Raw genomic sequence first — 57,671 nt, forward strand, 5'->3', positions numbered from 1 at the left:
CTTTAATTTCAAGTGCTTGGCCTTCAAATTGAGCTAGAATTAATGTAATGTTGTCTTCTCCACCACGCTCTTTAGCTAAATTAATTAGACGATGTGCTGCTATATCCAAAGAAGCAGATTCATAAATAGTTGACTGTATTTCTTGGTTATCAACTTTGCCATACAATCCATCAGAACAAAGCAAAAATATATCTTGGTTTTGTAGCTTCATTGAACTACAAGCTACTTGTAAATGTTCTTGTTGTCCAATTGCTTGTAATAAAACATTTTTATAAGAACTTTTTTCTGCTGTTTCTTGGCTAATAGCTCCACTATCTAGTAGAAATTGCAAAATAGTTTGATCATTAGTCAGTTGTCTTATTGAACCATCACGAATAATATAGGCTCGACTATCACCTACTTCAGAAATATATACCCAATCACGCTCAATAAAAATTGATGTAACAGTTGCTCCCATTCCTTTTAGCGAAAGATCTAATTGTTGTTTTTGCCAAACAGCAAAATTAGCTGCTTCAATAGCTGCTTCTAATCTACTATGTGGAGAAAGTATTTTAGGAAGCCTAGGAATTTCTGACATTAATGTTTTAACTGTCATTGAACTAGCTACTTCACCTGCTCTTGCTCCCCCCATACCATCAGAAACAACTAAGAGTAAACTATTAGTATCTATAGGTAAAGTCACCCTACAGCGATCAGCCAAACGCTGACCTGTTTTAGGATAAGCAATAACAAAAGCATCTTCATTATTTTCCCTTACTAATCCTATATCTGTAAGACCTACTATTGTAGAAGTAACAAAACCCATAAAATCTACCACTTTCAACTTTTAATGTGAGGAATAAATTTACTAACCTAATTATTTGATAAGCTATATTAATATAGTTCTTTTCTTTCAACACGCTAAATAACTCTAACTTGAAATGAATTGTTTTTCTTGATTTTCTTTAAGAATATATTTTTCTCTTTGCTTTTATACAAGAAAAAATATTCCCTTTTATCAAAATTTTATTAGAAATCGTGTAACTTTCTTGCTTTATTGCTGGTTATTAGACTATTCTTTCCTAATAAAATTAATTTATATAAGAAATTTGCTTAGTATATACCAGCATTTTATCTTGTAATTTATTTAAATCAATATTTTATAATTTATTAGGATGTTTTGAGGTAATTAATTAAATGGTTGAGTCTTATAATGAGCAATGCTCAAATCTACGTTGTAGTCAACCATTAGGTGGCCCTTCAGGTCGTTGCTTAACTTGTAACTCATTGTTAATGGGTATCTTAGTTCGTAACCGTTGCTTGGTAAAACAATTAGTTAGCCGAGGTGGGTTTGGTACTACTTATTTAGTAGAAGACCAGGATTGTTTTGATGAACCTAGAATCTTAAAAGAACTTCGTCCTGCACATTTAGAAAATAACGATTCAGAAAGTGATACACAAAACCGTAAAGCTACTGCCGAGAGGTTATTTAAGCGTGAAGCTCAAACCTTACTTAACCTTAATCATAGAGGTATACCTAGGTTATATGCTTACTTTTTAGAAAATAATTATTCTTATTTGCTACAAGAATATATACCGGGAGTTAATCTAGCTGAAGCGGCACTGGAAAAAGGCGAAACCTATGATGAAAGAGAAGCTAGAGCTTTACTAAGAGAAATTGCAGAAATTCTAGATTATTTACATAATCAAAATCCCTGTCTAATTCATCGAGATATAAAGCCACAAAACTTAATGCGTCATACTGATGGGAGATTGCTATTAATTGATTTTGGTGCAGTTTGTCGGGCAGTTAATAAAGCTAGTAGTCAAACTCTTATTGGCTCACCAGGCTATGCTCCTCCAGAACAAACCTTTGGTCAACCTGTTCCACAAAGTGACCTTTATGCTTCAGCCGCAACAGTTGTAAGACTGCTAACAGGTATTCATCCATCACAATTAACTAATAAACATACAGACCGAATAGAATGGCAACAACATGTTGTAGTTAGTGAGCCTTTTAGAGATTTACTTAATCGCCTGCTAGTACGTGATCCTGAACTTCGTATAAATAGCGCGTCAGAAGTTTTACAAAGACTTAAAGATATGGAACATATACCAGCTTTAGTACGTGGTATTCGTCCAACTCCTAAAGTCAGTTTGCCTAGTAATGATCCTACAACTGCTACTATAGATATGGAGAATCATACGGCGGAAGAAGTCTATGATATGGGAGCTTTAATGCAGGCTTTACTAGTGGTTTCTGCTCCAGATATTGCTAGTGTTATTAAAGAATTATCAAAAGTAGATACGGGTTCTTTAGGTGATATACCAGTGCCAGTAATACTATTTTCTTGCTATCACTTAGGTCTTTCTGGTGAGCTAACATTAATTAATGGAGATATTAAAAAGATAGTATATTTTGATCAAGGTGCAATAGTATTTGCTTCTAGCTCTAAAAAAGAAGAACGTTTAGGAGAACACTTGCTAAGAAACAGTAGAATTTCTGCTGAAGAGTTTCTTAGAGCTACTAAAATAGTAGATGAAACTGGTGAAAGGATGGGAGGAGTATTACTTAAACTAGGTATTATAAGTTTAGAAGAATTAACTCCAATTGTAGTTGAACATGTTTCTCATATCACTTACTCAACTTTTAATTGGACATCTGGAAGTTACAAGTTTGAAATAAAGCCTGCTATTACTGAAGCAATAAAAATGCCTTTTTCTACAGCAGATATTATTTTTGAAGGTATTCGTAGGCTAGATAATTTAGAGTTAATTAAACAATGGTTGGGTGATTTTACTAGACCACTGCGTGCCACCAATGACCCATTGTTACTTTATCAAGCTGTCACTTTATATCCACAAGAAGGTTATATAGTTTCTCGTATTGATTCAGCAATGTCTGTAGAAGAAATACTGTCTCTAGGGGGATTACCAGAAAATGAAACCTTACGCACTATTTGTGGTTTGTTATCAATTGGGATGCTGGAGTTAGCTACAGAAATAGAGAAAGTAAAGCCAATAAAGCAAACGGCTGTATCTAGAGTTTTATCACACCCTAGCCCACTTCCACAGGATTTAGATTTTTCAACTGTTGCAGCATTTTGTTATGAAGTAGAAAGTAAATTAGCAAATATTGACTCTTCAGATGCTTATGGAGTTTTAGAAGTTTCTCGTAATGCTACAGAAGCAGAAATCAATGAAGCTTATAACAATTTAGCAAGAAAATTTCACCCAGACCGCAATAGTCAACTACTTAATTATCAAATTAGCTTAAAGGCAGAACTGGAAAAGATTTTTACTTCTATTTCTAGTGCTTATGAAATGCTAAAAAGTCCTGTCGCTAGAAACCGTCAAAACAATACAAAAATCAATAAAGAGCCAAATAAACAATTTAACTTTTCTCAATCAAATAATTTTTTAGAAGATACATCATATTCAGGATTTTACTATAGCGGTGTCACCACACGTACTTATCGGAAAAATCAAAACAACCAAAGCATTCCACAAACTGCCCAAGAGTGGTTTGATTATGGACAAAGGCTTTATTTTGAAAGTTCTTATGGTGAAGCAAGGGATGCTTTACAAAAAGCAATTCAATTACAACCTAATTTTGCTGAATATCATTTTTATCTTGCTCGGGCATTATCAAAATTAACAGGAATGTTTCAAGCCGCAGAATTAGAGTTTTATCGCGCTTTAGAGCTAAAAAAAAATTACATTCCTAAAAATTTTTTCCCGACCAGGCAAAACAATTAAAATACTTAAGCAAATAACGAGGAGACATATTTTATGAGGCCATTACTTCGCACCCTTGTCTATCTATCGCTACTAGGCCTACTTTTCGGTGGAACTGTTTATGTTCCTACTGCATATGCACAATCACAAGCTACTGCGGCTGATTTAGTAGGTATTATTAAAGATGAAACAGGCGCAGTTATTCCTGGTGCCACTGTAACATTAAGAAATCCACAAACAGGTAATGAACGTAGTACTACTACGGATGAGTCAGGAACTTATAAATTTTTAGCCATACCACCTAGCACATATGAGGTAAGTATTGAAGCTGCTGGTTTTAATAGAACAGTAAATGAAAATGTTGTTTTAACTTTAGGTCAGGCGGCTAGATTAGATATAGAGCTTAAAATTGCAGGTGATGTTAGTGAAGAAATTATTGTTACTGCCGCACCTGCTGTTGTAGAAACTTCTAAAACAGCAGTGACCCAAACAATTGATGAAGAAAGAATTGATAACCTTCCAATCAATGGGCGTAACTTCTTAAACTTTGCTTTAACAAACGCTCAAATTGGTCGGGATAATTCCCCACCTGTTGGCCCGGCACCAACAACAGGGTTAAATTTTGCTGGTCAACGTGCGCGTTCTAATCTAGTGCAAGTTGATGGTGCAGATAATATTGATAACTCTGTAAATGCTGCTCGTTCAACGGTTAGCCAAGAAGCAGTTCAAGAATTCCAAGTAGTAATAAATAGCTTTGCTGCTGAATTTGGCCGAACAGCAGGGGGTGTAGTTAATATTGTTACTAAGTCTGGTACAAATGATTTTCATGGTAATGTGTTTGGATTTTTACGCCAAAGAGCAATCCAGGCTCGTAATGCGCTGGCTTTCCAACCACCTGGCACGGATAGACCTGCTTTTACTCGTGGTCAATATGGATTTAGTTTAGGTGGCCCTCTACAAAAAAATAAAACTTTTTTCTTTATTGCCTTAGACCAAACTAGACGACAAGAATCAGGGTTTTCTCAAATTGGGCTAGATCCTGCTGTTTTTGATAGTACAGCAGAACAAAGAGCTTTTATTGCTGCTAATGCTGGCACTACAGCAGGCGGACTTTATCAACAATTAACAGTTGCTGGTGCAGGTGTAGCTAGAACAGGAATTAACCCATTAAATGGGATGAGACAATTCTTTGTCACTGCATTGCTTTCTGGAGGACAATTTGGCGCAATTCCTGCAAGTTTTCGTCCACTTTCAAACATACAAAATGTTTATCCAATTAGTGATAAGTTTACCTTTTACTCTGTAAAACTAGACCATCAAATTAACCCAGATAACCGCCTGTCCTTGCGTTATAACTTTACACCAATTACAACCACAGGTATTCAATCATCAGGACAAAACCAACCATTTGGTCTAAATGATGTGTCTCGTACCGGAATTGCAACTTTCCGTGATACCGCGTTTGTTATTCAAGATTTGCAAACTTTTGGCGGTACAAAAGTTAATGAAATACTCTTTAACTTTGCTAGACGTGGTACTTTCTTTACTTCTGGCTCAGATGTAGCAATAAATATTACTGGTGCTGGTTTCTTTGGCCGTGAACCATTCTCACCTGTAGACCGCGTAGAAAAACGCTATGAAATTAAAGATAACTTTACCCTCTCACAAGGTAATCATACTGCTAAATTTGGGGTAGATTTTAATTATGTTGATATTGACCCTGCTAGATTTGAGCTAAACTTTTCAGGTTTATTTAATTTTGGGTCATTTCCTGTTTCAGCCTTTGCTGCTTTGGTTCCAGGTTTTGCTACTGCTCCAGCACTTACACCAGTTCAAGCTTATGGTTTAGGACTTCCTCAAACCTTTGTTCAAGGATTTGGTAAATCTACTTCTACAGTAACTAATAAAACACTAGGTCTTTTTGCTCAAGATAGTTGGAAAATACGTCCAAATCTAACCATTAATTATGGTATTCGTTATGATGTTGAGCTAACACCAACATTTCCAACAACTGGCTTTAGTACAGATGGTTTTTCTATTAGTGCAGCACAATTAGATGCAGCGGAAAGAGCCTTAAATGTAATTCAAGGTATTCCACGAGATAAAAACAATTTTGCTCCTCGTATAGGCTTTGCATATGATCCTAAAGGAGATGGTAAAACTGTAATTCGCGCTGATATGGAATTTTCTTTGACCATCCACTACTTGCATTAGCTTTTAACTCAGATATTGCTGATGGAGGTCAATCTCCTCAAGTTATCAATATTGCTAACTTACCTTTGCCAACAACACCATTAAATGCAGCACAAATTTTCCAAGGTACTGTAATACCAGGCGTTACTCCAGGACTTGCTAGCGGAGCCGTTTATCTAAATGGACAATCTCGTTTTGACCCTAATAAACCTTTTCCAGGTCTAGGAACAGTTCTTCCATTTACTTTACCAATAGATAGAGATTTTGTTTATGCCTATACAAATCAAGTTAATGTTGGTATTGAAAGGGAATTAGTTAAAGATTTAGCTTTTAGTGCTACTTATATCTTTACTGGTGGTCATAAATTACCACATCCAGTAGATCGTAATACTCCTAATGCTCAAGCTATTTTAGCTGTCTCTCCAACAGGTGGCCCTAATGCTATAGTTATTGCTAATAACTTTTTCCGTCCATCTGGCCCAAATCCAGCACTTGTTCCAACTAGTCTGCCAATTCCTTTTGGCCCTGTTGCAACTCAAGAAGCAACCTCAAATTCAGTCTATCACTCAATAACATTAAATCTAACTAAACGGTTTTCCAATAATTATCAATTTTTAATTAGTTATAATTTTGGTAAAACCTTAGATGATTCTACTGATTTACAAACTTTGTTACAACCGCAAGATAACCGTAGAATGGATTTAGAACGTAGCCGTTCTAGTCTAGATCAAAGACATCGTTTTGTTATTAGTGGTGTGTATAAAACTCCATTTGAACAAACAAGCCCAGGTTTTAAGAAAGTATTAGCTAATATTACTTTTGCTCCAATTATAGAACTAGGTTCTGGAAGACCATTTAATATTTTGACTGGTACAGATACTAATTTAGACGCATCTGCAAATACAGATCGTCCAAATGTTGACCCTGCTACTGGCGCACTTACTTTACCTTCAATAGGTCAAATTGGTTCATTAGGCCGTAATGCTGGTACTACACCAGGTTTTGCTAGTTTTGATATGCGTATAGCTAAATTCTTACCCATTGGCGAAAGAGTTAGAATTGACTTTATCTCTGAAGTCTTTAACCTTTTTAATCGAGTTAATGTTTCTACAGTTAATAATGATTTTCGCCAAATTAGATTTGAAGATTGAAACTTTAAGAGTCCTCCAACTTCAGTTTTTGATCCTAGACAGTTTCAATTTGCTATAAAGATTAGTTTCTAGGAAATTTTTCTAGTAAATAAAAAATTCCACTCTTTACAACCTTACAAAGAGTGGAATTTTTCTTTTGATAGCAAATCAATTATTTATTTTTGAAAACTCTTTAGAGCTTTTTCTTCAGAATCAAAAGTTTCAAAAACTGTAATTAACTTAGTAATAGTAAAGAGATCTACTAGACGTTTGGTTAAATTTACAAGCTTTAGCTCGCCTCCAGCCCGCTTTACTGCTGTATAACAACGAACCACTTCACCTAACCCAGAACTATCCATATAAGGTACTTCTTGACAGTTTAATACTACTCGTCTAACTCCACGAGTAATTAAATCTGCAACGTGTTGTTTTAATTGTACATCCCCCTCGCCAAGTAAAATTTTTCCTTCTAGGTCTAGTATGGTTACATCTCCTACTTGTCGCTCTGTGATATTCATTAATTTTCAGCGTCAAACCCTTTGAGGATCAGTAAAATACGCCGCCTCCCTTCAAGCAAACTTACTAGTTGGACTTCTATAAATAAAATAGATAATTAACTTTATTATATATAACAAGCTTAGTTTTAACTAAACAAAGATTTGAACATACTTAGAAAAACTGTGTCAAGACTTTTAGTATAAACTTATTACTCTTTAATTTTTAGATCTGTTCTCTTTATTTGCTTAGTAACCAACATAATTTTAATTACAGAATAAATTAAATAAGAACAACGACCTACTTTTTCTTGTAATTGTGCGACTGATAAAGGAGAAATTTTTAGTATTTGAAAAACTTGATTAGCTAGTTCCATAAAAGATTCTTCTCCTAACCAAAGCAATGTAGCTTTAGCAGGAGTAAAAACGTCCCTTACATTAATTTTTCTACTCATTTCCTGTAATTCATCTTGTTGGCGTGCTGCTTCTATTAAAAGGGCTGAAGCTGGTTGGAAAATATCATAACGACTATTGCCAGTATGCTGAATTGGGCCGCTCTTAAAATCAAAAGTCCCTTCCTTTAGAGGTGGCTGGAAAAGCTGGTAAAAAGCATCTTCTCCTACTAAATTTCCTAGATAAGCTCCTCGAATTTCTCCTTCTTCAAAGTTTACTTCTGCTATAGATTCTTCTCTATAATTATTTATTCTTAAAGTTCCTGTAAGGCGAGAACTAACAATAGTTTGAATTATGGTTGTTAGGTCAAAAAACTTAAAATTACCACGAAATTGCTCTCTTCTGTCTATCTTAGTATGTTTAATTAATGCTTCTAAACGACTAGCAAATAAAGTAGATAAAGATTTACCAAATTCTGGCAATATATCTAATAAAGATAAAAATATATCTCTACTAATTGCAAAAATTTCTCCTCCTCCAGGCATTCTAGCATAAGAAGTATAACTTGAGCCTGTTAACATAGTTATTTCGCCTAGAGAAGTAGAGATACCCATATAGGCTACTACTTTTAATTGCCCTGGCTCATCTTCGCGGCAAATTTCTACAATACCACTTTTTACAATATAAAACTTTTCTGCTGCTTGATTAGCAACAAAAATCGTGTTGCCAGGTTCAATTATAAGAACTTGACCATAGTTATAAATAACTTTTAAGATTTCCTCGCCTAGTCCGCTTAAAGTATCACAGTCTTTAAGGAATTTTATTTCTGAAGTATCTATTAAACTGGTTTGTTGCATAAGTAATTTATTTTAAGAATAACTATTAGCTATGGATATTAAGTTACTAAAACGATTTCCATTATTATAAGTGCTTATATTATCTTAGCAGTACACTTAACAGCAACAAATAAGTCTGCTAAAGTCTAGTAGTAGAATTAAAAGAAGTTGACAACTTTAGGGATAAAACTATATACATCCTGCAACTATATTAAAAATCTAAGGAGGTAATTATTTATATGACAAAAGTAGATGCACCTTGTGTAATTACCTCGGTTTATGCTTCTTCTGATACAGGTAATTTTAGGGATAATAACGAAGATAATTTTATTATTGCTGATTTAGTAAATGGACAAGGCTATAGTTTCCCTCAGTCTATCCGACGTAACATAGAAAATAACCGGCTACTAATGGCTGTATCTGATGGAATAGGTGGTAGAGAAGGTGGAGAAATAGCTTCTGCTATAGCTGTTTATGGACTACGGTTAGAACTTTTACGACTTGCTAGTAAGTCGGCTATTTATGAAGTAGATTGGCTAGTAAAAGCTTTAGAACACATTAATAAATTAATTTGGCGGGCCGGGAAAGAAAATCACCAATTAAAAGGTATGGGGGCAACTATTACGGCTGCTTTAATATCAGGGAGTCGTGTTTATATTGCTGAAGTTGGAGACTCTCGTGCTTATTTATTAAGAAATAACCAAATTAAACAAATTACTACTGATCAATCTTTGTTTGAAATATTATCTCAAACATCAGATATGGAAATAGAACGACAACCATCAGAAACTACACGTAATATTATTTTACAGTCTGTAGGAGGACAAGAAAACTTGGATGTTGCTGTAACCATTCTTGAATTATGTCAGGATGACTTTCTATTAATATGTTCTGATGGATTATCTAATAATTTAACAGCTACAGAAATAGAGGAAACTATTACTAAATCGCCTAACCTTGAACAAGCTGTAACTTCAATGATTGAATTAAGCAAAGAAAGAGGAGGAGAGGATAACATAACCTTAATACTTGCAAAATTTGAAGGGGACGCTTTACCAAAAAGTACTGGTAAATCTATAACTAGTTCCTTAAAAGTATTAACAGCATTTAATCCACTTTCAAATAACAAAGGAAAACAAAAACGCATTACCCAACAAATGGTTTCAGAACTACAAGAAAGAGAAGAAAAAGTGTTTCGTTCTACATTAGGAGTAATGTCACCTACTTCTTACCCAGCACGTAGCCAAGCTTTATCAGAAAGTGACAAATCCATAGAACTGCTTCATAATTCAGCTAATCAATTAGTTAAAGTTGTAGAGCAGATACAGGTTTTGGAAAAATGGTTAGAACAACAAGGCAGGCTAGACCCTGCTTTACAAAAGGCTATTGTTCATTTAGAACATGCTATTAAAAATACACAAAAAATAGAAATTGTTGCACGTAAAGCAAGAAATTTAATTGAACGTTTAACGGCTAAGAATATTTATCCAAAAGATAGCTAAAAATAGTTAAAAGAACGGAAAAACGTTGTTTCAATCTGTTAGGGTTCGATTTAAAATACCCAAAACAGCAAGGAGGAAATAGTGAGATTTACTGAGGAAGTACCGCGTTGTTCGTTTTGTCATAAATCGAACCGTGAAGTAAAAAAGCTAATTGCTGGGCCATCGGTCTATATTTGTAATGAATGTATTAATATCTGTAATGACATATTACTAGATAATACTAAAGAAGTAGAGCCTCATCAAAGTGGGCTACCTGCTCCAATAGAAATAAAACGTTTTCTGGATCAATATGTAATTCAGCAAGATGAAACAAAAAAACGCCTGGCTGTAGCGGTTTATCAACATTATAAGCGTATTGCAGTAAAGAAAAAGGGTGGAGCTAATAAAAAGAATGATGTAGAAGTACAGAAAAGCAATGTTTTATTAATCGGGCCAACTGGTACAGGAAAAACTTTACTTGCACAAACTCTAGCACGAATGCTAGATGTCCCATTTTGCATTGCTGATGCAACTACTTTAACTGAAGCAGGTTATGTTGGTGAGGATGTAGAAAATATTATTAGCAAGCTATTAGAAGCAGCTAACGGTGATTTAGAACAAGCTCAGATAGGAATTGTTTATTTAGATGAGATTGATAAAGTCTCGCGTAAAGATGAAAACCCTTCTATAACTCGTGATGTTTCTGGCGAGGGGGTACAGCAGTCTTTATTAAAGGTATTGGAGGGAACAGAAATTTTTGTTCCTCAAGCACGGGGGGCCCGTTATGCCCAACAGGATAGAGTTAAAGTAGACACTACTAATATTTTATTTGTATGTGGCGGTGCTTTTGTTGGTTTAGATAAAATTATTGAACGTCGCTTAGGTGGAAAAGCCCTAGGGTTTCAAGCTGATGTTAGCAAGCGACGCTTTAGCGTTAAGTCAAATATGCTTAGTCATGTTGAGCCTCAAGACTTAATAAAATATGGAATGATTCCTGAATTTGTTGGCCGATTACCTTCTATTAGCTCTTTACATGAGCTAGATGAAGTTGCATTAATTGAAATATTAACTAAACCCAAAAATGCTTTAATTAAACAGTACCAAGCACTATTTGAGTTAGATGGTATTCGTATGACTTACACTGATTCAGCCATAGAAGCAATTGCACGTAAGACTATGGAATTAAAAGTAGGAGCAAGAGGTTTAAGAATAGTGCTAGAAAAAATTATGTTAGACGCTTTTTATACCCTACCCTCACAACGTAAGATAAAGAAATTTATCCTTACAAGTGAAATGGTAGAAAGCGGTTTACTTTCACTTCAAGCTTTAGAGCAAGTTGGTTAATAGAAATTTTTAATAATAAAAAATAGGAAGCAAAAATCTTGCTTCCTATTTTGTTTTTGAAAGGAAAAATGAGAACTTTATTTGACCCAATTTAAAGCTATCAAGAAGGAATGCTTCAAGTTTCAGAAATACACAAAATTTATTATGAACAAAGCGGTAATCCAACAGGTAAACCAGTAGTTTTCTTGCATGGTGGGCGGAGGCGGCTCAGACCCAATGCACCGACGCTTTTTTGACCCAAATATTTATAGAATAGTTGTTTTTGACCAACGTGGCTCAGGTCGTAGTGAACCTTTTGCTTGTTTAGAAGAAAATACTACTTGGGACTTAGTTGCAGATATTGAACGTTTACGCCAACATTTAGGGATTGAACGTTGGGTTGTATTTGGAGGATCCTGGGGGAGTACCTTAAGTTTAGCTTATGCAGAAACTCACCCTGAAAGAGTAGTAGCACTGGTTTTAAGAGGAATATTTTTATGTCGCCCAGAAGAAATTAAATGGTTTTATCAAGAAGGCGCACATGCAATTTATCCAGATGTTTGGGATGATTATATTAGTGTAATTCCTGTAGAAGAACGAGGCGATATGTTATCGGCTTATCATCGACGGCTTACTAGTGAAGATAAAGAAATCCAACTTGCTGCTGCAAGAGCCTGGAGTATCTGGGAAGGTAGCACTTCTAAATTAATTCCTGTTCAATCAGTTATTGATAGTTTTGGGGATCCTTCTAAAGCTATTCCACTTGCACGGATTGAATGCCATTATTTTATGAATAATGCTTTCTTTTCCTCAAATAATTACTTAATTGAAAATATTGATAAAATTCGCCATATTCCTGGGGTAATTGTGCAGGGTCGATATGATGTTGTTTGTCCTATGATGAGTGCATGGTTACTACATAAGGCATGGCCTGAAGCTAAACTAGAAGTTATTGCTACTGCTGGACATTCAGCAACGGAAGAAGGAATTATTGATGCTTTGGTAAGAGCAACAGATGAGTTTAAGATACTATAGTATTTACATAAGTAAAAAGCAGGTACTACCTGCTTTTTACTTTAACGATTAAGTAATATATTTTAGTTATTATTAAAGACCTATACGGTCTTGCACTTTACGAAGTAAATCTTTAACTTGGAAAGGTTTGGAAATACAATCTTCTGGCTGAACATCAAATTCATCAGAATGTAAAATCTCATCAACAACGTGTGATGCAGAACAAATAATAATAGGTATTTTACTAACAGGTTCAGTATAAGAACGTAGTAAAAGCATTAAGCGTGGGCCACTAATTACAGGCATCATAACATCTAAAATAATTAAATCAGGTGGGTTTTTTTTAACTTCACTAACGGCTTTTAAGCCATCTTCAGCTAAAACTACTTCATAGCCAGAGTCAGATAAGATGTCATATAAAAGGTCTCTGATATCTTCTTCATCATCTACTACAAGAACTCTTTTCATGCAACAACCCCCTTATAACTAAAGAAAAATGCTTAAGTGAGGAAAATGGATTAAACTTTTTAACCTGTTTCAAGTGGGCTAAAACTCTATGGTATTACGTTTAAGTTGTAGCGTCAAGCATCGATAAAGTAGATATTAAAAAATAATTAATTTTGATTTATTTAATTAGTACAGCGTAAACTAAGTTTTTTGACATTTTTATTTTTTAAAGCCCCAACGGGGCGAAAGATATGTAGTCTAGGGTTTGAACCCTAGGTATAATAATCAGCTATTCCCACCCTTCAAGGCTTGAAGAGACTTAATTATTATTTCCTAGGGCGTAAGCCCTAGGCTACAGTTATGTCGCCCCGTTGGGGCTTAAGATTAAAATATCAGTAAATTTAGTTTACAGAGTAATTAGATTATTTAATAATTCTTTAGCAATTAAGGATTCAATAGGATCAAATTCTGGGTTTAATTCTAATGTTTGTTGAAGATAATTTTTTGCAAGCTCTTTATCACCAAGTGCATTAGAAATCATTGCTGCATGGTAGAAAATTTTAGCATCCTTTGTTCCTAATTTTAGAGCTTCTTTAATAGAAATTTGCGCTATATCTAATTTTCCAAGCTTAAAAGCTGTCCAAGCTAAAGCATCAGCCCCATAAATGTCTTTTCTTATTTGATATTCTGTTTCTGCCTGCTGATAAGCTTGTTCAAGATTTATGTTATGGTTGGCATAAAAAAGGGCTAGATTCCGACTGTAAAGCACTCCATTTAATTGGTTTAATTTAGCTATAGTTTCAAGTAGTTGGTATTTTTGATTTGCTTTTTCTACTTCTCCAGTTAATTTATAAAGATCTGCTAAAGAAGCGATAAATGTTAGGTCAGGTAGAATATCAATAACTTGTTCATAATCATAAATAGCTGCTTTTAAGTCCTGTTGTGCTGCTTTGGTTTGGGCCAGTCCAGCCATTGCACGAAAATACTTTGGAAAAGCTGTTAGAGCATCTAAATAATATTTTTCTGCCATTTTATAATCACCAGTAGAAAAACAGCTTTCTGCAAGTTGGGATAAACACCAGGCAGTTGACTCACGCGAAGGAGGTTGTAGGTTGAGGGAAATATTAAGAGCTTCTAAAAGATAGGTTTTGTTTTTTGCAATATTTCCTTTAAGCTTTTCAAGATGAGCGATTCTAATAACTAATGCAAATCTAGCATTATTACTAGGATCTTTAAGCTTTTCCATTTTTCTAAATATATCTTCTGCCTTTTTGTACTCGCCTAACTCAAGCAGCGAGTCGCCTAATAATTGATAAGGATAAGCTTTATTAGGTTGGAATTTTAATAAAAGCTCGGCGTGTTCTTTAGCTTTAGTAAATTCATGCGAAGAGTATTCAACGGCTGTTAGTAGAGCTAGACCTGCAATATTTTGTTCTGCTGGAAAAACTCTTAGAGATTCATTTGCTGCTTTTTGTGCTAAATCTAAATAAGTGATATTTCCTGTTTCGCGTAGGCGTTTAAGATAGCGGTTGCCTAGCATATTGTAGGCTATTAAATCCTCAGGGTCTTGTTTTATTTTATCTTCTAAAAATCTAATAGAAGCTTGGCTAGTGTCTTGATCTTCGGGTAAAGGCTTAGTTATTGGTTGGTAATTTTGCTCTGAAATATTTGTAGAACTTAAAGCTTTACAAGAATTTAGTAAAATAGATAAACAAAAAAGTAGGATTAAAAACTTTTTTTTCATTTGCTAAATAAGTCTAAAAGTTTAAATTTTTAGTAAAAAAGTTTGGACAAGGCAATCGCCTTGTCCAAAAGAATGTTATGCTTAGTTAAAATTGTGTAGTTGGTGCATCACTTGGCCGAGGTGGTTGATGTGGTGCAGCAAAAAATGGAAAGGTCTTTCCAAACTCTTTGTCATTAAAACTAACTCCATCTCCTAATGGTGAGAGGCTATTAACAAAAAAGAGAATAATATCAATTACATCATCACCAGGACGACGGCCATTTGGATAACCGGTATAGCCAGAACTACCAAAAGCTTCCCCTACGCCTAGACTACTATTAGGTGTGGAAAGGTTAAGACGTAAGTAATCGCCTTGTTTTAATAGTCCTGCAACAGCACTGGCTGCTTCATCAGAAGTTCTAATAAATCTAAATGAGAATGCAATATCAGAAGTAAATTTACCTGCTGCGTCATCCATTGGGGTTGAGGCATTATATTCATTTTTACGAGCAATAGCAGGTATTAAAACAGTGTTAATAACTGGGTTTGCCATACGGTCTACTTGAACTAACTCACCACTATCTTTAGTTAGACCACCTGGTAAACGAACAGAATTTTTGCACGAAGTGTAACACCATTTACACCAATAATATTACCACTACCTTTAAGTAATTCTGCTGGAACACTAATTGCAATCATATGGATACTAAATCCAGCAAATGAATCACGGGCGCGAGTAAGGTCGTCTTTAGCTGAAGGATCTCTATCTTGTAGCTTAATCACATAGCGATTAAATCCAACAATATCAAAGAAAAAAGGATCGTCCGTTAAACCTGCATAAAAAGAAACTCCAGAAACAGGGTCTGTTGTTACTCTTAGTGGGTTGGCTACAGAAACATCATTTACATTTCCACGTTGGCTTTGAATAGTAGTAAGTGCTTCAAATGTTCTACCATCGGGCAATTTAATAGATGCAGTTTGTGCAACTCGGCGGGAATTATGGGTTCCAAATTTAATATCAATAAATTTATCTGGTTTGGCATCTCCAGTGTTTTCAATTTCAAATCGATAAACTACATTTTCTGGAAAACAGCAAAGGTTTAGTAATTCGGCTGGAACAACAAAGCCTTCAACATCCATAGCTAAAATAACTTTGCTATTATCATTTGGATCAAGAAAAGCATAAACATCTGCTAGATCAGCCCCAGGATCTTCAACAACAAAAGGCGCTTCAGCATGATCTGCTGCTTGTGTTGGTGGAGAAACAGAAAGCAATGGAAGAGAGAAAAGAAACATTATCACAAATCCAAAAAAGATATATTTAAGTTTTTTCATAAACATAATTTAACCTCAGGTTAAATGAGATAATTGCTAATTTAAGCTAATCTCAAGAGTTAAAAGTTTTTAATAATTTTGGCTGTTATATTAATCAATTTCATTACCTGTTATTCTTAGGTGGTTAATTACTTAGAAGCTACACCTTGAATTCTTTCCCCTAGAGGTAGTTCCATCATTACTTGGGGTTGAATTAACTCTGTAAGAAAACCTGTTTGAGAGTTAATTCTTAATGTATGGATCATATTGCTTCTGGTGTTAGGATCTTTTTGGGAGCATTTATTAGTTACAGCCGAATTTGTAAAGTGAATCCAAGTATCAGCCGGTGAGCCAATTACATGTGATGGTTCTCCACAACCTTCAAATTTTATTAATTGTGTTTCTACTGGAGCTTCAGGATCCGTTAAATCATAGGTTGAAGCGTCGTTTGAGGCTTGATTAGATGTCCACATATGGCGACCATCTTTTCTAATATAAAACCAACATACCGTAGAGCCACCATTAGGCATAGCACGGACAAATTTTAATTTTCCACTATTTGGGTTATATCTAAAAACACCAATTTTGTTTTCAAATAGTAAACCTGTGTATAAGATATTTTTTGATGGATGTATTCCTAGACCAAGCGAAAAAGGGAAATTACCTAAATTGATAGGTAGCACACTTGGGCCTAAAGAACGTATATTAAAAGGTTTAGTTGCTGTTAATGTTCCATCAGGATTAACCTTAAATGGTCGAATCATACCAGCAAAGAAATCATTAACAAAAACAACCTTCTTATCTATACTAGGTATTACTTGAGATGGTGTAGAGCTTTGATTACAAATAACTCCTTCACCACAAGTTGCACCAGGAAATTTAATTTCTGAGTTTGGCACAGGAGTTAATGAACCATTAGAAGCCATTTTATAGGTCATAACACTACCTTGTAGGCCAGGCGGCTTAGGATTACCAGCAGGATCATTTTTATTAACAACAACTACAGTATCAAAAGCTGCAATAGCCACACTAGAAGGAATACGACCTGTCTTAAATGGGGAACCTGGAACAGGTGTTAGATCTAGTCCATCTGCACTAACATCAAATACTGAAAGATCATCAGAACCTTGGTTGCAAACAAAAAGGCGGGTTCTTTCATCATTCATTATCATTATTCCATCGTGTTCAAATGGCCCGATGTCAACAGCAGCAAAAACCCCAGTTGGTGCGCGGTTAAAGCCTGTTACATCAAACATTCCTTTGCCACCAGTTGAGATAGTTTTTAACTTAGTTAAACTACCATCATTGCCACGACGAAAAATCATAATCCCAGAGCCTTGAGAAAGGTTATCTTCTACATAAATAAGATTTCCTGGGCCAGTGGATTGCTGAAATTGTGGAGGAGCATAAACATCCATTAGTGGGATATCTTCATTGTCATCTGGGTAAGAGTTCTCATTCCAATCATTATGGATTTGTTGTTTTTTTTGTCTTTGAGCTTGAGAATTTTCAGTAGAGGTAAAAGACAGAATAAGAAATATCATTGTAAACATCAAAAAGCTTATTATTAGCCGGCCTTTCATATGTTCTTCTCCTTAGATTTTTAGTCACCTAGTAACTAAATAAATCAATTGAATATGTTTATTAGTTAAATCCAAAAAGGATTTAAGAATTTATTTATTGGTATAGAGAATGGTTGATTTTTAAGTGGCTAATTCTATTATTTACTTTTATATGAGAGATTTAATTAAATTTTCTTAAATCTTCTATACCTTATACTTAATGATACTAATAGTCTATTATTTTATACTGATAGTCTATTATTTTGTACTAACAGTCTAAATATATAAGTAAAAATTTAAAAATCAAGTGTAAAAAGGAGTGGTTTTTTACTTACGTTAAGATATTAGTAGGCAGTTATAATAGTTAAAGCTAAACAACAGCTAGAAAATTAGGATTTTGTTATAACCATTTAGTAGTAATTATGCTAGTATAAGATTTTTAAGTAAGATTAAATTCTAACCTAAATAGACCATTGGTTTTGAGGGGAAAATATGAAACTAAATAAATCAATTAAAAAAACAAATATTGAGCTACTTCAAGAAGAGCTTTTAAAAAAACAAATTAAAATTACTGAGTTAGAAGCCCATAATAAGGAATTACAGGTTATTTTACGGCGGTTAATTATTGAGCGAAATGTTACAGAATTATTAAGATCTGCTGTTAGTTTTGATCAAATTTGTGAAAAAATACTAGCAACAGTTTGTGAGAATTTAGGTTTTCAATTAGGGCTTTTTTGGTCTTATGACTATGAATTAAATAGTTTATGTTGCACAAAAATTTGGCGAAGTTCTTTTTTAAGAGAAGAAACAGAGTTTGAGTTAGTTAGTCAACAGACTTTATTTTCTCCTGGCGTAGGGTTGCCAGGTAGATTGTTAATTAGCAATAAACCTACTTGGATTGAAGATGTAGTCAAAGATGATAATTTTCCTCGTGCAAATGTAGCAAATAAAATAGGGCTACATTCTGCTTTTGGTTTTCCTATTTTAATTGGTTGTGAAGTATTTGGAATAATGGAGTTTTTCTTGCAGAATTTTCAGCCAGTAGATGAAAACCTTTTAGATTTGATGGCTAATCTTGGAAATCAAATAGGTGAATTTAATTGGCATAATTGGCATGGAAAGGTCAATAATCAAAGCAGCTATTTTTGCTAGAGTTTTTACTATTCTAAAGAACAACTTTTTAGTAGTAGGGATGCTAGTTTTTTAGCATTTCGGATAGCTGTTTTTGATATTTCTTTGTCAATATTACATAAAATATTTGCTCCTATTATTAACAATATAAATTGCTCAGCTACTTGATTAGGGTTAGCGATATTAGCTAATTTAACTTTATCTAAAATAAGATCTTTTAATTGACTAATAAATTTTTCTGATACTAAAAAATAGGGTACATTGTGTCTAAGACACGGATTTGAGCATTTATAAAAGGTTCTCCACGATAGTTAGTTTCTTGAAAAGAACTAAATAATAAATCAAATATTATTAATAATTGTTTTTTAGGTAGTTTACTACGTTGGTAAAGTTTAGTAGTAAACCAATTCCACCACTTTTCTTCACTACGTTCTACAACAGCTAATATCAATTGATCTTTGGAGAGAAAGTATTTATAGAGTGTCATTTTAGCAATGCCAGCTTGAAGGACAATTTCATCAACACCAACAGCTTGCAAGCCTTTCTCATAGAATAGCTGTGCTGCTGTATCTAGAATTTTTTCTTGAATTTGGTTTTGTTGGGTTAATCTAGTGACCACGACTTCGATTATATCAAATGTAATTTATAATTTACAAAAACAGACTGCTTTTCCAATAAGTTTTAATTTCTAGATAAATTTTAGGGAATTATTACAGGTTTTTAGTGTTACTTTAAATATAAGGTAAAGGAGTTTTTTAATGTCAGAAAAAAATAAATCTGATGCTTTTCAACAAATGCAAACAGAAATAGCTCAAGTAGTGCAAGAAGTAATTACAGATTATTTATTACCACTACAAACAAAAAAAATTTCAAAAAAAATGATAGAACAAATGTCAGTTGATTGTGCTAGTCAAATTGCAAGTAAAGCAGTTGTAATTAGCCGTAAAACTTCAACTAATCAAACAAGTAAATTAACTAGTGAATTAGCTAGTTTACTTAATGAACATACTTGGAAAGCAGCCCCTCTATTTAATGATAAATTAACTGCTTTAGTAGGAAAAATGACTCCAGAAGAATATGAAAAAGTAAAGGCTGGAGTAGCAAATCAAGTAGTTTCACAGGTTTATAAAAGCATATCAGATTTTGCTAATGCTCTAGGAATTAAGATTTCAGAAAATTCTGCTAATTCAAAAAAATAGTTAGATTCCTAAATTCTAATAAATTTAGTTTTAAGATTGTGTGTTAAGGAATCGTGTATTTATGCTAAGAAATGGACAAGTATTAGATGCTAAATATAGGATTGAAAAGCTACTGGGCCAGGGTGGAATGGGAGCGGTTTACCAAGCTATTCATATAGGCACAGAACGTTTAGTAGCAGTAAAAGTAATTGCCCCTCAATTTATGTCTAATACTGAGTTTGTAGAACGATTTAAGCTTGAAGCTAAAGCTGCTGGACGGCTTCGTCATCCTAATATTGTTAATGTTACTGATTTTGGTTTTACAGAAATAGACTCAAAACGAATTGCTTATCTAGTAATGGAATATCTTAATGGCTCTAACCTTGGAGATATGTTGCAAAGAAAAGGGAAATTAAGAGTTCAATTTGTTGTTGAAATAGTAGAACAAATCTGCGTCGGACTTTTTGAAGCACATAAACAAGGTATTATTCATCGAGACTTAAAACCAGATAATATTTGGTTAGAACCTGATGGACGGGGAGGTTATAACGTAAAATTACTAGATTTTGGTCTAGCTAAATTAAAGAATAATGTTGATGAGACCAACAAAGTTTTAACAGGAATGTTAAAAACTAAACTACCTACTTCTGAAGTAGAAAGTTTACTTAAAACAGGCAACTTGGATAATATTAAAATTGCAATTCAAAGTGTAAAAAATATTGATACTGAAGCAGTAACACAAATTGCTTCAGTTGAAACACAAAAAGTAGTTCAGCAAGCTACTCATTTTACTAATAATGCTACTAATGAATGGGAAACAAAGGTAGGGACAATAATGGGAACACCTCTTTATATGTCTCCTGAACAGTGTGCTGGAACAAAATTAGAGATTCAATCAGATATTTATAGTTTAGGTGTAATAGTTTACCAAATGCTAAGTGGTAAACTTCCCTTTACTGGCGATATGTATCAGCTTATTTATAAACATAGTGTTGAACTTCCACCGCCATTAAAGTCTAGCAAAATACCAAAAGCCGTTTCTAAAATTGTAATGGCAGCTTTGGCAAAAAAAGCAGAAGATAGACCTGTTTCTGCCCTTGCCTTTGCTACGGCACTTCGTACTAGTGCTGATGGTGATATTCCTATTATGCAAGAAGCTTTAGAACTATATCAAAAACACTATGAAACCTTCTTAAAAATAGGAGTTCTAATAAATTTACCATTTTTTCTTATAGCCTGGTTAATTGAAGTATTTCTCTCTCAACAAAGCATTAAATTAGGTTTTTTAGTTGAACAAGGCTTGATTGGTTTAGTAATAATACTTGCCAATATTTCTTATATTGCTTTAGTTGCTCAAACTATTGGACAAGAAAACTTAATAAAAACTAATTTTTCAACAATTTTACTGTCGCTAATGACATTACCTAGAAAGTTATTTTTAATAATACTAGGTAAGCTCTATAGTATATTTTTAATTATATTTGATAGCTTTAAGCTAATTAAACCAGGTCTAAAAAGTTATATTGGTTATACTTTATTAGTTTTTTAATTTAATTAAAAAAGTAGATTTTTATATCCCTATAATGGTTGCAGCTTTCCCATTTTTAATTTTAAGTGTAATTTATCCACCTATTGCTATAGCTTTTTCTTTAATTTATAGAAGGTCTTGTTATATTGGAGGAGAAGAAACTATTGCAATACTAGAGCAAAATCTATCAGAAAAATTAACTATAACTAATCTATCTCCTTTTAGACGGATGGCTAGTTTATTTATAATAATACTAATAATAGTTACTAGTTGGTTTTTCTCAAAGGATAGTATCCTAATTAATGCAGCTATAACAGGAAATGCTAGTACTATTAAAGCCTTATCTACCTTGGGCTTAAATATAGAAGATGTTAAAGATGAACAAGGTCACAATTTATATTTTCTTGCAATGGTTAATAATCACTTAGAAGCAAGTAAAGAAATAGTAGAAAATGGTTTTTCTCGTTTGCCTGCAACACCTGAAAGCCAAATAATTAATAGTAAAGTTGCTGGCATGGTGCTAATTGGTAGTGGATGGTTAACTCGCCCTAAAATAGAGGATCTAGAATTGGATAAAAATGATCAACAAGTTTATGAAGTATTTGTAGATTCTTTTTATTTAGATCAAACAGAGGTGACTAATAGTCAATTTGAGGAATTTGTTAAAGATGCAAACTATATAACGGATGCCGAACTAGAAGGAGATGATTATAATTGGCGAGTTTTTGCTACTGAAGATCGAAAAGATCATCCTGTTACTAGTGTTAGTTGGCGAGATGCTGAAAGCTATGCAAAATGGGCAGGAAAACGCCTTCCTACAGAAGCAGAATGGGAATATGCTGCACGAGGAGGAATATTTTATAAAAAATATCCTTGGGGTAGTGCAATGCCTTCACTAGAAAAAAATTCTAATTTTGGTCTAAGTCGAGCAATAATTGATTTAGAAAACGTTCCAACCGTAAAAGTAAAAAGTTATGTTCCAAATGGATATGGCCTTTATGATATGTCGGGCAATGTTTGGGAATGGTGTTCGGATTGGTATGACAAAGATTATTATAACTATAGCCCAAAAACTAACCCTACAGGCCCGGCAAAAGGTAAATTAAAAGTTTTGCGGGGGATCCTGGTATACTGGAGCTGATAATATAGAAGTTTCTAAGCGTAATTCAGATCTACCTGATGGAAGACAATTTGATTATGGGTTTCGCTGTGCTTTAGATAAAGATAAACTTCCAAAAACTAATTAAGTAGCAAATAAACTTACTTAAACTAAACATTATAAAAGCTTATAACTTATTTTTTATTGTTTAGTTAGCGTTATTGTAAGTTGAAAAGTAAGCAAGAAAGGTTTATATTTCTTGTTGCCCCACCTGTTATTGTTTCAGCAAGGAGATAGCTATGCTAAGAAAACTATCTGTTTTTCTTTGTTTATTTCTACTTATCACTATATCTGTTTATAGTGATGGTACAAATAATACACAAACAGTAGTTTCTTTGCCTGGACAAATACAAAAAAATAATAATGTTGTTTTTAGTTCTGATGGGCAGTATGGCTTTGTTGCTGCTTATCGTCGTCCTGATGGTAGTAATAATAATGAAGTCTATAGTTTTAGCACAAATTCTGGCTTAATAGTTGATCGCAAAGAAGTTGCTTTTGCTCCCACTACTGTTGCAATGGACAATTCTAATACTATGGTAGTAGTTGGTTCAGCCGCAACGGATATTCCTACAGCACAAATTCATATCTTAAAAACTGATTTAGATGGTCGATTTTCTCCTGATAGCTATGTTGCTAGTGTACCTCTACCTGCGTCAAGTTTTGGTGATTGGATACCTAGTCAAATTGCTGTTAGTAATTTAGGTTATGCGATATTTTCTAATAAAGCTTCTTTATATGTAATTACCATTCAAAATACTTTTAATGGTATTGCTGGAGAAACAACTAGCATTACAGAGGTAGTTAGCCAAGAAACTTATAGTAATTCCAATAGGCTTATAAATATAGATTTTGATAAAAATTCTAATACTTTAGTAACAATTTGGCGTAAAAGTAATGAAAATTATAGTTTACTACTACATAAACTTACTAGTGATGGTAAGCTTTTACCAATAAGTACTACACCAAATAACCCAACAGCTAATGAAGTTGTACTTCCACCAGGAGAAATTATTGCTAGAGGTAGCAATGTTGCTTTTAATAGTAATGCAACAGAAATTTATTTTGTTTCTAGCTCCACAGGAATGATTTATAGCTACCCAATTTATGGTGGAGGTGGTTTAATAGAAAAAGCTCGTTATCAACTGTTTGCTGATGGAGCAATTCAATCAGCCTTAACTAGTCCTAGAAATATTGTTTTTCGTAACGTTCAATTATCAACAGGCTTTCAACCTACACTTTATATTAGTCGTCCTCTTGGAATTAGTCGCCCTCTAGGGGTAAAACCAAACGCTATAGTAACTATTGAAGCTAGTGATGCTAGTTTGATCTCTGCCAAAATATTTGATGAACAAGAAGACACAATGAATACTACAATAAATGAAGCTGGTACTGTAGCCTATATTGCAATGAGTAAGGGAACTTTCTACCGCTTTGATACTTTGTCTGGTGAAACTAGTGCAGCACAAAACTTTTCTAATACTTTATTAAAGGTTTATTTACAAGAAAGAAATGGGCTTTTAGCTCTTACAGGGATACAAGATTCTGTTGGTACAGTTAATTTGATGAGAATAGATTAAGAAAACCTAAAAATTATTAGTTGTTGAGCCTATGAGTACACAGCGCGTTTCCGTTCCATGGTATAAAGCTTTTGATAAACCAAATAAATCATCAAATCAACTTTCTAACATTATCTCTCAAGCAGAAAAATCTTTTGAATCTGGACAATATCAAGAATTAATTAAGTTAATAGAAAATGCTTTAGAACAAAAAGTTGATGACTCTGAACAGGAAGTCATTCTTAGATGTTTGCTTAATGAAGCTCTTTGTGAATTAAGTTTTTATGATGAAGCTGCTGTAATATTAAATGAATATGAAAAACAGCAAACTAACCTACCTAGTAAACTACAAGCAGAACTACTACTTAGAATAGGTGCTACTGCTAGTTGGAGAGCGCAGTACCCAAAAGCAATTGCTAAATTAAATGAAGCAGTCCTTTTATTTACCGTTCTTAATGATAAAGAAGGTATAACAAGAGGTTATTTTGAGCTTTCTTTACTCTATATAAATATTAATGAATATGCTATTGCACGAGATTATTTAACTCGGGCTTATACAGAAGCAGAATTAATAGCTAACCGTCGTTTGACTGCACAAATCTTTTTACGTTTAGGAATGGTAGATCATTATGAAGGTGATTTTGCTAATGCTAAACTCCATTACAACAGAGCATTAAAATTGGTAGCCAATACAAAATCTTATCGTCTTTTAGGTTCTCTGCAAATGAACCTGGCAAATACATTGTTTTTAGAGCAACGAGGCTCAGCACAACAAATTATTAATTTATATGAAAGTGCTATAGAAAACTTTAAGAAGCTAAATAACTCTCATTTTATTGCTCATTGTTATAATAATTTAGGCGATTGTTTATTGCGCTTTGGTATGTGGGAAAAAGCCCAGATGTTTTTGACTCAAGCAATAGAGTTAGCCCGTAGCGCAAATTATCACCATAGCGAAAGCCTAGCACTAATTACTTTGGCAGAACTAAAATTGCGTTGTGGTGATCTAAATGGAGCTAAACGTCTTTTAACACCAGCAATTAAGATTGCAGAACAAACTGATAAAAGTGTCCTAGCTTATGCAAAAAGAGTTTATGGTTATACTTACCAAGCTACAAATCCAGCAGCCTTAAAAGCTTTTAACTCTTCTTTACAACTAGCAACTGCTGTTGGAGATCATAATGAAATTACTTTTTCACTCCTGGCACTTGTGGACTACTATTTTGCAAGGGGAGAGTATGAACAAGCCCGAAATTTTCTTAAACATGCCCAAGAAAGGCTTATGACTAAGCCTTCACCTTATATTTCTGGCTTTGCTCAACGTTTAACAGGAATGCTTAAGTATGTTGAAGGTGTTTTGACGGAAGCAATTCAACATATCAACTCTTCAATTTCAATTTTTACTACTGTAGGGGATCGATATGAACTTGGCAGAAGTCATTTAGAATTAGCAGAAGTTTTAATTAGTAGTGAAAGCTTAACTGCTGCTGAAAGTCATATTTCTCAAGCTCAAGAAATTCTTATAGAACTTAAGGCTCGTCCAGATATTATTCGAGCCGAAAAAATGCAGATTCTTGTTAATGAAAAACTAACATCTCCAAATACTACCAAAACTATTGATAAAAATAGTGTTATACAAAATATTGCAACCCTTTTAGATTTACCTTTATTTAAGCGTTTAGCCCAAGCTTGTATTACTCAAGAAATCTTATTAGAAGAATTTGCAGCAATTACTTTTGAAACACTGCCAATAGCACAATTACTTATTTTTTACCCTCTAATCAATCTCAAACTCTGCTAATTTCTCATGGAACTAGTCAAAATGAAGCTGCAAAGTTACGTAAACAAATAATTGCTTCAGAAAAAAAAATATTTAGATAGCGGACGACTAATCAAACTATCAAGCATTTATCATCAAGATGTTTTTGTTTACTCTGAAAGTAAAACTAACTTTTCATACTTAGAACAAGAACGCTGGGACTTATTTTAGAATTCTTAAAACTAGGGCTAGAAAATTGCTCGCTACGTACTAATTTTGGACAGGTTAAAAATACTACTAATATATCAGTACAAAATACTACTGAACCAAATATATTAATTCAAGGATTTGTTTATGCAAGTCCGATAATGTGTCGAGTAGTAGACCAGATCAAAAAGATCCGCACTTCTGATGTGACAGTTTTAATTACTGGTGAATCTGGCACAGGAAAAGAGCTAGTAGCACGGGCAATTCATGCAGAAAGTGCGCGTTGTGAAGGCGCATTTGTTGCTTTTAATTGTACTGCTACACCTAGAGAATTAATTGAAAGTCAGCTTTTTGGGCATCGTCGAGGCTCATTTACTGGTGCTACAAGTAATTACTTAGGCGTAAGTCGTACCGCGAAAGGTGGAACATGATTTTTAGATGAAATTGGAGATTTAAGTTTAGATATTCAACCAAAGTTACTTAGATTTTTAGAAGCAGGTGAAATTCAACCTCTTGGCGAAGGACGGCCATTAAAAGTAGATGTAAGAGTAATTGCTGCAACCAATGCAGATCTAGGTTATTCAGTTGCAGAGAAACGATTTAGAGAAGACCTTTATCATCGGCTAAACATTATTCGCATACATATTCCACCTCTTAGAGAACGAGCAGAAGAAATTCCAATGTTACTACGTTATTATCTTAACTATTTTGCTAATCGTTATGGGGATAAACAAATAACTTTTTCTGAAGGTGCGATTAATGCTTTACAACAATATCATTGGCCAGGAAATGTTCGTCAATTGCGCAATGAAATTGAAAGATTAATTACTTATTCAGTAAAAGGTGATGTGATTTCTATAGATGATCTTTCTTTAGATATTCAACAATCAAACTCTTTAAGTATGTTACCTAGATTAAGTGAACCTCAATCACAAAATTTAACTTCCTCTCTAGCCAGCAAAAGATCTAAGATACTAGAGTTCCCAGAATCGCCAAAAACGCTAAGAGATGTTGTCCGGCCAGTAGAAAGAGAGTTAATCTTAGCTGCTTTTGAGCGCAACCAAGGCAATTTTAGTAAGGTAGCAAAAGAATTAGGTTTATCCAGACGTGGGTTAAAGCTAAAAATTGATAGCTTAAACCTTTCTGAAATAGTAAGTAAATAAATTTCTCGGCAATTAGTTTAGGAGTAAGTTTTATTAAAATGATTTTGAAAAAAAATTTAATTATTGCAATAGATGGCCCCTCTGGTTCAGGTAAAAGTACTACTGGTAAAGCATTAGCTAACAAACTTGGATATTTATATATTGATACTGGGGCAATGTATAGGGCTGCTGCTTTGGCAGCAATTAGAGCAAACATAGGATTATCAGAAGAAGAAAAAATAATTTCTTTAGTAAAAGATACTAATATAAACTTAAAGGGTAGCCCTTATAAGTTACAAGTTTTTCTTAATGGCGAAGATGTAACAGAAAATATTCGCACTCCAGAAGTTAGCCAATCAGCATCAATTATTTCTGCTATTGGAGGTGTTCGCCAAGCTTTAGTAGCACGGCAACAAGAAATGGGAAAACAAGGTGGAGTGGTTTTAGATGGGCGAGATATTGGAACACATGTTTTTCCTAATGCAGATGCCAAATTTTTCTAATAGCAGATGTTGATGAACGCGCTCGCCGTCGTAACTTAGAAGAAGTTAACCGAGGAGAAAATTTAACATTAGAAGAAACCTTAAAAGAAATAGAAGAACGAGATCAACGAGATGAACAACGCACTTATTCACCTCTACGGCCTGCGGAGGACTCTATTAAACTTGATACTTCTAATTTAACTCCTAATTTAGTAGTAGAAAAAATCTTAGAACACCTTGAGCCAAAGTTAAATTTAATGGCAAAACCTCTAGGAATTAGCTAAATGTTTACTGGAATTATTGAGGAATTAGGAAAAATTTCTGCTACTAAAATTGGTAGTCAAGGCGGAGAGATTATTGTTTCTGCTAAAGAAATTACTCAAGACCTTAAATTAGGTGATAGTGTTGCAGTAAACGGTGTTTGTCTAACTGTAACAGCATTTACTAGTCAAAATATTACTTTTGATGTTTCTAAAGAAACTTTGCTACGTAGCACTTTGGGCAGTTTATCAACAGGAAATTCAGTAAATTTAGAAAGAGCTTTACGTCTAAGTGATAGATTAGGCGGGCATATTGTCCAAGGGCATGTGGACACAACTGGAGAATTTTTAGCTCGTCAAACTGTTGGAGAAGGCTATATAATGCGTTTTTCTTATCCAAAGGAAATTGCCCATTATATTTGTCAAAAAGGCTCTATTGCTATTGAAGGTGTAAGTTTAACTATAGCAGATTTAAGTTTAAGTGATTTTTCTGTTGCTGTTGTTCCTCATACCTGGAAATCAACTACTCTAAGCTTATTAACTGCAAGACAAAAGGTAAATTTAGAAGTTGACATTGTAGCTAAGTACATTGAACGAATGTTAACAACACGTCATATAACAGAAAAATCTGCTTTAACTATGGAAAAGTTAAAGGATTTAGGGTATTAACATTTATTAATTTTAGTAGTAAGAAAAATTTGGAGGTAATTAACTTTTATGGCAACTGTTCCAGAAATTTTTGAGTCAATGAAAGCCGGTTATAAAAAAGGTTCTATGTCAGATGATCGTAGCTATTATTTTTCTTTGGATGATTATAAATACACAGTAACTTTTTCTAATGACAAAATTAAGGTAGAAGAAGGAAAAACTGTTGATGAAGCTGATTGTGTATTAAAAACATCCGCTGAGATGTTTTCTAAAATTTGGGATGGATATAAACCAGGTATGATGGATTTTATGAGTGGCAAAATAAAAACCAACAACCCTACATTACTTCAAGATTTTGCTGGTGCTTTTACAAAATAATAAGAATTTTTCTTTTCTAAGTTATAAATACGGAAACTAACTAATAGTTTTCGTGTTTATAACTTTTAGATTTTAGAGGGTTTAATGTTTTCTAGTCGTACCCCACCAAAGATGTCTGCTAATAGACTAACTAATATTATTAAAGAAAAAAAATTAAGCAATACTCCAATTATAGATTTAACAGTCTCTAACCCTACACAAGTTTCTTTTGATTACCCAGAATCGGAAATAATCACTGCTTTAGCCAATAAAAACAGCCTTTTTTATCGTCCAGATCCAAAAGGGTTGCTTGTTGCACGTAAGGCTATAGCTAACTACTATAATTTACAACAAGTAACAGAAGAAAAAATTTTTCTTACCGCTAGTACTAGCGAAGCTTACACACTACTTTTAAGCTACTAATGAATTCAGGTGATAGTGTTTTAGTTCCTACGCCGTCATATCCTTTATTTGAACACTTGGCACAAATAGAAAGTGTAGAAGTTATCAATTATCATTTATATTTTGATGGCGACTGGCATATAGATTTCCCATATCTTCAAAGTGTCTGCCAAAAAAATACTCGTGCAATTATTATTGTTAATCCAAATAATCCTACAGGATCATACTTAAAAAAAGAGGAATTAAAACAACTAATTAACATCTGTAAACAGAATAATTTAGCTCTAATCTCTGATGAAGTTTTCTATGATTATCCACATCATCAAGATAGGACTAGAGCAAATAGTATTGCTACTATAGACGACATTTTAACTTTTACCCTTAATGGTTTATCTAAAGTAGCAGGATTACCACAATTAAAGTTAGGTTGGATTATTCTTAATGGGCCAAAAGAAATATTTGACGAAGCTTATCAAAGATTGGAATTTATTACAGATTTATTTCTTTCTGTTAGTAGTCCTGTTCAACATGCTTTACCATCACTTCTAGAACTTGTTCCTGCACTGCAAACCCAAATACAAAAGCGTGTTTTAGTTAATTTTAATTGGCTAAAATCCCAAATTCCTATAGATAGTGTTTGCCGCTTATTGCCGACAGAAGGCGGTTGGTATGCAATTTTACAAGTACCAAAAATTCTTAGTGAAGAAGAACTAATACTTGAATTACTAATAAAAGAAAATTTAATAGTCCATCCAGGATATTTTTTTGATTTTCAACTAGAAGGCTTTTTAGTTATTAGCTTAATTAGCAGGCCAGAAATACTCCAACATGGAGTAGTAAAACTACTTGATTATATAAATGAACTTTGCTATTGAAAATTTAAGCTACTACCTAAACCTTTAAGTTATTAATCAAACTACTAATTGTGTGAGAAATAAGCTGTTCTTGGTCTACCCAAGGGAAATGGCATTTAATTATTAGTAAAGAAACAATTCCATGTGCTGTTGTCCAAAAACTTTGTGTTACTAATTCTGGATCAACTTCCTTAAATTTTTTCTGTTTTATACATTCAACCACAATATCACGCAAGCGAGCATAAGCTTGATTACCCATAGAGTCAGGGGACAAAAATCTATTAATATCTTCCATTGCTAAATCTTCTGGTCGATACATAAAAGCAACTTTGTAATCATTAGGATGAGTTAGCCCAAAATAAATATATTTGCGGATGCCTGCTTCTAGACATTTAACAGGGTCATTATCAGATAAACAAGCAACCTCATCTAACCCATGAAGTAATTTTTCAAAGGTTTCTTCACAAATACAAAAAAGAAGATCAGCTTTATCCTTAAAGTGAATATAAATTGTAGTAGGGGAGTATTCTATTTTTTCAGCTATTTTACGCATAGAAACATTTTCATAACCTTCTTTTACAAAAAGTTCCCGTGCTGCTTCTAAAATTTCTTGTCTTAAAAATTCTTTTTGTCTTTCTCGACGTTCTTTGATGCCCATGATAAATTTTTCTCAGTTATTTTTTATTTAATGATGTTTAGTAGGTTAACAAATTATTATACTGTTTAAGTTAAATCCTTGATAATTATATAAATAGTATTTGTAGTCTGCAAATAATTATTTTAACAAGTCTGTCTTTATAACATAAAAATAGACTTATGAAAATAACTTGACTAAATAAATAAAAAATATATTTATAAACTTAGTTATTAATTGTTCTTAAGGGCATTAAACAGATGGAAAAAAATTTATCTCAATTAAACTTGCCTGTTTTAACTCAAGACCAAATAGAAGCATTATTAAAAGATATTTACCAGCTTGGCTTAATAATCTGTCAACAAACAGATCCTGAGTCCATTTTAAGTGAATCCCTAAAAGTCATAGTCAATAAATTCAAGCCAGACGGGTTTTTACGTTGCTTGATTGGGCTTGTAGATTTAAGTAAAAAAAGCAAAACAATTTTTGTTAATAAAAAACAAAATTTAGTCTAAAAAACAAAATTCAATTTATAAAGCAAGTTTCTTACTATAAAGAAACAGATCAAAAAAATAAATCTGGATGCAGAAGAAAAATATTGGGGAATAAGTAGCAGTATTATAAAAAGGGTTTTAACAGGCGAAAAACTTTTGTTGCAAGATATAAATATTGACCCAGAATTAAACCAGGCTGAAAGTATTGTGCTAAATAATATTCGTTCTGTAATTGCTTGCCCCTGGGCCCTTCGGCAGATAGCACAATAGGATTTATTTATATTGATAGCATTTCCCGAATGAGAAGTTTTTCCAGTATTGATTTTTATTTTATTACAGCAATTAGTAACTATATTTATCTTGCACTGCGTAGTGCTAATAGCTTAATAGTGGCAAAAAGTGCTGAAGAACAAAGCAAGGCTCTTGCACAACATCAACAAGACCGCTTTTTTTCTGGTTTGTCTCCTATAGAAAGTTCTAGTGAAAATCTACAACAAGCTTATGAAATGCTACAAAAAGTTGCTATTAGCAATCGTTATTGGTGTAATTCTACTTCAGTAGATAAGAAAAATAATTTAATTGTCCCTGTCTTATTACAAGGTGAAACGGGAACAGGAAAAGAATTGTTTGCTAGAGCAGCACATAAATATTACAGCAATGATAAACCAGAAAGTTTGCCCTTTGTCGCTATTAATTTAGCTTCTATTTCTCCCTCAATTGTTGAATCAGAACTCTTTGGACATAGAGCAGGATCTTTTACTGACGCAAAAGAAAATAAGCTAGGATTTCTTAGTATTGCTAATGGTGGAACTCTGTTTTTAGATGAAATTCATAAAAGCCCTTTAGAGTTACAAAGTAAATTGCTAAGAGTTTTGGATAGTGGAGAATTTTATAGGGTTGGAGATACTAGAGAAGTACAAAAAACAAGTTTTTGGCTAATTTGTGCTTGTAATGAAAACTTAAAAGAGCTAGTTAATAAGGGGTTGTTTTTGCCCGACCTTTATTATCGTATTTCTAAAATAGAAATAACACTTCCACCTTTAAGGGAACGCCTTTTAGATATTCCTAAGTTGGTACAATATGCTTTAAGTAGGCGAGGGTCAAATAAAAAATTTAGCGATAAAGTAATAAAAATTATGCAAAATTATTACTGGCCCGGTAATGTAAGAGAGTTAATTTCTGTTGTAGAAGCTGTAGATGTTTTAGCAGAAAAACAAATAATTGAAATTGAAGATTTACCACCTCGTATATCAAAAATATCTTTAGAAAATGAGATAAATAAATCGCTAAATCAAATACAAAAAATAAATAATAATGATGATAATAAATTATTACAAAATATATTAACTAATTTATATCAACAAATAAAAATGCTATCTATAGATCAAGTTCCATTAATTGAACGAACAAGCCAAATTCCAAGTTTAGTACAGAAAATATTAAAAATAAATAATTCCAAAAAAATATTTTCTAATGATGCACTAATATTAATACAACAGTATCCTTGGCGAGATTTAGCAGAACTAATAACAACTATTGATGCAATAGATATTTTATTTAATAAACTAGAAATAACAGCTAAAGATTTACCAGAAAAAATTATAAACCCACAAGTAAAAAATAATTTATTATCTTTGGATGAATATATAAAACAATGTAAAAAAGAATATGTTGAATATGCTTTAAGTTTATCAGGTGGAATTAACACTTATGGAGCAAAAACAAATGCAGCAAAGCTTTTAGGTGTTGCTAAAAGTACACTTAGCGACTTGATGAAAGATTTAGAAATAAAAACCGGACTTGACAATGAATAATAATAGCTAAGCTCTGTTATTACAACCATTTAATAATCAATTACATAGTAAAATAATCAAGCCTTAAGCTATAGCTGAGTATTTAGAGCTATGTTAGACTAGTCGTTTATATAAAAATGAAAATTTCTAGGGGTAATGCTCATGAATGTTTCAACTGAGCAACGCAAACATTGGCGTTTGTATGATTATGATAAAAAAAGAGTAATGCGTTTAGCTCATTCATTGGGACTTTTTGAGACTACAGCTTGTCTTTTAATTCGTCGAGGTATTTTTACTAGTAAGGAAGCTAACAAATTTTTATCTCCAAAACTATCTGACCTCTACCCACCTTTTTTAATGTGTGATATGGCTATTGCCATTAACCGAATCAGTCAAGCTATTGAAAAGGAAGAAAAAATCTTAATTTATGGTGATTATGATGTTGATGGTACGACTGCAACAGTAATCTTAAAAAAAGCTTTAGAGGCTGTTGGAGCATCTGTTAACTACTATATTCCTCAACGGCTTATAGATGGTTACGGCATGCGTGAAGAAGCCATTGATAAAGCTAATGTTGAAGGCTACAAGCTAATTATTAGCGTTGATTGTGGTATTCGCGCTCATACAGTAATAGAACATGCTAGCCGTTTAGGAATAGATGTAATCATTACAGATCATCATATTCCTGAAGGGGATTTACCAGCAGCTATAGCTGTACTCAATCCTAAAAGGCCAGATTGTAATTATCCTGATAAAAATTTAGCTGGTTGCGGAGTTGCTTTTAAGTTAGCTCAAGCTTTGCTAGCAAAATATTCTAAAAGCGAAGAACTTACATCTTTATTAATGATTGCTGCTATTGGCACAATTGCCGATATTGTCCCATTAGTAGGAGAAAATCGAGTTATTGCTAAATGTGGATTAGAACAATTATCAAAGTCTCGCAATATAGGCTTACAATCATTATTTGAAATTGCTGGCGTATCAGGGCGACCAATTACTTGTTATGATATAGGCTATCGTATCGCTCCACGTATTAATGCAGTTGGTCGTATGGGCGGAGCAAGTTCAGCCGTAGAACTATTTTCTGCTCCAAACCAGGAAACTGCTGTTTTATTAGCCCGTGAAATGAATGAGCAAAACACCGCTCGCCAGCGCACAGAAGCCGACATAATTGGCGAAATTATGTCACAACTGGAAAATAGCAAAACCTATGATGATGATCGAGTTATTGTACTAGCGGGAGAAGGCTGGCATCGTGGAGTAATTGGAATTGCAGCATCAAAAGTAGTAGAAAAAACTCATCGTCCCGCCGTAGTTATTGCAATAGAAGATGGTCTTGGTTATGGTTCAGGCCGCTCTATAAAAGAATTTCCAATTTTAGAAGCTTTTGATAATTGCAAAGAACTTTTTGAACATTATGGCGGACATTCTCATGCAGCAGGCTTGACTATAAAAGCAGAAAATATTGCTGAACTCCGCCAAAGCGTCAATGAATTTGCAAAAAACTTTCTTGTCTCAAAACAATCAAACTTAGAAATAGAAATTGATGCACGCTTAAGTTTTGCAGAAATCAACAGCGATTTAATGAAAGAAATTGCTATACTTGAGCCTTTTGGAGCAGCTAACCCAACCCCAATATTTTTAACTGAAAACGTCCAAATCCTAGAAAAACCTACCCTAATCCGCGAACGGCATCTAAAATTTCGTTTGTCTCACTCTGGTCATGCTATGGATGCTATTTGGTGGGGTGGTGCAGAGCATATAAATGATTTTTCTACAAATGAATATTATCGTTTAATATATTCATTGACGGAATCCAACTATAATAACTCTACTTATATTCAAATTGTAGTAAAAGACCTTTCCTTAGCTTAAATCTTTTGGAGCATTAAATATGGGAAAAGAAAATTTCAATAAATGGTTAAATTGGGTTTTTGAGCAAAGAGACTGGTACTGGTATGGGGGTAATAAATGGCTTAATCTAAGACCTTCTCAGATAGTTGTTTACATCACTCAACTATTTAATAACTCAAGTAAATTACTAGAAAATTTTACTAGTGACCAAATAAGCCAAGGTTTATGGTTTATTGCTAGTAGCATATGTCCAAACTATATGCTTATTTTGACAGACCAAACTATTGAATTAGAAAAGAGATTGTTAGTTGTTGAGTCTATTTTTACCTTGTTTAAGGATTTTTTTGCTAACCGCTGCTTAGAGCATTTAAGTCATTTAGACAGAGAAAAAGAAACTAACCCATTAAATACTACTTGTTATATGTGGTGGGATATTCTCCCTATAACGGCAGAGCCAAATAATCCTCAAAGAAAAAAGTTAGATGAGGCTGTTTTAGGTGTAATGCAAAAAACCTTGGAATTAAAATCTATTGCTTGTCAAGAAAGTGCTTTACATGGTCTTGGACATTGGCAATATTACTATGGTGAAAAAGTTAGTGCTATAATTGATGGGTTTTTACAAAAAAATAAAAATCTAAAACCTGAATTAAAGGAATATGCAATGTCTGCTAGAAGTGGATGTGTTCAATAAAGAGTTTTTTTAACCTTAAAAATATTTTATGAGTAAAGTTTTTAATCCTTCATTAATTAACTGTTTAAGCTCACCTAGAAAACAATTACAAGCTTTTGAGCTTAGTTGTTTATCATTAAAAGAATTACCTTATGTTACTTGGATGGCTCTTACAATAATTGCTATAGTTGGCTCTTGCATTTATGGTGCTTCCTTAAGTTTAGTTTTACCTGACTGGCAACCTACAGGCGGAGCATTATGGATTTTGCTTTCTGCTGGACTGGGCTGGTTTGTTTTTGGCCCAAGCTTAATTTATATAACAAAAAAAAATATTTTTATTTGTGCGCATGCTTGTATGATAACAATGGCTTATGGCGAAGGTGTTCTTACAATTGCTGCTTTAGTTAATTTATTTTTATACTTTAATTTACCTGTTAATTTAGATTTAGCTAACTTAAATTTTACTATGGTAGTAATTTCTAATATCGTGATGGCAACGGTCTTAACCTTACAAATGCAGGCAATCCAAGTAGCTTGGTGGAAAAGCTTACTGACCTGGATATTAGCCTTAAATGGTAGTGGTGCTATTTTCTTTTATTTACTTAAACAAATATTAAAATAAATTTAGTTGATTTCCTTGCGAGTTTTTACTAGCCTAATTTTCTCCTTTTCTCTGTTATTACAAATAATTACAATAATATTTATCACATAATTTGTTATATATTTCTTTTTGCAAAAACATTTTTTTCCAAGTTAATATCAATGCTACTATTATTAATTAAGTACAGTGTAAATTAAATATTTTGATATTTTAATCTTAAGCCCCAACGGGGCGACAGATACGTAGAGTTTTAACCCTACGTATCGTTAGACAGTAGATATTTTTTCACTCCTTTTTAAGCTCTAAAATATTCAAATTTCAAATAAATGAAGAGTTTTATTAAATAGATTTTTATGGAATCAGATTTATCTATAGGCACAGTTATAAATGAAAAATACCGTATTGAAGCTTTAATTGGTGAAGGCGGGATGGGAAAAGTTTTTCGTGTAAGCCATTTAGAGTTAAATAAAACTTTTGCCTTAAAATTAATGAAATTTGATTCTTCAAATATTGGTTCTGGTTCTGCGCGAGTGTCTCGTTTTAGACGTGAAGCTAGCACATTAGCTAGGTTAAGTCACCCTAATATTGTTTCGATAATTGACTATGGAATTATGAAAACAACTCAACTTCCATTTATTGTAATGGAATATATAGAAGGTGTAACTTTAAGAAAAATGCTTAATTTGAAAGGGACGCTTGGAGAGAGTCAAGCTATCAATATTATTAATCAGCTTTGTTTAGCTCTTCATCAAGCACATGAAGTGGGTGTAATACATCGTGACTTAAAGCCAGAAAACATTATAATTCAAGAGCTTGCAGAAAATTATTTATCAGTTAGAGTAGTTGACTTTGGTATTGCTAAACTCTTAAATAGCGAGTTTCCTTCTATAGAAGAAGAAATCATTACTACAGGCAATGCTCCAGGGACTTTAAGATATATTGCTCCAGAACAATTTTTTAAGTTAGGTGTAGATGCTCGTACAGATGTTTTTAGTATTTGCCTAATTTTATATGAGATGCTTACGGGTGAAGTTCCTCCAGTTATGATAGGAGGATTTAAGCCATTAAAAGAAATGCGTCCAGGTGTCACACCTGAACTAAGCGATGTTGTAGAGCGTGGTCTTTCACAATCGCCTAATGAACGCCCACAAAGTGTATTAGCACTAAAAAAAGTTTTGGATGAAATAAACCAAGCTGGGTTAGACAAAAACTTAAAAGAAACTAAAAAACAAAACTTTCTAGTAACAAAGCCTAAAACAGTAAAAACTAATGAAAATAACTCAACAAGTAAAATTTTTACTGAAACTAATAAAATAGAGCAAAAATCCAAAATTCCCTGGGTGATAGCTCTAGTATTTTTGCTTTTAATAGGTGCTTTTACAGGCGTAAAAATATATCAAAAATTTTATATAGAAAAGCAGTTGACCTTAGTTCTTCCAGAACTAGTTACTATTAAAGGCGAAACATTTTTTATGGGTTCTGATAATAAGGATGAATATTCAAGACCTGCTCATAAAGTAACGCTAAAGACATTTTTAGTCTCTAAAAATTTAATTACAAATCGCCAATATGCTGAATTTGTAAGGCTGTCAAATTATCCTCCTCCAAGCTTTTGGGCTGGTAATGAACCACAACAAAGTATATTAAATAAGCCTATTACCCAAGTTAGTTGGAATGATGCTACTGCCTTTTGCAGTTGGCTATCTAAGCAAACAGGCAAAAAATATCGCCTGCTTTCAGAGGCTGAATGGGAATATATTGCAGCCAATAAAAGCAACTTAAATATCAATGAATTAGCAGAAGAATATTTTGAATGGACTAGTTCAGAATTTACTCTTTATGAGGGTTCTAAACTTAAACTTCCAGATAGTATTATGCAAAACAATACTTTTGTATTTAGAGGAAAGGATGAGAAAGTAGGCAATGATCCTATAACAGATAGACTTTGGCAGTTAAAAAATTATACTGAACCTAAACTAAGTTTTCGTCTGGCTATGAGTGGAGAATAAACTAGCTTAAAAGCTAGATTTGATAAGGAAATATATTTATGTTTAGACGCTTGGCAATTATACTATTTATAGTTATTAATATATGGTTAGGTAATATACTGAATATGGAAGTTTATTCTAATTCTATGACAACAAAGACAAATATAAAGGCAGATACATATGATTCAAGGATGGCAGATTGGCGAAATCATCAAGTTGTTTACCAGGTTTTTGTTGACCGTTTTGCTATAGATGATGATCCACAAAAACGCGCTTATCTTTATTCTTCTCCTAGAAAACTTCATTTATGGGATTCTCAACCTGTTGAGGGTAAGTACTTAAGTGATATAGGTAATGCAAGCCATGAACTAGATTTTTGGGGAGGGACTCTTAAAGCTCTTACAGGAAAGCTTGATTACATTAAATCTCTTGGGGTAAATACTCTTTATCTTAATCCTATATTTCTTTCCTACACTAATCATAAGTATGACACTATAGATTATTTTTCTATAGATCCTCAATATGGAACAAGAGAAGATTTTGAGAAATTATGTAATGAGGCGCATAAACTTGGGCTAAAAGTTGTGCTTGATGGAGTATTTAACCATACAGGACGGCGGTCTATCTGGTTTGAGCAAGCCCTTAAAAATACTTCAAGTAAATATCGTAATTTTTATACTTTTGATACAAGCTTAAAAAGTGGTTATTTGTCCTGGATTGGTGTAGATAATTTGCCAGAACTAAATTACAACAACCCAACTGTTAAGGATATTATTTATCGTTCTCCAAACTCAGTAGTCCAAAGTTATCTAGCATTTGCTGATGGATGGAGGCTTGATGTAGCTTTTGACCTTGGGCCTCAAATACTTTCTGAAATTACACAAAACGCACATAAAGCTAAGGCAGATTCTTATGTAGTAGGTGAAATTTATAATTATCCTGCTGGGTGGTCGCCTTCGCTTGATGGCGTAATGAATATGTATCTAAGAAGATTACTAATAGAACTAACTCAAGGTAAGATTTCAGGGCCAAAGGCTACAGAAATGTTAAACATTCTTATAGAAGATGGTGGAATAGAACCTTTACTAAAATCTTGGGTAGTTTTATCAAACCACGATAGACCAAGATTAAAAACCTTGTTGCCTGAATTAAAAGACAGAACATTTATTACTGCATTACAAATGACTGTTCCTGGTTCACCACTTATTTATTATGGTGAAGAAATAGGGCTTACAGGAGGAAATGACCCAGAACAACGAGGAACCATATGAGATGGGAGTTAATAAATAAGGTTCCTGAATTTAACTTAACAAAATCACTTATAGAAATTCGCAATAATCACCGCGCTCTTCAAGTGGGTGATTTTATCCGTATACCAACAGAAAATCTTTTTGCTTTTACACGTCGGACTTCTTCAGTTAGAGAAACTGTAGTAGTTATTGCTAATCCAACAGATAGAGAGATAACAGAAATTATAACGCCTAGAGATCCTTGGTTAATGGATGTTCAGCATATGAAAGACTTATTAAGTAATATAGAGGTGGAAATTGCTTCTGGAATGATTTCTGTTACTGTGCCAGCAAAAACAGTAAGAATATTTGTCCCAAAAATAAATGAAGGACAAGGTTATTCACCTTATAAACGTGTAGATTAAATTTAATTAAGTGAGTATTTTTATTAAATTTTACTAACTTAAAAAGAGTCAAATAAATATTAAAATACTCACTTAAAAACTATTAAATTTTAATATTTTTTACTGAGGTTTAGCCAATTTATTAGCTTGGTCATCAATAAGAACCATTTCTTTTTCTCCTTCTAATGCAATACCTGTAAGTATTCTAGTGTCACCATCTTGCTTAGTAGATAAGAAACTGCGCTTTACTTCTGAGGTTTGAGGACTAAGAGTAATAGCAGATTTAACTACTAAATCTTTATCATTAAAAATACTTACTTCTTTACTAGTTTCATCATAAACAACTTTGTAAGTACCTTTCTTGACTAATGTACCATTAACGGTTACATCATTATGAAAGACTACTTTTTTGCTTTTTTCTTTAGCAAAAACAGATATTGAGAGAAGGCAAACAAGGCTTAATACAGCAATACTTTTAATTAATTTTTTCATTTTCTAACTCCTGAGTTTTCTAAATAGCACTAAGAACTATATTGGCAATTTGCGTTATCTTTAGAATTGTTTTTTTGGAGTGATACCAAGCCAATACTAGCAAAATGTCAAATTTGTTCACTGTTTTAACAGATAAATTACCTGTTAAATAGCTTACTTGATGCCATAATGTTAAATTAAAAGTGTAAAAAAGTTTTTAAGAAAGTGTAAAAAGTTAGTAAAATAGATATGTAATTTCTATTAAATAATTAATGGAAGATTGTTAATTTGTGCAAATATTCTAGTTTTTAAGCATGTTATATAGCAAGAGGATAAGTATAGCCAATATAAGCTATTTATTTTATTGCCCTTTTATATTAATTAATTATTTATACGATTAGAAGATTAGCCTAAAACCAACTTGTAATTGCCGGGGAGCAAAAGCATTACGAAACCGTTCAGGAGGTGAAATAAAACGTCCATCTTTTTTTTCAGGTAAGTTAAATTTTCCTTGTGGATCAGGTGGAAAAGTACTATCAACTTGGCTAATGTTTGTTCTATTAAATAAATTAAAAGCTTCAACAAGAGCTTGAACTTGTATTTTTTCACCAAAAGCAAAGCTACGAGTTAACCTTAAATCAAAACTTGCAAACCCAGGTGTTATTCCAGCATTTCTACTAATACCAAGAGGACGGTCTGAAGGCGGAAAATCTCCATTCATATCAAAATCCCCACCAACTGTTAAGTTATAAGGTCGGCCTGATTCTAAATTTAGGATTGTTGAAAGTGTAGAATTTTTAAGCAATATATTTTTTTGTCCACTAGTTTGATAACTTCCAGAAAGCACAAAACGACTTCGTACATCTTGAAGTGAAAGAGAGCGTTCACGCCCTGGATTTAGTGGATCTATTGGGTTTATAGCCGGAATAGTAGGAGAAAAATCAACAAAATTATCAATAGCTTTGGCTAAAGTATAATGAGCAAGCAAATTAAAATTAGTAAAAAGCTCACCTCCAATTGAAAACGAGCCAGCATGATAATAGCTGTCTGCCGCAGATTCAAAGTAAACTCTTGCACCCATATTGGGATCTAGACGACCTGTTAAAAAGCTTGCTAACGGATTACCTGCAACTGGTCGTGTAATAGGGTTAATGTCACGTGAACGAAATAACTTTAAACCTCGAACAAAACTATAATCTAATTCAACTTTAAGTTTATTGCTGATTTGATAATCAATACCTAAATTTATTTGTTGGGTATAACTAGAACGAATGTTGGGTTGAAACTCAGGGCCTACGGTAAGTTGAGGCACTAGAGGGATATTTGCAGGCACAGCACTTTGAGAAGCAAATTTTCTAGTTGGCTGCATAAAAGCTTGAATAGAAAAGGGAAAAGGCATAAAGAAATTTCTAGGTGTATTAGGCATAACTACTACTTCTGTATTTTCTGGCTGAGCAACAGAGAAAAATAATCCATAGGATGCACTTAGACGGGCTTTAGGCAAAAAATTAGGATTGTAAGAAATAGATAGACGTGGTGCAATATTACCGTTATTAGTAGGTACAAAGCTAGAGCGTCCAATATCATAACGAATACCAGCTTTTAGAAGTAGTTGAGAATTTATCCTTATATCATCTTGAAGAAATGCAGCAAAAAGCTTGGGTTTTGTTGGCACAAGTGTTTCAGGAGGAAAGCCTTGTTGAAAGAATACAGGTACAGGTAAATTAGCTAAATCTAACCTAGGAAAACCCGTAATAGCTGTTGATAATATTGAACTTAATTGTGTTAAAAAAGCACGTTGATCACTATTTCTTAATGAAGGATCAAAAGCTTCTAATCCGCTAAAAATTCCTCCAGTTGATGCTCCTAGTCCAGTAAAATCTAAAGGCGCAAATATACTTACTCCTGAAGCTGTAACATTAAGTCGGGAACGATTAGAAATATAAATTAAATCTCCTCCAAATTTAAGTTGGTGAGAGCCTTTTACTAAACTAGTAGTATTGCTAAATTGGAATAGTTTACCTTTTAAGCGTTTAGGAACAATGATAGAACGGCCAAAAGTTACTAAGCCTTCTAAAGAAACAATTTGAACCTGTGGCCCATCTTCTAAAGGTAAAACATTAAAATCCCTTTGGTTATAAAGAAAGCGAGTTTCATTAATAAAAGCAGTGTTAGGGCTGATATATCTATTAGTTACAGCAATAGAATTTTCAGTTAATCTTTGAACTCCTCCAGCAGACTCAGCAACAATCCCTCCAAAAGATTCAAATGCTCCATCATAACGACCAGAAGAATTAAAACGAATAGTTAAATTATTTGTACTGCTAGTAGCAATATCTACACGTGCTAGAACAGAAGTGCTAGCGACGGCCAGAGGGATAGCCCCATTTCTTATTGAAAAGCCAACGTTGCGAATAGATTTAATTGTGTTGTCAGGAATAGTAACAACATTATTTTGTTTTACAGAAAGTCGCTCAAAGGCGGTAAAGAAAAAGGCTTTATCGCGTTTTATTGGGCCTGAAAGACTAGTGCCAAATTGATATTGTTCAAAGGGTGGTTTGTTAGTAAAAAAAGCATCTCGCGCACTGATTTTATCATTTCTAATAAATAGAAAATTTGAGCCGTGAAATTCATTTGAGCCACCTTTAGTAATAATATTTACTACGCCACCTAATGCCCGGCCAAATTCAGCAGAATAACCATCGGAAATAATTTGATATTCCTGAACAGCTTCCTGGCTAAATGTTGCTCTAACTGTTCCAGATGTAAAGTCATTGTTATCTAACCCATCAACATTAATAATATTTTGTCTAGCACTTTGTCCATTAAATGAAAGACCTGATGTATTAGCTACACCTTGAGGAGGAAGCCGATCAGCAGTTACACGAGCAGCAGTTAAGCTAAAATCCAGAAAATTCCGCCGATTTATTGGTAGCACTTGAATATTTTCTGATGTAATGTTAGTGCTACTTTCAGTTTTAATTGTATTAACTAAACTATCTGTAACTTCAACGCTATCTTTATTTTGCCCAATGGATAGCACAATATTATTGACAGAAATAACGCCAATTAATAAACGAGTAGTTACAGTTTGAGTAAGAAATCCATTAGCTTGAACAGTAATTTCATAATTGCCCGGACGTAGTTGCAGTAGTTGATAAGAGCCTTGGTTATCAGAAACACAAGTATTTTGTGCATTGGTTTGCAGTGACCTAACTATTATATTTGCACTAGTTATAACAGCACCTTGTTCATCTTTAACTGTCCCAAATATAGCTCCTGTTGTTGCTCCTGCTGATTGACCATAAGCTTGTAGAGGTATTACTAAAGCAAATAAAAAACTAATACTAATGTATTTGGGGCTTAGTGTTTTCATAATTATTTGTGACACCTTAGATTTTATAGCTGTTTTGGGAAAGAAACCGAAATATATCAAAAATGATGTATATAAATAAAGCACTTATATTAGTTATATTAAGAAAATCTCTGATAAACTAACTTGGAAATAGGCAAATTAAACTTTTTGTTTAACTAATATTTTTGTTTGGGAGTTTTATGGTTAATAGGCATATTATGAAGGTAATTTATATTACTATGCTATTACTATTATGCAATGTAGTTATATTAGCTCAACAAAGGCGTTTTGGCCTAGAAGATAGTAGCAAAACTGGGCGTGCCACAACAGAAATTAACCCTAGACGCTACTTGCCAACAGAATATAACCGGCGTTTTGGGCTAAAGCCTGGAGAAAGTCAACTTGAAACTGTAGAAGAAAAAATAGAGGAAAAAATAGATAAAAAGTCTATTACAGAAAATAAAAAATCTTTTCTAAAAACTGCTCAATTTTTATTAGAAAAAGGGGATTTAGAAAATGCTATCTTTAATTACCAAAAAGCTATTAATGCAAGGGAAAAATTAGACTTAGCCCATTTTGGCCTTGGCTATACTTTAATAAAATTAAGTAGATTTGATGAAGCAATAAACTCGTTTAAGGAAGTAGTAAAAATTTTTCCTGAAAACGCTAAAGCGTACTTAAACTTAGGTGTAGCTTTTTATTCAATAGGGGAAATTGACCAAGCTATTGAGTCTTATAAAAAAGCTGTTGCTTTGAGCAAGGATTCCTTACCTGATGCAGAATTTAACTTGGCTTTTGCTCTTTTTCATCAAGGGGATTTGCCTAACTCAATAAATCATTACCAAATAGCCACCAAACAAAGAAAAATCTATCCTGCTGCTTTTAATAATTTAGGTCTAGCCTATGAAGCTATTGGTGATTTTGAGAATGCTAATGCAAATTTCCAGCTAGCAATTAAGCAAAAACAAGGTAATTATTCTTTAGCCCACTATAATTTAGGACGTTCTTATTTTAATCAAGGTAAATTTTTTCCAGAGGCAGTAACTCAACTGCAAATCGCGCTAGAACAACAAAAAAACTTTCCAGAAGCTTTGTTAATTCTTGGAAATATATATTTACTCTATGAAAATAAAGGGGCTATAGGTTCAGTGGAAAAAGCTAAAACCTACTATCAAAAAGCTATTTTATTAAAAAAAGATTCCCTCTTAGCACATCAAAATCTATCTATTGCATATACAAAACTTGAAGAAAAAAAAGAAGCTTTAGCCCACTATAGAGAGGCTTTTAACCTTGATGTAAATAGTCCTTTCTTATTAGAAAATCTACTTTTTACAATTACTGGAACAGGTTCTTTTTTTATTAGAGATGAATTTAGTCGGGATGAAGTATTAGATAACCTAAAATTAGATAAAGAAAAAATGCAAGACTCAAAAGAGGTTATTAAAACTTTACTAGAAAAATATGAAGATTTGCCAGATGAATCAAAGAATATGTCTGATATTCATTATTGTCTTGCAAAAGTTTATATATTTTTAGGTAATTACAATAAAGCTGTGGACGAATTACAAGAAACCTTAGAACTATCTAAGAGTGAAGACAAAGAAGCAGCTAATTTATTAAGTTTAATTTATAGGTTAATATTATGAAGGTAAATATTTTTAAGAGTATTAAGTAAATGGTTGTGTTATAAAAAGTTAGCATTTGTTTTGTACATCGATTTAACAAAGGGATGCAACTGCATTACCAACTTTACTGAAACGCGACCAAAAATTGTTACAAATAGCAGTGTTTTCAAGTATTTTAATATTTTAATTATTTTCACTGAAAGAAAAATTTTGGTGTACTCCTTCTGAATATAAATTATGTAACCAGTTTGTATGTAACTTAGCTTCAGGATGAAGTCTAATAGGGTTATCTAAAATTTTTGGATTTAATCTAATTTCTTGATAACTAGCAATTTCTCCTTTCTCGTTTCTGTAAGCTGTGCCAAAAGTAGGATCATAGAGATGCCATTTTCCTTGGTAATAAACTTCTGTAACTACATGAGTGTAAGGTCTTTGCTTAGGATCTTTATTTAAAATCATATCTATGTAATTTATCTTAAAATTGCCTGCGTAAGCTAAATGAGCGAGCGCGCTGCTAAGTTCGCCACAAGTATAAGAAAAAAGCTCGGTTGGTTCTAAAAGTTGTCTAGGTATCCATATGTCAATGGAGACTTTTTTCTTAGCTACTCGTTTTTGGCAAACAAATTTTGTTAAAGCCATGATTTTTTCTTCTTCACCACATATATTACTGGTAATATTGCTGTAAAGCTGTTCATAATATTTTTTATTTTTTGAGTCAAAAGGGATTAAATTATAAGAAGTTTGCATTTTTAGAGACTGATTTTTGAGTGCAAGAGCTAGGTCAATAAAACCTAAATCTAGGTTTCCTGATTTTGGATATTCCCAGGGAGCAAAAATTTCTGTTTGAAAAGATTTATTGTTTTCTAAAGAAAGTTTTAAGCAATAATTTTTTCCAGGATACCAAGTTATTTCTGGAAGCTTAAAATTGCCTTCACTATCAGCTAGTACAGACCATTTTGAGTTAGGATTTACTAAATTAACTAAACAACCTGCAATATTTGTTTTGCCTGTTATTGTAATTTCTTTTGGTGAAACCCCAATTTGATAGGCAAGTTTACTTTGGTAAGAAGCAAAAACTTGATTGAATTTTTGTTTACTAAAATCTAATTTAATAAATGGTTTTATAATAATTATTAATAGAATAAAAATAATACAAAAAAATAGTTTTTGATAAAATTTATAATTTATTTTTGATAAAAAAGCTAATTTAGACATAGTTACACCCTCACTAAAAAAGTGTTAAAGCAATTATTATTCTTAACTATAAACTAACAATGGAGCTTAAATTTCTTAAATCTAGTGTAGTATTTTAAAAAACAATATTTTAATAGTAATTAACCTACTTTTGTCTAATAGGTTCAATGGTTAAATGTCTTTTATCCAAAATTTTTAGAATAAAAATCTAAAGCTTATTGCTATTTAAAAATCAAAGCTATCTTGCTATCGGATAAAAACATTGGCGAAATGGTAAAGATCTGTTAGGCTACCTAGTTTCAATTTTCCTTTTGGGAGTTTATTTAAGTGAGTAACATGACAGAAAAAGAAAATAGTAGCGTCGCACTTGTTAATCCAGTGCGCGAAGATATACGTAATATTGCCATTATTGCACACGTCGATCATGGAAAGACTACGTTAGTAGATTTAATGTTAAAACAGGCAGGTATGTTTCGAGCTAATGAACGAGTTGCTGAACGAGTAATGGATAACCTAGACCTAGAACGCGAACGAGGCATTACCATAATGGCAAAAAATACCTCATTAAACTATTGTGGTGTCAAAATTAATATTCTTGATACCCCTGGACACTCTGACTTTGGCGGAGAAGTTCAACGAGTATTAAAAATGGTTGATGGGGTAATGTTATTAGTAGATGCTTCCGAAGGGCCTTTACCACAAACTCGTTATGTTTTAAGCAAGGCATTAGAACAAAACTTAAAACCTATTGTAGTAGTCAATAAAATTGATCGCCAAGATGCACGAGTTCAAGAAGTAGTTAATGAAATTTATGATTTATTTATTGAACTAGATGCTAGCGATGATCAAATAGATTTTCCAATCATTTATGCTATTGCTCGTGATGGTATAGCAAAAAGAGCTTTAGATGATGATAGTCACACCTTACAACCCCTTTTTGAAGAAATTATACGCACTATTCCAGCACCATCAGCTTGTGAGACGGATAATTTACAAATTTTAGTCACAAACATTGATTATGATGAATATGTTGGAAGGCTTGCTATAGGGCGTATTTATGGTGGCACAATTAGCGTTAATGACATAGTTTCTTTGTGCAAGTTAGAAGGACAGATACAAAAGACTAAAATTACCCAACTTTATACCTTTGAAGGCTTAAAACGATTATCAATACAAACAGCTAAAGCTGGGGATATTGTAGCTTTAGCTGGACTTGAAGGAATAGAAATAGGTGAAACTATTTCTAGTGAAGTAAATCCAGTAGCATTGCCTAAAATTCAAATTGATGAACCTACAATTTCAATGATTTTTAGTGTTAATAATTCTCCTTTTTCCGGTCGAGATGGAAAATATGTCACTTCTCGTAAACTACGCGAAAGATTGCAAAAAGAGCTACTTGGTAATGTTTCTATAAGAGTTGAAGATGCTGATTCTCAAGCTGGACTTAATCAAACTACTTCAGATAGCGGAGTTGGTAGTTTTAAGGTTAGTGGACGCGGAGAGTTACAATTAAGTATTTTACTAGAGCAAATGCGCAGAGAAAGCTATGAAGTCCAAGTGTCCAAGCCAACAGTTATTACTAGAAGGATAGATGGACAATTACACGAGCCTATAGAACTAGCTGTAATTGACATTCCAGAGCAATTTATTGGTGTGGTGACAGAGGCTTTTGGACAACGAAAAGGGCAAATGATAAAAATGGTTAATCATGGGACGGGAAGAGTTAGACTAGAATTTGAAGTTCCTTCTCGTGGGTTGATTGGTTTTCGTGGTCAGTTTTTAACTGATACACGCGGCACAGGTATTATGAATACTTTGTTTTTACGTTGGTCACCTTGGACAGGAGATATTAAATCTAGGCTAACAGGATCACTTGTTGCAGACCGTGAAGGGGTAACAACTGCCTATGCACTCTATAATTTACAAGAACGGGGTCAACTTCTTGTTGGTGCAGGTGTTCCAGTTTATGAAGGTATGATTATAGGTGAAAATGCTAAAGCTGTGGACTTAGATGTTAATGCAATTAAAGATAAAAAATTAACTAATATGCGTGCTTCTACAGCAGATGAAGCTATCCGCTTAGTACCTGTTAAACAGCTTACTTTAGAAGATGCTTTAGCTCATATCAAAGATGATGAGCTTGTAGAAATTACACCTACTTCAATTAGATTACGTAAAAGAATTCTAGCTTCCAATATGAGAAAAGTTAAATCAAATCTTGTTGATACAAATCAAGACGAATAATGATTTTCACAGTAGGACATGGACGACAAACTATAGAAACTTTCTTGGCATTGCTTAAAACAAACAATATTCAAATATTGGCAGATGTGCGAGCAGTGCCAAGATCACGTTGGCCGCAATTTAACCAAAAAGCTTTAATTGCTGCTTTGGGAGCAGAAAAAATACTTTATATTCATTTTCCTGAACTAGGTTGGAAAATCCAAGCACCAAAAGAAGATTTTGATCGAGGATTACAAGAAATTGTTAAATTAAGTCAAGGTCAGAATATATGTTTAATGTGTGCTGAAAGTTTACCTACTAAATGTCACCGCAAACTAATTCTTACTCCTCCTTTACTTGCTCAAAAATTATCGGTAATAGATATTTACCCAAATGGAGAGCTAAAGACTGCTAGTTAAAATTAACTAAAATTTTGAGGCAGTTTTTTCTAAACGGAAGATAATATTACGGATATTGTCAACTGCATATTTCAATTCTGTTAAAAAAACCATATCAATAGGCTTTTTAGTTTCCAGATCAGATGCAATTATTTGCATCAAAATAGGAGTTTCTTTAATTAAATGTAGGAGTTGTTCATAGAGTCCTTCTATTACAGCAGGATCTTCTATTCTAATAGCATTAAAAGTAGGATTTTCTTCGGTAAACTCATCATCAGAGTTTCTAATATTTTTTACTACTGTAAGTTCATTGCTAGTTAAAGAAAGGTAAGTGTTTACTGTACGATTTTGATTAAAGTAGGTTGTTTGGTTTGTAGTTTGTTCGGTTAAGTTATTTTCTGGATTTGCTACTAAGGGTTTAGTATTACGTCTTCTTTCAGGAGCAAAGGATTTTTCTAAAAACCTTTCCTTGGATTTGTCCCTTGGATCTATTTGATCAAAACGAGAGTTACCAGAAGTAAGATTAGTAAGTAAAAGTGCTGCTTCTAAGTCTTCATCACTAGCATTAAGAAAAACGGATTGAAATTCTTTTTCTGATACCATTTTGACTACACTTTGGAGTTCTTGGGCAAATGCCATCACTGAGGGAGGGCGATTTTCCGCTTTTTTTTCCATTGCTTTCATTACAACAGCATTAACAATATGAGGCACATTAGGATTTATTTCATAAGTAGGTCTAGCTTTTTCACGTGCTTGTTTTACTGCTACAATTGAAAGCGAACGATCATCAAATGGGAGTTGACCAGTTAATATTTCATAAAGCATTATTCCTAAAGCATAAACATCTGACCTTGCATCAACATCACGCCCATAGCATTGTTCTGGTGACATATAATGAGGTGTACCAATTAAGATACCTTCTTGAGTAAGTCGCATTGCACGTTTTTGTTGATCTTCAGTAACACTTGTCATACGAGCAATTCCAAAATCTAGAACTTTTACTACTTCCTCATTTCCTTTGCTATGGTCAAGAAAAATATTTTCTGGTTTTAAGTCTCGATGGACAATACCAACTTTATGAGCAACATTTACTGCTTCACAAATAGGTTGCATTAAGGCATTAGCTTCTTGAATAGTAAAAATAGGTTTTTGTTCTAGGCGGTCTCTTAAAGTTATTCCAACTAAATATTCCATTACTACATAAACTAAATTGTTTGGAGTAGTGCCAAAGTCCATAACAGCAATAGCATTAGGATGGCGTATTTGCATAGAAGCATAGGCTTCACGTCGAAAACGTTCTATTGCAACAGGATCATCAGTAAATTTATTATGTAAGATTTTTATAGCACAAGTCATATCTAATTTAACATGACGTGCTTGATAAACAGTGCCTGTTCCACCTTCTCCAACCTCGGTTTCAATTAAGTATTTATTATCGATAATTTGACCTAATACAGCTTCTTTTGGGTCATTTATCAATTTACGCCCATGAATTGGGCAGAAAACGGTTTTTTTATCATAGGATTTATTGCACTGTGTACAAAACATCTATTTGCCTCAGACATTAGTTTGTTTGGGCTATTATCAATCTATTAAGTTTAGCTTGCAAGCCTTTTACAGATTAACTAATTTTTATAAAAAAGAGAAAGCAAATTTTCTATTAATTTCGGTATTAAATCAGACAAAAATTTTCTCGTCTGCTACTATTAATTTTTGAGGAAAAAAGCTATGAAATTAATAGGTAAACTCTTTTTACTTTTTACTGTAATTACAGTAGTTGAAACATATCTACTGGTTTTATTAACACAATACACAAATATTTGGGCAACTATTGCAATGATTGTAGTACCTGGAATGCTAGGAGCATACTTAGCTAAAAGGGAAGGTCGTCAAGCAATTAGTAGAATCAAAGCTGCACTACGGCTTGAACAAGAACCGACTACAGCCGTTTTGGACGGGGCATTACTGTTAGTAGCAGCAGCATTTTTGATCACCCCTGGAGTATTAAGCGATTTAACAGGTTTATTATTAATGATTCCTACTGTACGTCGTCCAATTAGAGAATATATCAAAAATCGTGTTAAACAAATGATTGATAATCAAATTAATGGCGGAGCAATGAAATTTTTCTCGCTACCTTTTGGAATGAATGTAGATAATTTTTCTCGTCGTGATGAGAATGTAATTGATATTAAAGTTGAAAAGTAGTCTAAAAATAAAATCTTTTGAGGTAGAAATAATGGCACGAATTAATGGTGTTGATGATCAAGATAAAAATGAGCTAGCAGAAAGAATTTTAACAGATGTTTTTCAATCATTAGCAGAATATTCTTTTGTTCACACTCCAGAACAACTGCAACAACTAGTTTCTGATCCAGAAACAGATCCTATTTTTTTACAAGAAGTTAAAGATGATATTTTGGAGATTTTAGGCAAATGAGAAAATTTATTTTATCTTTATTGGTAATATTTTATTTAAGCGGTAATTTACTTGCACAAGAAAACCTTTCTGAAACGTCTAAAGAAGGTAGAAAACAGATAGGTAATTTAGTTTTAGAAAATATTCCAGAAATTTCCCAGCCAATCTTTGAACGCACGGCACAGTATCAAAATGTTAGAGCAGCAACTTTTATGGGCTGGCACCCTGTAAACAAAGGTGTTTTGATTTCTACAAGATTTGGTGATTCTGCTCAACTACATTATGTTGCTAGCCCAAATTCTTATCGTAAGCAATTAACTTTTTTTCGTGAACCCGTAGCTAATGCTTCTTATAGTCGAAGTAAAGAGCATAAAGGCTTTGTTTTTGCTATGGACAGAGGCGGAGGAGAATTTTTTCAATTTTACTGGTTTGATGAAGAAAGTGGACGACATACTTTATTAACAGATGGAAAGTCTCGTAATGAATCTTTTGTTTGGTCAAATAAAGGCGATAGGGCTGCATTTGTTAGCACTAAACGTAATAACCGAGATTTTGATATCTATTTGATGGAAGGAAAAGACTTAAAAACTGTTAAGTTGTTAAAAGAGGTTGTTGGACAATGGAATGTTCAAGATTGGTCAGCAGATGACAGTAAACTATTAATTAATAATTATATTTCTGCTAATGAAAGCTATTTGTTTGTCTTAGATGTTGCCACAGGTGAGCTAAAAGAAATCAACCCAACTCAAAAAACTAAAAAAATTTCTTACCAAGATGCGCAATTTTCTGCTGATGGTAAAGGCATTTATTATGCTTCGGATGAAGGAAGCGAATTTTTACAACTTACCTACTATGATTTAGCTACAAATAAAAAACAGATTCTTTTACCAAATTTGAATTGGAATATTGAAAATATTGCTGTGTCGGATAACGGACAATGGTTTGCATATGCTGTCAATGAAGGTGGAATTAGCAAACTTTACTTAACCAATACAGCAAATTTTTCTAATCCACAAAATGTAGCACTAGAAAAAGGTGTAATTGGGCGACTAGATTTTGATCCAACTAGTACACAGCTAGGTTTTAGTTTTAGTTCTGCTCAAACGCCAGGCGATGTCTATTCTTATGACTTAAGTAATAAAACTGTTACTCGTTGGACAACTAGCGAAGTAGGAGGATTAAATCCAGATAGTTTTGTTAATCCTGAATTGATTGAATATCCAAGTTTTGACAACATAGATGGAAAAGCTCGATTAATTCCTGCTTTTTATTACAAACCAAAAACGGATAAAAAATCTTTACCTGTAATTATTAATATTCATGGAGGCCCTGAAGGTCAATCTCGCCCATCATTTAATGCAACTATTAACTATTGGGTAAATGAATTGGGTGCAGCCGTGTTAGTTCCAAATGTTCGTGGTTCAAGTGGTTATGGAAAGACTTATTTAGAGCTAGATAATGGTTTTAAGCGGGAGGATTCTGTAAAGGATATAGGTAAATTATTGGACTGGATTGCAACACGTCCAGAACTTGACCCTAGCCGTGTTGCTGTAATTGGTGGTTCTTATGGCGGTTATATGTCTTTGGCTTGTATGACACATTTTAATGCACGCTTAAAATGCGCTGTTGATATTGTAGGAATAAGTAATTTTGTTACTTTTCTGGAAAGCACTCAAGAATATCGTCGTGACCTACGCCGTCCAGAATATGGAGATGAACGCGATCCTAAAATGAAAGAATTTTTGCTAAATATTTCTCCTACAAATAATGCTAGTAAAATTACTAAGCCACTTTTTGTTGTACAAGGAAAAAATGATCCTCGTGTACCACTAAGCGAAGCAGAACAAATGGTAAAAACAGTAAAAAATAATGGTGGTGTAGTCTGGTATTTGCTAGCAAATGATGAAGGTCATGGATTTCGCAAAAAAGTTAACCAAGAATTCTATCTAAGTGCATTAAGTGTATTTTTTGAAGAACACTTACTAAAATAGAAAGATTTTCAACTTAAAAATAATAAGGCCACTACCAAGTTATTACTTTTGATAGTGGCTTTTGCATTTGTGAGAGATTTAAGATCACACAACTGAAAATAGCCAAAAAACCATGAAAAAAACTAAGGTCGAAAAGTTGCTAAAAGAAAATCTGTTCCTGCGCGATGGCAATTAGAGCAAAGCCTAAGACCTTGACCATAAAAGGCACCATCGGCAGAACCGCTAAAAGTCTCAAAGAAAACCCAACCATTTCCATCATTACCGCTTTGTTCTTCTACTTTAATCATTACAGAATAACCACTTACCTGCGTTGTACTACCAAGGTAAAGCTCCTTAACCATTGAAGCCCCAATATCCCAAGTATTTTTACCTGCTCGTAAATTTTCTACTAAAATAGGATTGTAGAAAGTACGAACGTTACCACCATGTGGGCCAGTTGAAGGATGAACAGTAGGTTCAGCTAAAAATTGCTCTTTATATCGTCCAGCCTTTAACCAGGCTAGCATTTTTTTCTTCTTTATAGGTGGAATCATATTTTGACGAGCAGCTTTTGAGTTAAGGAGTTGTTCTAAATTTTCTAAATTAGCAATAAACTCGTCATTTTGAGCGTTAACTGTATTATTTGTATTAGTAAAAGTTATTGATAAGAAAAGGGTTAATAAGCAGGTAATAATAGCAATCTTATATTTTTTCATTTTTTTATTCCTAAAATTAAGTGTGTCTATTCTACTAATTTTCTTTGCAAAGTTTAAAGACACTAACAAAAACTTTTATTCCCCAAAGTAAAAATTTTCCTGCAAAATTCTGGAAAAATTTTGATAGAAAAAATTTTTTCCCATCGCCATATATTAGTGAAAGTAAAATACAAGTTAATTATACGAAAGGGAGTTACATTATGAAAGACTATCAACGTTTATTAAATAAATTTTATTCACTAACATTTTCACTTCAATTAAGAAGTATATTAATAAAAATAGTAGCATTTGCATTATTTATTGCTACTTTTTTAATCAATATGTCTTGGTTTGACCCTACAGAGACAAACTTTTTTTCTCGTGCAGTAGGTACAATTGCTTCAACTTTAGCTGTTCCTGCACTTTTTATGATTATTGCTAGCCCGCTAACTAGCATGACTATTGCTTCTTTATATCTTAAGACTCGGCAAGCTAAAAATAGCAGTTATGGACATACAGGCTCATCTGAAGAAGCAATACTTTCCGAGCGTATGAAGTTTACTCCTTTTCGTAAGGTTTTGACTGCTGGCGCACTAGCCCTTTCTATGTTAGCTAGTGGTTTCTCTTATGTTGCTATGGTTCCTCCAGCAGCAACAGCAACAATGGTTCGACCAGCTATTGAAAAAGTAGCAGATTCAGAAAATGCTTGGGGAGAATATAATTTAGCTATTCAAGATATGTTGGATTTTCCGCTTGCTGCTAGTAAAGTTCCTGATAAATCTGTACAAGAACTTCTAGGTAATTTAACTATTCAACAAATGAAAGAACCAGGTTTTTCTAATTTAGAAAAAGTGGCTTTAGGTGAAGAAGAATTTAATGAGGCACAACTTGCTTATTTAGATAAACATCAAGGTGCAATTAAGCATTTAATTGCTGGTGCAAAGCTTTCTAAAACTCAGTTTCATTCTGAAATACCTACTTTTGTTTCACCTGTTCCAAATCTTTTACAAATCAGAGGTTTAACACTTTTAGCGGCAGCAGAAACACGCCGCTTACTAGATCAAGGAAAAGCTCAAGAAGCTGTAGAGCTAGCTTTAGCTAATTATGAAATGGCAACTGATGTTGGAGCAGAAAGCAATAGCACTTTAATTTCTGCATTAATTGCTATTGTATGTCGTGGAGTTTCTGCAAAATCTTTATTTAATGTAATTTATTCTGGAAAAACAACAGCGGAAATGGATAAAGAAATTGCTAGACGAGTTGATGAACAAGATCGCCGTATGCCTAATGCTTATCAAAGTATGCTTTGGGAAACTCAAGCTATGAATGTTTCTATGGAAGAAATTTTAGTAAAAAATAATATTCTTAAATTTGCTGGTGACGAATCTTATTTATCTGGTTCTGGTGCTGAACAATTATTTAAGGTATTTCCAGGACTTCGTGTTAGAACCTTTAATAGCCTTTATGCTCTTAATCAAGAACATGTTAACAAAGTACGAAAAAGTGTAGAAAGTTGGGATTTTGCTTCTACAAGAGAAGTTTATAAAGATTTATTAAATGTAGGCTATACAGATATTTTAAGGTTGTCTCCTAGTGATATGGTTGCCCGTACTATGTTTTATGTTTCCTTACCAAATATTGCTGCCACAATGAGAAGCTTATATGTAGGTGGTTCATTTGGTGAAACGATTACAATCTTTGCTGCCGCTTCAGCTTATAAAAAAGAACATGGACAATTTCCTAACACTTTAGACTTAGCTTTGAAAAATACAGGTCTTACTCCTCAAATTGATGTAGCTACTGGTAAGGAAATTGGCTATCGTTTAGAAAATAGTACCCCTATAGTATGGTTTGCTGGAGTTGATGGTCAAGATAACAATGGGCAAGTAGCCTATCCAGCAGTTGAACGAGATCAAGCTATTGCAGGTAAGGATTTAGTCTATAGCTATGGCAAATTACCTCTTAGTAAGTAACTTACCTTTAGTCCAAAAACTTAAATTAATAGAGGGTGTGGAAACGGTTTCCACACCTTTTTGTTTTAATTAAAAATTTTCTGGAAAAATTTGGAAAAATTAGAAAAAATTTTGATAGGAAAACTTTTTTCCTATCGCCATGCATTAGTGAAAATAAAACATAAATTAAGGGAGTTTTAGATTATGAAAAACTATCAAGACTTAGTAAACAAATTTTACTCACTAACATTTTCACTACAACTAAGAAGCATATTTATAAAAATAGTAGCATTTGCATTATTTATTGCTACTTTTTTAATCAATATGGCTTGGTTCGGCTCTACAGGAACGAACTTTTTTTCTCGTGCAGTAGGCACAATTGTTTCTACTTTAATAGTTCCAGCACTTTTTATGATTATTGCTAGCCCATTAACTAGTATGGCAATAGCTTCTTTATACTTTAAGTCCCGACAAGCTAAAAATAGCAATTTTGGGCATACAGGCTCATCTGAAGAAGCTACACTTTCTGAGCGTATGCGCTTTACTCCTTTTCGCAAAGTTCTTACCGCAGGTGCTTTAGCTCTTTCTATCTTAGTTGGTAGTTTTTCATATATTGCTATGGTTCCTCCTTCAGCAATAGCCTTTAAGCCCAGCCGTTTGACTATTGAAAAAGTAGACGACTCAGAAAATGCATGGGTTGAGTATAATTTAGCTATTCAAGATATGTTAGATTTCCCAATGGTTGCTAGTAAAACAGCAGATAAATCTGTGCAAGAAATTATTGGGGATTTATCTATTAAACAAATGAGTAATCCCGGTTATGTTGGATTAGAAAAAGTAGCTTTAGAGGAAGAAAAATTTAATGAAAAACAACTGTCTTATTTAGACAAGCACCAAGCTACATTTAAACATTTAATAGCTGGTTCTAAGCTTTCTAAATCCCAGTTTACTAGTGAAATGCCTACTTTTACTACACGCGTTCCAAACCTTTTACAAATGAGAGGTTTATCTATTGTAGCTAGTGCGCAAGTACAACGTTTAATTTCTGAAGGTAAAACACAAGAAGCTGTAGAACTGGCACTAGCTAACTATGAGATGGCAACCGATGTTGGGGCCGAACCTAATGCTTCTTTAATTGCTAGTCTTATTTCTGTTGTCTGTCGTGGTATTGCTGCAAAATCTTTATTTACTATTATTTATTCACAAGCTACAGATGCCAAAATGGATATAGAAATTGCTCGTCAAATTTCAGCCCAAGACCGCCGTATGCCAAATGCTTTTCAAGCTTTATCTGTTGATTTACAAGCATCTCAAAATTCTTTTGAAGATATACTACTTAACAATAACCTTAGTAAATTTAATAATGATATATCTCCTGTTCCAGTTGCTGCTGAAAATTTAGCTAAATATTT

The 57,671-nt window shown here is 33.2% G+C and carries 47 protein-coding genes and 4 pseudogenes (2 of these 51 cut by a window edge); 36 read left to right on the forward strand and 15 right to left on the reverse strand.

Going from position 1 to position 57,671, the window contains the following annotated elements; all coding sequences use genetic code 11:
* On the reverse strand, positions 1-805 hold the 5' portion of the coding sequence (locus IPK14_00960; GenBank protein ID MBK7992012.1) for a serine/threonine-protein phosphatase. 575 nt of this gene lie to the left of the window's left edge; 805 of the gene's 1,380 nt are visible here — the first part of the coding sequence; the start codon lies at positions 803-805; the stop codon falls past the left edge of the window.
* Between the two features lie 371 nt (positions 806-1,176).
* On the opposite strand from IPK14_00960, the gene IPK14_00965 reads away from it, so the two are divergent.
* The 3 genes from IPK14_00965 to IPK14_00975 all read left to right on the forward strand — a co-directional run bounded on the left by IPK14_00965 (position 1,177) and on the right by IPK14_00975 (position 7,061).
* On the forward strand, positions 1,177-3,738 hold the full coding sequence (locus IPK14_00965; GenBank protein ID MBK7992013.1) for a DnaJ domain-containing protein: 2,562 nt from the start codon (positions 1,177-1,179) through the stop codon (positions 3,736-3,738).
* A 33-nt stretch (positions 3,739-3,771) separates the two neighbouring features.
* Positions 3,772-5,931, forward strand: a complete 2,160-nt coding sequence (locus IPK14_00970) for a TonB-dependent receptor (GenBank protein MBK7992014.1) — start codon at positions 3,772-3,774, stop codon at positions 5,929-5,931.
* A 65-nt stretch (positions 5,932-5,996) separates the two neighbouring features.
* Positions 5,997-7,061, forward strand: coding sequence for a hypothetical protein (locus IPK14_00975; GenBank protein ID MBK7992015.1), 1,065 nt, complete (start codon positions 5,997-5,999; stop codon positions 7,059-7,061).
* 155 nt (positions 7,062-7,216) lie between these two features.
* Here IPK14_00975 and IPK14_00980 read toward each other — a convergent pair whose 3' ends face one another.
* Together IPK14_00980 and IPK14_00985 are read right to left on the reverse strand one after the other, a co-directional pair.
* On the reverse strand, positions 7,217-7,558 hold the full coding sequence (locus IPK14_00980) for an STAS domain-containing protein (protein ID MBK7992016.1): 342 nt from the start codon (positions 7,556-7,558) through the stop codon (positions 7,217-7,219).
* A gap of 188 nt (positions 7,559-7,746) precedes the next feature.
* Positions 7,747-8,784 carry a DUF4388 domain-containing protein gene (locus IPK14_00985; GenBank protein ID MBK7992017.1) on the reverse strand — a complete coding sequence of 346 codons (1,038 nt, stop codon included), beginning with the start codon at positions 8,782-8,784 and terminating at the stop codon, positions 7,747-7,749.
* 218 nt (positions 8,785-9,002) lie between these two features.
* On the opposite strand from IPK14_00985, the gene IPK14_00990 reads away from it, so the two are divergent.
* The 3 genes and pseudogenes from IPK14_00990 (at position 9,003) to pip (ending at position 12,602) form a co-directional block, all read left to right on the forward strand.
* Positions 9,003-10,265, forward strand: coding sequence for a serine/threonine-protein phosphatase (locus IPK14_00990; GenBank protein MBK7992018.1), 1,263 nt, complete (start codon positions 9,003-9,005; stop codon positions 10,263-10,265).
* A gap of 78 nt (positions 10,266-10,343) precedes the next feature.
* Complete coding sequence (clpX, locus tag IPK14_00995) at positions 10,344-11,588, forward strand: ATP-dependent Clp protease ATP-binding subunit ClpX (protein ID MBK7992019.1); 1,245 nt, start codon at positions 10,344-10,346, stop codon at positions 11,586-11,588.
* A 110-nt stretch (positions 11,589-11,698) separates the two neighbouring features.
* Positions 11,699-12,602: pseudogene (gene pip / locus IPK14_01000) on the forward strand (prolyl aminopeptidase).
* A 72-nt stretch (positions 12,603-12,674) separates the two neighbouring features.
* On the opposite strand, the gene IPK14_01005 reads toward pip, so the two are convergent.
* The 5 genes and pseudogenes from IPK14_01005 to IPK14_01025 all read right to left on the reverse strand — a co-directional run bounded on the left by IPK14_01005 (position 12,675) and on the right by IPK14_01025 (position 17,648).
* Positions 12,675-13,049, reverse strand: a complete 375-nt coding sequence (locus tag IPK14_01005; GenBank protein MBK7992020.1) for a response regulator — start codon at positions 13,047-13,049, stop codon at positions 12,675-12,677.
* A 385-nt stretch (positions 13,050-13,434) separates the two neighbouring features.
* Positions 13,435-14,772, reverse strand: a complete 1,338-nt coding sequence (locus IPK14_01010) for a tetratricopeptide repeat protein (GenBank protein MBK7992021.1) — start codon at positions 14,770-14,772, stop codon at positions 13,435-13,437.
* An 85-nt stretch (positions 14,773-14,857) separates the two neighbouring features.
* Positions 14,858-15,388, reverse strand: a pseudogene (locus IPK14_01015) (DUF4331 family protein).
* The gene (locus IPK14_01020; protein MBK7992022.1) at positions 15,340-16,086 is read right to left on the reverse strand and encodes a DUF4331 family protein; all 747 of its coding nucleotides are present in this window, start codon (positions 16,084-16,086) and stop codon (positions 15,340-15,342) included. The pseudogene IPK14_01015 and the gene IPK14_01020 overlap by 49 nt, the downstream one beginning before the upstream one ends.
* 128 nt (positions 16,087-16,214) lie before the next feature.
* On the reverse strand, positions 16,215-17,648 hold the full coding sequence (locus IPK14_01025; protein MBK7992023.1) for a beta-propeller fold lactonase family protein: 1,434 nt from the start codon (positions 17,646-17,648) through the stop codon (positions 16,215-16,217).
* 471 nt (positions 17,649-18,119) lie between these two features.
* Here IPK14_01025 and IPK14_01030 point away from each other — a divergent pair, with 471 nt between their 5' ends.
* Positions 18,120-18,779 carry a GAF domain-containing protein gene (locus IPK14_01030; protein MBK7992024.1) on the forward strand — a complete coding sequence of 220 codons (660 nt, stop codon included), beginning with the start codon at positions 18,120-18,122 and terminating at the stop codon, positions 18,777-18,779.
* 223 nt (positions 18,780-19,002) lie between these two features.
* On the opposite strand, the gene IPK14_01035 is transcribed toward IPK14_01030, so the two are convergent.
* Positions 19,003-19,377 carry a TetR/AcrR family transcriptional regulator gene (locus IPK14_01035; protein ID MBK7992025.1) on the reverse strand — a complete coding sequence of 125 codons (375 nt, stop codon included), beginning with the start codon at positions 19,375-19,377 and terminating at the stop codon, positions 19,003-19,005.
* A gap of 139 nt (positions 19,378-19,516) precedes the next feature.
* Between IPK14_01035 and IPK14_01040 the strand changes: the two genes are divergently transcribed.
* From IPK14_01040 to IPK14_01100, 13 genes and pseudogenes are all read left to right on the forward strand, one after another.
* Positions 19,517-19,957 carry a hypothetical protein gene (locus IPK14_01040; GenBank protein ID MBK7992026.1) on the forward strand — a complete coding sequence of 147 codons (441 nt, stop codon included), beginning with the start codon at positions 19,517-19,519 and terminating at the stop codon, positions 19,955-19,957.
* A 61-nt stretch (positions 19,958-20,018) separates the two neighbouring features.
* Entirely contained in the window at positions 20,019-21,485 is a 1,467-nt protein-coding gene (locus IPK14_01045; protein MBK7992027.1) for a serine/threonine protein kinase, read from the forward strand.
* A 34-nt stretch (positions 21,486-21,519) separates the two neighbouring features.
* A complete protein-coding gene (locus IPK14_01050; GenBank protein MBK7992028.1) occupies positions 21,520-22,605 on the forward strand; it encodes a formylglycine-generating enzyme family protein in 1,086 nt (361 codons plus the stop codon).
* 257 nt (positions 22,606-22,862) lie between these two features.
* Entirely contained in the window at positions 22,863-24,200 is a 1,338-nt protein-coding gene (locus tag IPK14_01055) for a hypothetical protein (protein MBK7992029.1), read from the forward strand.
* Positions 24,201-24,231: 31 nt separating this feature from the next.
* Positions 24,232-25,980, forward strand: a complete 1,749-nt coding sequence (locus IPK14_01060; GenBank protein ID MBK7992030.1) for a tetratricopeptide repeat protein — start codon at positions 24,232-24,234, stop codon at positions 25,978-25,980.
* Positions 25,981-26,306: 326 nt separating this feature from the next.
* Complete coding sequence (locus IPK14_01065) at positions 26,307-26,576, forward strand: sigma 54-interacting transcriptional regulator (protein ID MBK7992031.1); 270 nt, start codon at positions 26,307-26,309, stop codon at positions 26,574-26,576.
* A gap of 12 nt (positions 26,577-26,588) precedes the next feature.
* Positions 26,589-26,801 (forward strand): annotated as a pseudogene (locus IPK14_01070) (sigma 54-interacting transcriptional regulator).
* 24 nt (positions 26,802-26,825) lie between these two features.
* Complete coding sequence (locus tag IPK14_01075) at positions 26,826-27,308, forward strand: hypothetical protein (GenBank protein MBK7992032.1); 483 nt, start codon at positions 26,826-26,828, stop codon at positions 27,306-27,308.
* A gap of 44 nt (positions 27,309-27,352) precedes the next feature.
* A pseudogene (locus IPK14_01080) lies at positions 27,353-28,053 on the forward strand ((d)CMP kinase).
* Positions 28,054-28,698, forward strand: coding sequence for a riboflavin synthase (locus tag IPK14_01085; GenBank protein MBK7992033.1), 645 nt, complete (start codon positions 28,054-28,056; stop codon positions 28,696-28,698).
* Between the two features lie 78 nt (positions 28,699-28,776).
* Positions 28,777-29,055 (forward strand): SCP2 sterol-binding domain-containing protein, encoded by a 279-nt coding sequence (locus tag IPK14_01090; protein MBK7992034.1) that lies wholly within the window; start codon positions 28,777-28,779, stop codon positions 29,053-29,055.
* An 84-nt stretch (positions 29,056-29,139) separates the two neighbouring features.
* Complete coding sequence (locus IPK14_01095) at positions 29,140-29,457, forward strand: hypothetical protein (protein ID MBK7992035.1); 318 nt, start codon at positions 29,140-29,142, stop codon at positions 29,455-29,457.
* Complete coding sequence (locus IPK14_01100) at positions 29,457-30,311, forward strand: pyridoxal phosphate-dependent aminotransferase (GenBank protein ID MBK7992036.1); 855 nt, start codon at positions 29,457-29,459, stop codon at positions 30,309-30,311. Before IPK14_01095 ends, IPK14_01100 begins: the two co-directional genes overlap by 1 nt.
* A gap of 16 nt (positions 30,312-30,327) precedes the next feature.
* Here IPK14_01100 and IPK14_01105 read toward each other — a convergent pair whose 3' ends face one another.
* Positions 30,328-30,948, reverse strand: a complete 621-nt coding sequence (locus tag IPK14_01105) for a TetR/AcrR family transcriptional regulator (protein MBK7992037.1) — start codon at positions 30,946-30,948, stop codon at positions 30,328-30,330.
* A gap of 236 nt (positions 30,949-31,184) precedes the next feature.
* On the opposite strand from IPK14_01105, the gene IPK14_01110 reads away from it, so the two are divergent.
* From IPK14_01110 to IPK14_01145, 8 genes are all read left to right on the forward strand, one after another.
* Complete coding sequence (locus tag IPK14_01110) at positions 31,185-31,439, forward strand: hypothetical protein (GenBank protein ID MBK7992038.1); 255 nt, start codon at positions 31,185-31,187, stop codon at positions 31,437-31,439.
* Positions 31,440-31,717: 278 nt separating this feature from the next.
* Positions 31,718-33,232: a sigma-54-dependent Fis family transcriptional regulator gene (locus IPK14_01115; protein MBK7992039.1), complete on the forward strand. Its 1,515-nt coding sequence runs from the start codon at positions 31,718-31,720 to the stop codon at positions 33,230-33,232.
* Between the two features lie 141 nt (positions 33,233-33,373).
* Entirely contained in the window at positions 33,374-35,086 is a 1,713-nt protein-coding gene (gene recJ, locus IPK14_01120) for a single-stranded-DNA-specific exonuclease RecJ (protein ID MBK7992040.1), read from the forward strand.
* Positions 35,087-35,105: 19 nt separating this feature from the next.
* Positions 35,106-35,756 (forward strand): hypothetical protein, encoded by a 651-nt coding sequence (locus tag IPK14_01125; protein MBK7992041.1) that lies wholly within the window; start codon positions 35,106-35,108, stop codon positions 35,754-35,756.
* A gap of 28 nt (positions 35,757-35,784) precedes the next feature.
* On the forward strand, positions 35,785-36,357 hold the full coding sequence (locus IPK14_01130) for a hypothetical protein (GenBank protein MBK7992042.1): 573 nt from the start codon (positions 35,785-35,787) through the stop codon (positions 36,355-36,357).
* A 332-nt stretch (positions 36,358-36,689) separates the two neighbouring features.
* The gene (locus IPK14_01135; protein MBK7992043.1) at positions 36,690-38,345 is read left to right on the forward strand and encodes a protein kinase; all 1,656 of its coding nucleotides are present in this window, start codon (positions 36,690-36,692) and stop codon (positions 38,343-38,345) included.
* Positions 38,346-38,470: 125 nt separating this feature from the next.
* Positions 38,471-39,595: a glycoside hydrolase family 13 protein gene (locus IPK14_01140; protein ID MBK7992044.1), complete on the forward strand. Its 1,125-nt coding sequence runs from the start codon at positions 38,471-38,473 to the stop codon at positions 39,593-39,595.
* Entirely contained in the window at positions 39,592-39,978 is a 387-nt protein-coding gene (locus IPK14_01145; protein ID MBK7992045.1) for a hypothetical protein, read from the forward strand. The genes IPK14_01140 and IPK14_01145 overlap by 4 nt, the downstream gene beginning before the upstream one ends.
* Before the next feature lie 99 nt (positions 39,979-40,077).
* Here IPK14_01145 and IPK14_01150 read toward each other — a convergent pair whose 3' ends face one another.
* Together IPK14_01150 and IPK14_01155 are read right to left on the reverse strand one after the other, a co-directional pair.
* Complete coding sequence (locus IPK14_01150) at positions 40,078-40,449, reverse strand: hypothetical protein (protein MBK7992046.1); 372 nt, start codon at positions 40,447-40,449, stop codon at positions 40,078-40,080.
* A 376-nt stretch (positions 40,450-40,825) separates the two neighbouring features.
* Positions 40,826-43,804 carry a TonB-dependent receptor gene (locus IPK14_01155; GenBank protein MBK7992047.1) on the reverse strand — a complete coding sequence of 993 codons (2,979 nt, stop codon included), beginning with the start codon at positions 43,802-43,804 and terminating at the stop codon, positions 40,826-40,828.
* 218 nt (positions 43,805-44,022) lie between these two features.
* On the opposite strand from IPK14_01155, the gene IPK14_01160 reads away from it, so the two are divergent.
* Positions 44,023-45,429 carry a tetratricopeptide repeat protein gene (locus IPK14_01160; GenBank protein MBK7992048.1) on the forward strand — a complete coding sequence of 469 codons (1,407 nt, stop codon included), beginning with the start codon at positions 44,023-44,025 and terminating at the stop codon, positions 45,427-45,429.
* Positions 45,430-45,591: 162 nt separating this feature from the next.
* On the opposite strand, the gene IPK14_01165 is transcribed toward IPK14_01160, so the two are convergent.
* The gene (locus IPK14_01165) at positions 45,592-46,623 is read right to left on the reverse strand and encodes a hypothetical protein (GenBank protein ID MBK7992049.1); all 1,032 of its coding nucleotides are present in this window, start codon (positions 46,621-46,623) and stop codon (positions 45,592-45,594) included.
* 315 nt (positions 46,624-46,938) lie between these two features.
* Here IPK14_01165 and typA point away from each other — a divergent pair, with 315 nt between their 5' ends.
* Together typA and IPK14_01175 are read left to right on the forward strand one after the other, a co-directional pair.
* Entirely contained in the window at positions 46,939-48,846 is a 1,908-nt protein-coding gene (gene typA / locus IPK14_01170; protein ID MBK7992050.1) for a translational GTPase TypA, read from the forward strand.
* Positions 48,846-49,244 (forward strand): DUF488 domain-containing protein, encoded by a 399-nt coding sequence (locus tag IPK14_01175; GenBank protein ID MBK7992051.1) that lies wholly within the window; start codon positions 48,846-48,848, stop codon positions 49,242-49,244. The genes typA and IPK14_01175 overlap by 1 nt, the downstream gene beginning before the upstream one ends.
* Before the next feature lie 6 nt (positions 49,245-49,250).
* On the opposite strand, the gene IPK14_01180 is transcribed toward IPK14_01175, so the two are convergent.
* A complete protein-coding gene (locus IPK14_01180; GenBank protein ID MBK7992052.1) occupies positions 49,251-50,771 on the reverse strand; it encodes a serine/threonine protein kinase in 1,521 nt (506 codons plus the stop codon).
* Positions 50,772-50,951: 180 nt separating this feature from the next.
* Here IPK14_01180 and IPK14_01185 point away from each other — a divergent pair, with 180 nt between their 5' ends.
* From IPK14_01185 to IPK14_01195, 3 genes are read left to right on the forward strand one after another with little or no spacing between them, the layout of a single operon-like run.
* Positions 50,952-51,431: an FxsA family protein gene (locus IPK14_01185; protein ID MBK7992053.1), complete on the forward strand. Its 480-nt coding sequence runs from the start codon at positions 50,952-50,954 to the stop codon at positions 51,429-51,431.
* 31 nt (positions 51,432-51,462) lie between these two features.
* A complete protein-coding gene (locus tag IPK14_01190; protein MBK7992054.1) occupies positions 51,463-51,663 on the forward strand; it encodes a hypothetical protein in 201 nt (66 codons plus the stop codon).
* A complete protein-coding gene (locus tag IPK14_01195) occupies positions 51,660-53,633 on the forward strand; it encodes a S9 family peptidase (protein MBK7992055.1) in 1,974 nt (657 codons plus the stop codon). The genes IPK14_01190 and IPK14_01195 overlap by 4 nt, the downstream gene beginning before the upstream one ends.
* 122 nt (positions 53,634-53,755) lie before the next feature.
* On the opposite strand, the gene IPK14_01200 is transcribed toward IPK14_01195, so the two are convergent.
* Complete coding sequence (locus tag IPK14_01200; protein MBK7992056.1) at positions 53,756-54,328, reverse strand: hypothetical protein; 573 nt, start codon at positions 54,326-54,328, stop codon at positions 53,756-53,758.
* 200 nt (positions 54,329-54,528) lie between these two features.
* On the opposite strand from IPK14_01200, the gene IPK14_01205 reads away from it, so the two are divergent.
* Together IPK14_01205 and IPK14_01210 are read left to right on the forward strand one after the other, a co-directional pair.
* On the forward strand, positions 54,529-56,280 hold the full coding sequence (locus tag IPK14_01205) for a hypothetical protein (GenBank protein MBK7992057.1): 1,752 nt from the start codon (positions 54,529-54,531) through the stop codon (positions 56,278-56,280).
* A gap of 183 nt (positions 56,281-56,463) precedes the next feature.
* Positions 56,464-57,671, forward strand: the 5' portion of a protein-coding gene (locus IPK14_01210) for a hypothetical protein (GenBank protein MBK7992058.1). Its footprint extends 547 nt past the window's final position; only the first 1,208 of its 1,755 coding nucleotides appear in the window; the start codon lies at positions 56,464-56,466; the stop codon falls past the right edge of the window.

This window comes from Blastocatellia bacterium, assembly GCA_016713405.1.
Lineage (GTDB): Bacteria > Acidobacteriota > Blastocatellia > Chloracidobacteriales > JADJPF01 > JADJPF01.

What these genes read in the sequence shown, in the direction of transcription:
- IPK14_00965 (MBK7992013.1), top strand. Translation starts at nt 1,177, where the DNA reads ATGGTTGAGTCTTATAATGAGCAATGCTCAAATCTACGTTGTAGTCAA.
- IPK14_00970 (MBK7992014.1), top strand. Translation starts at nt 3,772, where the DNA reads ATGAGGCCATTACTTCGCACCCTTGTCTATCTATCGCTACTAGGCCTA.
- IPK14_00980 (MBK7992016.1), bottom strand. Translation starts at nt 7,558, where the DNA reads ATGAATATCACAGAGCGACAAGTAGGAGATGTAACCATACTAGACCTA.
- IPK14_00985 (MBK7992017.1), bottom strand. Translation starts at nt 8,784, where the DNA reads ATGCAACAAACCAGTTTAATAGATACTTCAGAAATAAAATTCCTTAAA.
- IPK14_00990 (MBK7992018.1), top strand. Translation starts at nt 9,003, where the DNA reads ATGACAAAAGTAGATGCACCTTGTGTAATTACCTCGGTTTATGCTTCT.
- IPK14_01005 (MBK7992020.1), bottom strand. Translation starts at nt 13,049, where the DNA reads ATGAAAAGAGTTCTTGTAGTAGATGATGAAGAAGATATCAGAGACCTT.
- IPK14_01010 (MBK7992021.1), bottom strand. Translation starts at nt 14,772, where the DNA reads ATGAAAAAAAAGTTTTTAATCCTACTTTTTTGTTTATCTATTTTACTA.
- IPK14_01020 (MBK7992022.1), bottom strand. Translation starts at nt 16,086, where the DNA reads ATGAAAAAACTTAAATATATCTTTTTTGGATTTGTGATAATGTTTCTT.
- IPK14_01025 (MBK7992023.1), bottom strand. Translation starts at nt 17,648, where the DNA reads ATGAAAGGCCGGCTAATAATAAGCTTTTTGATGTTTACAATGATATTT.
- IPK14_01030 (MBK7992024.1), top strand. Translation starts at nt 18,120, where the DNA reads ATGAAACTAAATAAATCAATTAAAAAAACAAATATTGAGCTACTTCAA.
- IPK14_01040 (MBK7992026.1), top strand. Translation starts at nt 19,517, where the DNA reads ATGTCAGAAAAAAATAAATCTGATGCTTTTCAACAAATGCAAACAGAA.
- IPK14_01045 (MBK7992027.1), top strand. Translation starts at nt 20,019, where the DNA reads ATGCTAAGAAATGGACAAGTATTAGATGCTAAATATAGGATTGAAAAG.
- IPK14_01050 (MBK7992028.1), top strand. Translation starts at nt 21,520, where the DNA reads ATGGTTGCAGCTTTCCCATTTTTAATTTTAAGTGTAATTTATCCACCT.
- IPK14_01055 (MBK7992029.1), top strand. Translation starts at nt 22,863, where the DNA reads ATGCTAAGAAAACTATCTGTTTTTCTTTGTTTATTTCTACTTATCACT.
- IPK14_01060 (MBK7992030.1), top strand. Translation starts at nt 24,232, where the DNA reads ATGAGTACACAGCGCGTTTCCGTTCCATGGTATAAAGCTTTTGATAAA.
- IPK14_01065 (MBK7992031.1), top strand. Translation starts at nt 26,307, where the DNA reads ATGTGTCGAGTAGTAGACCAGATCAAAAAGATCCGCACTTCTGATGTG.
- IPK14_01075 (MBK7992032.1), top strand. Translation starts at nt 26,826, where the DNA reads ATGTTACTACGTTATTATCTTAACTATTTTGCTAATCGTTATGGGGAT.
- IPK14_01085 (MBK7992033.1), top strand. Translation starts at nt 28,054, where the DNA reads ATGTTTACTGGAATTATTGAGGAATTAGGAAAAATTTCTGCTACTAAA.
- IPK14_01090 (MBK7992034.1), top strand. Translation starts at nt 28,777, where the DNA reads ATGAAAGCCGGTTATAAAAAAGGTTCTATGTCAGATGATCGTAGCTAT.
- IPK14_01095 (MBK7992035.1), top strand. Translation starts at nt 29,140, where the DNA reads ATGTTTTCTAGTCGTACCCCACCAAAGATGTCTGCTAATAGACTAACT.
- IPK14_01100 (MBK7992036.1), top strand. Translation starts at nt 29,457, where the DNA reads ATGAATTCAGGTGATAGTGTTTTAGTTCCTACGCCGTCATATCCTTTA.
- IPK14_01105 (MBK7992037.1), bottom strand. Translation starts at nt 30,948, where the DNA reads ATGGGCATCAAAGAACGTCGAGAAAGACAAAAAGAATTTTTAAGACAA.
- IPK14_01110 (MBK7992038.1), top strand. Translation starts at nt 31,185, where the DNA reads ATGGAAAAAAATTTATCTCAATTAAACTTGCCTGTTTTAACTCAAGAC.
- IPK14_01115 (MBK7992039.1), top strand. Translation starts at nt 31,718, where the DNA reads ATGAGAAGTTTTTCCAGTATTGATTTTTATTTTATTACAGCAATTAGT.
- recJ (MBK7992040.1), top strand. Translation starts at nt 33,374, where the DNA reads ATGAATGTTTCAACTGAGCAACGCAAACATTGGCGTTTGTATGATTAT.
- IPK14_01125 (MBK7992041.1), top strand. Translation starts at nt 35,106, where the DNA reads ATGGGAAAAGAAAATTTCAATAAATGGTTAAATTGGGTTTTTGAGCAA.
- IPK14_01130 (MBK7992042.1), top strand. Translation starts at nt 35,785, where the DNA reads ATGAGTAAAGTTTTTAATCCTTCATTAATTAACTGTTTAAGCTCACCT.
- IPK14_01135 (MBK7992043.1), top strand. Translation starts at nt 36,690, where the DNA reads ATGGAATCAGATTTATCTATAGGCACAGTTATAAATGAAAAATACCGT.
- IPK14_01140 (MBK7992044.1), top strand. Translation starts at nt 38,471, where the DNA reads ATGACAACAAAGACAAATATAAAGGCAGATACATATGATTCAAGGATG.
- IPK14_01145 (MBK7992045.1), top strand. Translation starts at nt 39,592, where the DNA reads ATGAGATGGGAGTTAATAAATAAGGTTCCTGAATTTAACTTAACAAAA.
- IPK14_01150 (MBK7992046.1), bottom strand. Translation starts at nt 40,449, where the DNA reads ATGAAAAAATTAATTAAAAGTATTGCTGTATTAAGCCTTGTTTGCCTT.
- IPK14_01155 (MBK7992047.1), bottom strand. Translation starts at nt 43,804, where the DNA reads ATGAAAACACTAAGCCCCAAATACATTAGTATTAGTTTTTTATTTGCT.
- IPK14_01160 (MBK7992048.1), top strand. Translation starts at nt 44,023, where the DNA reads ATGCTATTACTATTATGCAATGTAGTTATATTAGCTCAACAAAGGCGT.
- IPK14_01165 (MBK7992049.1), bottom strand. Translation starts at nt 46,623, where the DNA reads ATGTCTAAATTAGCTTTTTTATCAAAAATAAATTATAAATTTTATCAA.
- typA (MBK7992050.1), top strand. Translation starts at nt 46,939, where the DNA reads ATGACAGAAAAAGAAAATAGTAGCGTCGCACTTGTTAATCCAGTGCGC.
- IPK14_01175 (MBK7992051.1), top strand. Translation starts at nt 48,846, where the DNA reads ATGATTTTCACAGTAGGACATGGACGACAAACTATAGAAACTTTCTTG.
- IPK14_01180 (MBK7992052.1), bottom strand. Translation starts at nt 50,771, where the DNA reads ATGTTTTGTACACAGTGCAATAAATCCTATGATAAAAAAACCGTTTTC.
- IPK14_01185 (MBK7992053.1), top strand. Translation starts at nt 50,952, where the DNA reads ATGAAATTAATAGGTAAACTCTTTTTACTTTTTACTGTAATTACAGTA.
- IPK14_01190 (MBK7992054.1), top strand. Translation starts at nt 51,463, where the DNA reads ATGGCACGAATTAATGGTGTTGATGATCAAGATAAAAATGAGCTAGCA.
- IPK14_01195 (MBK7992055.1), top strand. Translation starts at nt 51,660, where the DNA reads ATGAGAAAATTTATTTTATCTTTATTGGTAATATTTTATTTAAGCGGT.
- IPK14_01200 (MBK7992056.1), bottom strand. Translation starts at nt 54,328, where the DNA reads ATGAAAAAATATAAGATTGCTATTATTACCTGCTTATTAACCCTTTTC.
- IPK14_01205 (MBK7992057.1), top strand. Translation starts at nt 54,529, where the DNA reads ATGAAAGACTATCAACGTTTATTAAATAAATTTTATTCACTAACATTT.